The 56,191-nt window shown below is 71.7% G+C and carries 51 protein-coding genes (2 of these 51 running past the window's edge); 27 read left to right on the top strand and 24 right to left on the bottom strand.

The annotated features are described in order from the left end of the window. From KAK07_RS09215 to KAK07_RS25225, 3 genes are all read left to right on the top strand, one after another. Positions 1-566 carry the 3' portion of a CHASE2 domain-containing protein gene (locus tag KAK07_RS09215; RefSeq protein ID WP_210860377.1) on the top strand. 1,648 nt of this gene lie to the left of the window's left edge, so 566 of the gene's 2,214 nt are visible here — the last part of the coding sequence; the start codon falls outside the window, past its left edge; the stop codon is at positions 564-566. Next, positions 563-1,408, top strand: a complete 846-nt coding sequence (locus KAK07_RS09210; protein ID WP_210856342.1) for an MBL fold metallo-hydrolase — start codon at positions 563-565, stop codon at positions 1,406-1,408. Before KAK07_RS09215 ends, KAK07_RS09210 begins: the two co-directional genes overlap by 4 nt. A gap of 178 nt (positions 1,409-1,586) precedes the next feature. Continuing rightward, positions 1,587-2,033, top strand: coding sequence for a pilin (locus tag KAK07_RS25225; protein WP_310738668.1), 447 nt, complete (start codon positions 1,587-1,589; stop codon positions 2,031-2,033). Between the two features lie 76 nt (positions 2,034-2,109). Here the strand turns inward: KAK07_RS25225 and KAK07_RS09200 are convergent, their stop codons facing one another. Then, entirely contained in the window at positions 2,110-3,525 is a 1,416-nt protein-coding gene (locus KAK07_RS09200) for an O-antigen ligase family protein (protein WP_210860375.1), read from the bottom strand. A gap of 193 nt (positions 3,526-3,718) precedes the next feature. Between KAK07_RS09200 and KAK07_RS25215 the strand changes: the two genes are divergently transcribed. After that, positions 3,719-4,186 carry a pilin gene (locus KAK07_RS25215; protein ID WP_210860373.1) on the top strand — a complete coding sequence of 156 codons (468 nt, stop codon included), beginning with the start codon at positions 3,719-3,721 and terminating at the stop codon, positions 4,184-4,186. Positions 4,187-4,225: 39 nt separating this feature from the next. After that, positions 4,226-5,956, top strand: a complete 1,731-nt coding sequence (locus tag KAK07_RS09190) for a PglL family O-oligosaccharyltransferase (protein WP_210860371.1) — start codon at positions 4,226-4,228, stop codon at positions 5,954-5,956. A 1-nt stretch (position 5,957) separates the two neighbouring features. On the opposite strand, the gene moaC is transcribed toward KAK07_RS09190, so the two are convergent. Continuing rightward, on the bottom strand, positions 5,958-6,452 hold the full coding sequence (gene moaC, locus KAK07_RS09185; protein ID WP_210856346.1) for a cyclic pyranopterin monophosphate synthase MoaC: 495 nt from the start codon (positions 6,450-6,452) through the stop codon (positions 5,958-5,960). Between the two features lie 138 nt (positions 6,453-6,590). Between moaC and KAK07_RS09180 the strand changes: the two genes are divergently transcribed. Continuing rightward, a complete protein-coding gene (locus KAK07_RS09180) occupies positions 6,591-8,210 on the top strand; it encodes a M48 family metalloprotease (protein WP_210860369.1) in 1,620 nt (539 codons plus the stop codon). Positions 8,211-8,213: 3 nt separating this feature from the next. Here the strand turns inward: KAK07_RS09180 and KAK07_RS09175 are convergent, their stop codons facing one another. Beyond that, the gene (locus KAK07_RS09175; RefSeq protein WP_210860367.1) at positions 8,214-8,567 is read right to left on the bottom strand and encodes a phage holin family protein; all 354 of its coding nucleotides are present in this window, start codon (positions 8,565-8,567) and stop codon (positions 8,214-8,216) included. 285 nt (positions 8,568-8,852) lie between these two features. On the opposite strand from KAK07_RS09175, the gene KAK07_RS09170 reads away from it, so the two are divergent. Further along, a complete protein-coding gene (locus KAK07_RS09170) occupies positions 8,853-9,278 on the top strand; it encodes an SWIB/MDM2 domain-containing protein (RefSeq protein ID WP_210803279.1) in 426 nt (141 codons plus the stop codon). 90 nt (positions 9,279-9,368) lie between these two features. Here the strand turns inward: KAK07_RS09170 and KAK07_RS09165 are convergent, their stop codons facing one another. Next, the gene (locus tag KAK07_RS09165) at positions 9,369-11,378 is read right to left on the bottom strand and encodes a hybrid sensor histidine kinase/response regulator (protein ID WP_210860365.1); all 2,010 of its coding nucleotides are present in this window, start codon (positions 11,376-11,378) and stop codon (positions 9,369-9,371) included. A gap of 230 nt (positions 11,379-11,608) precedes the next feature. Here KAK07_RS09165 and KAK07_RS09160 point away from each other — a divergent pair, with 230 nt between their 5' ends. After that, entirely contained in the window at positions 11,609-12,634 is a 1,026-nt protein-coding gene (locus KAK07_RS09160) for a GGDEF domain-containing protein (RefSeq protein ID WP_210856350.1), read from the top strand. A 15-nt stretch (positions 12,635-12,649) separates the two neighbouring features. On the opposite strand, the gene uvrA is transcribed toward KAK07_RS09160, so the two are convergent. Further along, on the bottom strand, positions 12,650-15,538 hold the full coding sequence (uvrA, locus tag KAK07_RS09155; RefSeq protein ID WP_247664291.1) for an excinuclease ABC subunit UvrA: 2,889 nt from the start codon (positions 15,536-15,538) through the stop codon (positions 12,650-12,652). A 168-nt stretch (positions 15,539-15,706) separates the two neighbouring features. Between uvrA and KAK07_RS09150 the strand changes: the two genes are divergently transcribed. From KAK07_RS09150 to KAK07_RS09120, 7 genes are all read left to right on the top strand, one after another. Then, positions 15,707-15,871 carry a hypothetical protein gene (locus KAK07_RS09150; RefSeq protein ID WP_210856352.1) on the top strand — a complete coding sequence of 55 codons (165 nt, stop codon included), beginning with the start codon at positions 15,707-15,709 and terminating at the stop codon, positions 15,869-15,871. Between the two features lie 117 nt (positions 15,872-15,988). Beyond that, on the top strand, positions 15,989-16,723 hold the full coding sequence (locus KAK07_RS09145) for a Crp/Fnr family transcriptional regulator (RefSeq protein ID WP_210856353.1): 735 nt from the start codon (positions 15,989-15,991) through the stop codon (positions 16,721-16,723). A gap of 32 nt (positions 16,724-16,755) precedes the next feature. Next, positions 16,756-18,165: a bifunctional enoyl-CoA hydratase/phosphate acetyltransferase gene (locus KAK07_RS09140; RefSeq protein ID WP_210860361.1), complete on the top strand. Its 1,410-nt coding sequence runs from the start codon at positions 16,756-16,758 to the stop codon at positions 18,163-18,165. 178 nt (positions 18,166-18,343) lie between these two features. Next, complete coding sequence (locus KAK07_RS09135; RefSeq protein WP_210856355.1) at positions 18,344-19,453, top strand: acetate/propionate family kinase; 1,110 nt, start codon at positions 18,344-18,346, stop codon at positions 19,451-19,453. A gap of 10 nt (positions 19,454-19,463) precedes the next feature. After that, positions 19,464-21,344, top strand: a complete 1,881-nt coding sequence (locus KAK07_RS09130) for a PhoX family protein (protein ID WP_210860356.1) — start codon at positions 19,464-19,466, stop codon at positions 21,342-21,344. A gap of 64 nt (positions 21,345-21,408) precedes the next feature. Further along, a complete protein-coding gene (locus tag KAK07_RS09125; RefSeq protein ID WP_210860354.1) occupies positions 21,409-23,172 on the top strand; it encodes a PHA/PHB synthase family protein in 1,764 nt (587 codons plus the stop codon). Positions 23,173-23,274: 102 nt separating this feature from the next. Further along, a complete protein-coding gene (locus tag KAK07_RS09120; RefSeq protein ID WP_210860352.1) occupies positions 23,275-26,403 on the top strand; it encodes a ligand-binding sensor domain-containing diguanylate cyclase in 3,129 nt (1,042 codons plus the stop codon). 66 nt (positions 26,404-26,469) lie between these two features. Here the strand turns inward: KAK07_RS09120 and trhA are convergent, their stop codons facing one another. The 3 genes from trhA to recQ all read right to left on the bottom strand — a co-directional run bounded on the left by trhA (position 26,470) and on the right by recQ (position 29,947). After that, a complete protein-coding gene (gene trhA / locus KAK07_RS09115; protein WP_210856359.1) occupies positions 26,470-27,126 on the bottom strand; it encodes a PAQR family membrane homeostasis protein TrhA in 657 nt (218 codons plus the stop codon). A 111-nt stretch (positions 27,127-27,237) separates the two neighbouring features. Beyond that, positions 27,238-27,999, bottom strand: a complete 762-nt coding sequence (locus tag KAK07_RS09110) for a GGDEF domain-containing protein (protein ID WP_210860342.1) — start codon at positions 27,997-27,999, stop codon at positions 27,238-27,240. A 67-nt stretch (positions 28,000-28,066) separates the two neighbouring features. After that, complete coding sequence (recQ, locus tag KAK07_RS09105) at positions 28,067-29,947, bottom strand: DNA helicase RecQ (RefSeq protein WP_210860341.1); 1,881 nt, start codon at positions 29,945-29,947, stop codon at positions 28,067-28,069. Positions 29,948-30,011: 64 nt separating this feature from the next. Here recQ and KAK07_RS09100 point away from each other — a divergent pair, with 64 nt between their 5' ends. Then, positions 30,012-30,515 carry a cupin domain-containing protein gene (locus KAK07_RS09100; RefSeq protein WP_210860340.1) on the top strand — a complete coding sequence of 168 codons (504 nt, stop codon included), beginning with the start codon at positions 30,012-30,014 and terminating at the stop codon, positions 30,513-30,515. On the opposite strand, the gene KAK07_RS09095 is transcribed toward KAK07_RS09100, so the two are convergent. Further along, complete coding sequence (locus KAK07_RS09095; RefSeq protein WP_210860339.1) at positions 30,516-30,935, bottom strand: hypothetical protein; 420 nt, start codon at positions 30,933-30,935, stop codon at positions 30,516-30,518. 132 nt (positions 30,936-31,067) lie between these two features. On the opposite strand from KAK07_RS09095, the gene KAK07_RS09090 reads away from it, so the two are divergent. The 3 genes from KAK07_RS09090 (at position 31,068) to KAK07_RS09080 (ending at position 33,610) form a co-directional block, all read left to right on the top strand. Further along, a complete protein-coding gene (locus KAK07_RS09090) occupies positions 31,068-31,562 on the top strand; it encodes a single-stranded DNA-binding protein (protein ID WP_210803263.1) in 495 nt (164 codons plus the stop codon). Between the two features lie 543 nt (positions 31,563-32,105). Then, positions 32,106-32,579, top strand: coding sequence for a hypothetical protein (locus tag KAK07_RS09085; protein ID WP_210860338.1), 474 nt, complete (start codon positions 32,106-32,108; stop codon positions 32,577-32,579). Further along, on the top strand, positions 32,579-33,610 hold the full coding sequence (locus tag KAK07_RS09080) for a serine/threonine-protein kinase (RefSeq protein WP_210860337.1): 1,032 nt from the start codon (positions 32,579-32,581) through the stop codon (positions 33,608-33,610). The genes KAK07_RS09085 and KAK07_RS09080 overlap by 1 nt, the downstream gene beginning before the upstream one ends. A gap of 659 nt (positions 33,611-34,269) precedes the next feature. Here the strand turns inward: KAK07_RS09080 and KAK07_RS09075 are convergent. The 9 genes from KAK07_RS09075 to KAK07_RS09035 form a co-directional block, all read right to left on the bottom strand. After that, on the bottom strand, positions 34,270-34,743 hold the full coding sequence (locus KAK07_RS09075; RefSeq protein WP_210860336.1) for a DUF6998 domain-containing protein: 474 nt from the start codon (positions 34,741-34,743) through the stop codon (positions 34,270-34,272). A gap of 126 nt (positions 34,744-34,869) precedes the next feature. Then, entirely contained in the window at positions 34,870-35,196 is a 327-nt protein-coding gene (locus KAK07_RS09070; protein ID WP_210860334.1) for a type II toxin-antitoxin system RelE/ParE family toxin, read from the bottom strand. Beyond that, positions 35,193-35,444, bottom strand: coding sequence for a type II toxin-antitoxin system ParD family antitoxin (locus KAK07_RS09065; RefSeq protein ID WP_210860332.1), 252 nt, complete (start codon positions 35,442-35,444; stop codon positions 35,193-35,195). The genes KAK07_RS09070 and KAK07_RS09065 overlap by 4 nt, the downstream gene beginning before the upstream one ends. A gap of 31 nt (positions 35,445-35,475) precedes the next feature. Beyond that, on the bottom strand, positions 35,476-36,771 hold the full coding sequence (locus tag KAK07_RS09060; RefSeq protein ID WP_210860330.1) for an FAD-dependent oxidoreductase: 1,296 nt from the start codon (positions 36,769-36,771) through the stop codon (positions 35,476-35,478). A 147-nt stretch (positions 36,772-36,918) separates the two neighbouring features. Next, positions 36,919-37,665, bottom strand: coding sequence for a GGDEF domain-containing protein (locus tag KAK07_RS09055; protein WP_210856371.1), 747 nt, complete (start codon positions 37,663-37,665; stop codon positions 36,919-36,921). A 133-nt stretch (positions 37,666-37,798) separates the two neighbouring features. Beyond that, positions 37,799-38,248 (bottom strand): DUF4148 domain-containing protein, encoded by a 450-nt coding sequence (locus KAK07_RS09050; RefSeq protein WP_210860329.1) that lies wholly within the window; start codon positions 38,246-38,248, stop codon positions 37,799-37,801. Positions 38,249-38,503: 255 nt separating this feature from the next. Further along, positions 38,504-39,130 (bottom strand): toll/interleukin-1 receptor domain-containing protein, encoded by a 627-nt coding sequence (locus KAK07_RS09045; RefSeq protein WP_210860327.1) that lies wholly within the window; start codon positions 39,128-39,130, stop codon positions 38,504-38,506. Positions 39,131-39,140: 10 nt separating this feature from the next. Then, entirely contained in the window at positions 39,141-40,697 is a 1,557-nt protein-coding gene (locus KAK07_RS09040; RefSeq protein WP_210860324.1) for a hypothetical protein, read from the bottom strand. Positions 40,698-40,880: 183 nt separating this feature from the next. Then, positions 40,881-41,330: a DUF4148 domain-containing protein gene (locus tag KAK07_RS09035; protein ID WP_210860322.1), complete on the bottom strand. Its 450-nt coding sequence runs from the start codon at positions 41,328-41,330 to the stop codon at positions 40,881-40,883. A 212-nt stretch (positions 41,331-41,542) separates the two neighbouring features. Between KAK07_RS09035 and KAK07_RS09030 the strand changes: the two genes are divergently transcribed. After that, positions 41,543-42,511, top strand: a complete 969-nt coding sequence (locus KAK07_RS09030; RefSeq protein ID WP_210856373.1) for a LysR family transcriptional regulator — start codon at positions 41,543-41,545, stop codon at positions 42,509-42,511. 22 nt (positions 42,512-42,533) lie between these two features. Here KAK07_RS09030 and KAK07_RS09025 read toward each other — a convergent pair whose 3' ends face one another. Next, on the bottom strand, positions 42,534-43,583 hold the full coding sequence (locus tag KAK07_RS09025; RefSeq protein ID WP_210860320.1) for an aminoglycoside phosphotransferase family protein: 1,050 nt from the start codon (positions 43,581-43,583) through the stop codon (positions 42,534-42,536). Between the two features lie 64 nt (positions 43,584-43,647). On the opposite strand from KAK07_RS09025, the gene KAK07_RS09020 reads away from it, so the two are divergent. Genes KAK07_RS09020 through rsmA form a run of 3 tightly spaced genes read left to right on the top strand, consistent with a single transcriptional unit; the run spans position 43,648 to position 48,049 of the window. After that, on the top strand, positions 43,648-45,978 hold the full coding sequence (locus tag KAK07_RS09020; protein WP_210860318.1) for an LPS-assembly protein LptD: 2,331 nt from the start codon (positions 43,648-43,650) through the stop codon (positions 45,976-45,978). Further along, on the top strand, positions 45,975-47,294 hold the full coding sequence (locus KAK07_RS09015) for a peptidylprolyl isomerase (RefSeq protein WP_210856376.1): 1,320 nt from the start codon (positions 45,975-45,977) through the stop codon (positions 47,292-47,294). The genes KAK07_RS09020 and KAK07_RS09015 overlap by 4 nt, the downstream gene beginning before the upstream one ends. After that, entirely contained in the window at positions 47,291-48,049 is a 759-nt protein-coding gene (rsmA, locus tag KAK07_RS09010) for a 16S rRNA (adenine(1518)-N(6)/adenine(1519)-N(6))-dimethyltransferase RsmA (RefSeq protein ID WP_210856377.1), read from the top strand. Before KAK07_RS09015 ends, rsmA begins: the two co-directional genes overlap by 4 nt. Before the next feature lie 45 nt (positions 48,050-48,094). Here rsmA and KAK07_RS09005 read toward each other — a convergent pair whose 3' ends face one another. From KAK07_RS09005 to KAK07_RS08995, 3 genes are read right to left on the bottom strand one after another with little or no spacing between them, the layout of a single operon-like run. Then, the gene (locus tag KAK07_RS09005; RefSeq protein ID WP_210860316.1) at positions 48,095-49,252 is read right to left on the bottom strand and encodes an ABC transporter permease; all 1,158 of its coding nucleotides are present in this window, start codon (positions 49,250-49,252) and stop codon (positions 48,095-48,097) included. Position 49,253: 1 nt separating this feature from the next. Further along, complete coding sequence (locus tag KAK07_RS09000; RefSeq protein ID WP_210860314.1) at positions 49,254-49,961, bottom strand: ABC transporter ATP-binding protein; 708 nt, start codon at positions 49,959-49,961, stop codon at positions 49,254-49,256. Further along, positions 49,958-51,253, bottom strand: coding sequence for an efflux RND transporter periplasmic adaptor subunit (locus KAK07_RS08995; RefSeq protein ID WP_210860312.1), 1,296 nt, complete (start codon positions 51,251-51,253; stop codon positions 49,958-49,960). The genes KAK07_RS09000 and KAK07_RS08995 overlap by 4 nt, the downstream gene beginning before the upstream one ends. 91 nt (positions 51,254-51,344) lie before the next feature. Here KAK07_RS08995 and KAK07_RS08990 point away from each other — a divergent pair, with 91 nt between their 5' ends. The 4 genes from KAK07_RS08990 to KAK07_RS08975 all read left to right on the top strand — a co-directional run bounded on the left by KAK07_RS08990 (position 51,345) and on the right by KAK07_RS08975 (position 54,284). After that, complete coding sequence (locus KAK07_RS08990; RefSeq protein WP_210860310.1) at positions 51,345-51,920, top strand: GNAT family N-acetyltransferase; 576 nt, start codon at positions 51,345-51,347, stop codon at positions 51,918-51,920. An 86-nt stretch (positions 51,921-52,006) separates the two neighbouring features. Next, entirely contained in the window at positions 52,007-52,369 is a 363-nt protein-coding gene (locus KAK07_RS25725; RefSeq protein ID WP_210860308.1) for a c-type cytochrome, read from the top strand. A gap of 14 nt (positions 52,370-52,383) precedes the next feature. After that, positions 52,384-53,757, top strand: a complete 1,374-nt coding sequence (locus tag KAK07_RS08980; protein WP_210860306.1) for an FAD-dependent oxidoreductase — start codon at positions 52,384-52,386, stop codon at positions 53,755-53,757. Between the two features lie 26 nt (positions 53,758-53,783). Next, positions 53,784-54,284 (top strand): GNAT family N-acetyltransferase, encoded by a 501-nt coding sequence (locus KAK07_RS08975; protein ID WP_210856384.1) that lies wholly within the window; start codon positions 53,784-53,786, stop codon positions 54,282-54,284. Positions 54,285-54,296: 12 nt separating this feature from the next. Here the strand turns inward: KAK07_RS08975 and KAK07_RS08970 are convergent, their stop codons facing one another. Beyond that, positions 54,297-55,538 carry a choice-of-anchor Q domain-containing protein gene (locus KAK07_RS08970; RefSeq protein ID WP_210860304.1) on the bottom strand — a complete coding sequence of 414 codons (1,242 nt, stop codon included), beginning with the start codon at positions 55,536-55,538 and terminating at the stop codon, positions 54,297-54,299. 57 nt (positions 55,539-55,595) lie between these two features. After that, positions 55,596-56,191, bottom strand: the 3' portion of a protein-coding gene (locus KAK07_RS08965) for a CaiB/BaiF CoA transferase family protein (RefSeq protein WP_210860302.1). 469 nt of this gene lie beyond the right edge of the window; 596 of the gene's 1,065 nt are visible here — the last part of the coding sequence; the start codon falls outside the window, past its right edge; it ends in the stop codon at positions 55,596-55,598.

Raw genomic sequence — 56,191 nt, 5'->3', positions numbered from 1 at the left:
ACGCGGCGCGGTCGGTGCGCGCCGCCGTGGCGCTGCATGCGTCGATGGGCCCGCTGAACGACGCGCTGCGCGCCCAGGGCCTGCCCGAAGTGCGGTTCGGCATCGGTCTGGCCAGCGGCTGGGTCTGCGTGGGCGACCTCGGGTCGCGGCTGCGCCGCAGCTACACGGCGGTGGGCGATGCCGTCAACGTGGCGGCCCGCCTCGAGGCCCTGACCCGCGAGACCGGCCTGCCGGTGCTGGTGTCCCAGTCCACGCGCGACCTGGCGGCGCCGCTGCTGCCGGGCTGGCTGTGGCTGCAGGTCGACAGCCTGCCGATCCGCGGCCGGGTGCAGGTCGTGACAGTCTTCACGCCGCTGGCCCCCGAGGAGGGTCAGCGCAGCGACTTCGAGCAGCAGCTGCGCATTTGGCATCTTGCGCTGGACGCGGCGGCGCAGCACCATCACGGGACGGCGGCACAATGCCTTGATCAACTGGACGCCCTGGTCCAGGATCAGCGGGTGGCGGTCGTGCCGGGCCTGCCGGCCTTGCTGCAGCGCCTGCGCGATCGCCTGTCCCCCACACCATGAGCAATTTCCTGGCCCAGCCCGCCGCTCCCGTCGTTCCCGCCGCGTTGCCCGAGACGCGTCCGGCCACGGTGCGGGTGCTGGGCTGCTCCGGGTCGATCGCGCGCGACTGCCGCACCACGGCCTTCCTGCTCGACGACGACGTCCTGATCGACGCCGGCACCGGCGTGGGCGACCTCAGCCTCGATGAGCTGCTGCGTGTCGACCACGTGCTGCTGAGCCATTCGCACCTTGACCACGTGCTGGGCGTGCCGCTGCTGGCCGACAGCGTGCTGCGCCGCCGCCAGGGGCGCGGCCCGATCCAGGTGCATGCGCTACCGCAGACGCTGGCGGTGTTGCGCCAGCATCTGTTCAACGACCTGCTCTGGCCCGACTTCACCCGCCTGCCGCAGCCGGCCCAGCCGGTGCTGAGCCTGCATGAGCTGGCGGTGGGCCAGACGCTGGAGCTGGGGGCCCAGCGCCGCCGCATCCGCGTGCTGCCGGCCCGCCACACCGTGCCGGCGGTCGGCTACGCGGTGCTGGGCACTGGCGGCGACTTCGTCTACACCGGCGACACCGGCCCCAACCCCGCGCTCTGGGAGGCCCTGCGCGGCCTGAACCTGCGCCAGCTGGTGATCGAGATCGCCTTCTCCGAGGGCGATCGCGCGATCGCCACCGACAGCCTGCACCACTGCCCGTCCACGCTGGCGGCCGAGCTGGCGCAGGTGCCGGGCGAGGTCGAGGTGCTGCTGACCCACGTCAAGCCTGGCGAGATGCCCACGGTGCTGGCCGAGCTGGCCGCCCGCCTGGGCCCGGGCCGCGCGGTCACCGCGCTGCGTGCCGGCCAGCGCCTGAACCTGGGCTGACAAGAAATGTCACATCTGCCGCCGGGCTGACAGCTTGCGGCAGCCGGACCTGACAAGCTTGGTCGCCGGGCGTGCAAAGTTCACTTGAAAACCGCCTCGCCGGGCTGGCACGGGAATCGCACTGTGTTTGTCACGCAGTTCACCTGTTCAACCCAAGTCCCTTTCCAAGGAGCTGACCATGAAGCGAGTCCAACAAGGCTTTACCCTGATCGAACTGATGATCGTCGTGGCGATCATCGGTATCCTGGCCGCCGTCGCGCTGCCCGCCTACAACGACTACACGACCCGCGCCCAGGTCGCTGAAGCCGTGGAACTGGCCGGTGGCCTGAAGCAGCCGCTGTACGACTACACGATCGACCGCAACGCGCTGCCGACCGCCTTCATCGCCCCTCCGGGCACCCCGGGCCCGACCGAGCTGAGCGCCACCCTGAAGGGCCGCTACTCGAAGTTCGACTCGGTCACCGGCACCCTGCCGAACATCGCCATCCAGTACAGCATGCAAGAAGGCCAGGCCAAGACCTACGTGGTGGTCTTCAAGTCGGCTGACAGCGGCGCGACCTGGGAATGCGTGACCGGCACCACCGTGCCGAACAAGTGGCGCCCGACCGCCTGCAAGGCGACCTGATGACGGATACGGCGGTGAGTGCCTGACACCCACCGCCACCGCACGGTACCAACGCCCCGGCTTGCCGGGGCGTTTGTCATTGGGCGCCCGGTGCAGGCCACAGCGGCGTCAGCCGCCCGTGCGACCAGAAGCGCGGCTGCGTGCGCGGCGCCTGACCATCGGCCAGCGACTGCTTCAGCCGCTCGTCCAGCGTAGGCCACTGCGCACTGGTCAGCACGGCCGCGCCCGCCAGCAGCGCCAGCACCAGGCCGCGGGTGCAGGCGGCCATCCATGCCGAGGCCGCCGGCCTGGCCGGCGCCTCGCCAGCGCCCATCAGCGCGCCCCAGGCCAGCGCCAGCCAGACCTGCGACACCGGCATCACCGCATTGCCCGAGAACTGCGCATCCACCAGGCTGGCCAGCACCGCCCACAGGCTGGCCGTGAAGGCCAGCGCCGGCCCGGTGGCCAGCGCCGCCTGCCAGGCGCGCCAGCGCTGGCGCAGCCACACGCCCAGCACGGTCAGCAGCGCCAGCACGACGACCGCGCCCCACTCGGCCAGCAGCTGCAGTGGCAGCTGGTGCGGGTGCATCGCATAGCGGCTGGGCTGCGCCGCCAGGTGCATCGGGCCGATGCCCCACCAGGGGTGGCCCAGCCACTGCTGCCAGGCGGCGTGCCACAGCGTCAGGCGCGCCTGGTCGTTGACCGAGGACACCAGCCGCCCGGCCGCTACGCCGTCGCTCGCCAGGCCCAGCAGCGCCGGCGCCGCCCGCCAGACCAGCGCATACACCCCCACCGACAGCAGCAGCCCCGGCAGCAGGCGCCGCGCCAGCAGCGCGCGCGCCGGCCGGCCGACCGCCGCCACCAGTGCCAGCGCCAGCAGCAGCGCCAGCTCGGTGGCCCGGCCGCCGCTGGCCCACAGCACCGCGCCGCCGCAGGCCAGCGCCAGCGTGGCCAGGCGCCGCGCCGGTGGCGTGTCGCCTGCCCAGGCCAGGCCCACCAGCGTCAGCGGCAGGCTCAGGGTCTGCACATGGTTCAGGAAGCGCAGGTTGTCGTAGCCCTGGCCCAGCAGGTCGGGCCGCGGCGCGATGCCGCCCAGCAGGCCCAGCACGGCCATCAGCACCTCCAGCCCGCCCTGCAGCGCGCTGGCCGCCAGCAGCGTCCAGCCCAGGGCTTCGCGCCAGCGTCCGTCGGCGCGGACCAGGTCGGCCACCAGCAGCGCCACCACCACCATGCCCACCCACTGCGCCAGCTCCAGCGCGGCCCAGCCCGGCTGTGGCGCCAGACCCACCAGCGCCAGTGCCGCCAGCAGCAGCGCCAGCGCCAGGGCCGCGCCGCGCGATGACGGCGCCCCGGCCCGCCGCCACAGCGCCAGGCCGGCCGCCAGCCACAGCAGCATCTGCAGCGCGCGCGCCAGATCGTGGCCGGTGCGCAGGCTCATCAGGCCGGGCAGCCAGGGCACCACCAGCAGATACAGGAACAGGGCCCCGCGGGCCCCGGTGATCGACCATGGCATCGGCCAGTCCCTCCGTGGCGCGGATTGTCGGCCCCACCGGGTGCTGCCGGCGCGCGTCAGCCCGCCACGCCGATGTGACGAAGTTCGTCGGCCACCACCGCCGATTCGTGAAAAACTGCCCACTCCAGCGCGGGCACGACTTTCGCATGGGTCGGGGCAGACCTCGGCCGATGCCTACCATCGGGAGAACACCATGCCCACGCACACCTCCTCCAGGCGCCTCGCGCGCGGCTTCACGCTGATCGAGTTGATGATCGTCGTCGCGATCATCGGCATCCTGGCCGCCGTGGCGCTGCCGGCCTACCAGGACTACGTCGCCCGGGCCCAGGTGGCCGAGGCGGTGGAGCTGGGCGCCGGCCTGAAGCAGCCGCTGATGTCCTTTGGCAACGAGAACAGGAGCTGGCCCACCGGCGGTTTCGTCGCGCCGCCGGGCGACGCTGCAGCCGATCAGATCCAGGCCACGCTCAAGGGCCGCTACTCCGAGGTCACGCCCAGCGTCACCGGCGCCTACCCCATCGGCACGGTGCAGGTGAAGGTGACCGAGGGCCGGGCTGCCGGCTACTACGTCAAGTACGCCACCGCCGATGGCGGCATCACCTGGACCTGCAACACTGGCGACATGCCGGCGCGCTACCTGCCCACTGCCTGCAAGGCCACCTGAGGCCGCGCCACGGCGCGCCCTTGCGCAAGAATGGGGGCCATGTCCCAGGCCCCCGAACCCGTTTCCGCCCGCCCTGACCTTGCCATGGTGTTCGCGGTGGCGGTCCCACCGCTGCTGGCCTACAACGTCAGCCCGTCGGCCACCCTGCTGAACCAGTTGCTGGCCTTCTTCGGCTGGGGGCTGGTGCTGCTGGCGGTGCGCGCCCGGCCGACCGAGGCCTGGCGCCGGGCCCGCTGGCCGCTGCTGGCGCTGGGGCTGCTGGTGCTGTCGGCGCTGGTCTCCATGGCCGCCAGCCTGCCGGCCACGCTGGGCCTGTCCTCGCTGGCCTTGCTGCTGGCCGCTGCGCTGGTGCTCGGGGCCGCCGCCGGCGTGGCTGACGACGAGGCCTTCCACGCCTTCGCCAGCGCCATGCTGCTGGCGGGCCTGGCGAGCGCCGCGGTGGGCTTCGTGCAGGTCTTCGCACCGGCCTGGGCCGATGGCTCGCTGATCGCCCGCACCGGCTTTGTCGGCCGCGCGGTGGGCAACCTGCGCCAGCCCAACCACCTCAGCAGCCTGCTGGTGTGGGCGCTGATCGCGCTGGTGCCGCTGGCGCGCAGCGGGCGCTGGTTCGGCCTGCCGCTGCCGCGTGGCCTGGCCGGGCTGGTGGGCGTGGTGCTGGTCTGGGCGGTGGTGCTCACGGCGTCGCGCACCGGCGCGGTCGGCATGCTGCTGCTGGCGGTGTGGGGCGCGCTGGACCGGCGCATGCCGCGCACGCTGCGGCTGGGCCTGCTGGCCACGCCGCTGGTCTATGCGCTGTGCTGGTGGGGGATGGACCTGTGGGCGCAGCAGACCGCGCACACCTTCGGCGGTGCGGCGCGGCTGGATGCGGGCGGCGACATCTCGTCCTCGCGCTTCGGCATCTGGCGCAACACCCTGGCGCTGATCGCTGCGCATCCGTGGATGGGCGTGGGCTTCGGCGAGTTCAACTTCGCCTGGACGCTGGGCGTCTTCCCCGGCCGGCCGGTGGCCTTCTTCGACCACACCCACAACCTGCCGCTGCAGTTCATGGTCGAGCTGGGCCTGCCCGCGGCGGCGTTGCTGATGGGCCTGCTGCTGGTCGGCCTGGGCCTGGCGGCGCGGCGCGCCTGGTCACTGCAGGACGACGACGCCGGCCTGCGCGCCCGCGCCGCCTGGATGATGGTGCTGCTGATCGGCCTGCACAGCATGCTGGAGTACCCGCTGTGGTATGCCTACTTCCTGCTGCCCACCGCCTGGGCCTGGGGCCATGCACTGGGCGCGTCCCGGGCGGATCGGGCCGATCCGGCGCGCTCGCCGTCCTGGCTGCCGGTGGGGGCGGCGGTGCTGCTGACCACGGCCTTCGTCCTGCAGGACTATGCCAAGGTGGTGGCGGTGTTCGGCCCGGGCGATGGCCGCAGCACGCTGGAGCAGCGCATCGCCCGCGGGCAGGGCAGCCTGCTGTTCGGTCACCACGCCGACTACGCCGCGGTCACCGTGGCCGAGCAGCCGTCCACCCAGATGCCCGCTTTCGACCGCGCCACCCATGCGCTGCTCGACACGCGCCTGATGATCGCCTGGGCACGCGCGTTGGATGAAATCGGTGAGCGCGATCGCGCGCGCTTCCTGGTCGAGCGCCTGCGCGAGTTCCGCAACCCCGACGCGCGCGAGTTCCTGGCGGTCTGCGATGCGCCGCCGACCCCCTTGCCCTTCCAGTGCGAAGCGCCTGAACGCGTCTACACGCCGGCCGACTTCGGCCGCCGCGCGCCGCGCTGACTCAGGCGTCGGTGCTCGCGGCCACCCAGTGGCCGCTCTTGCCGCCCTGCTTCTCCAGCAGGCGGATGTCGGTCATCACCATGCCCTTGTCGGCGGCCTTGCACATGTCGTAGATCGTCAGCAGGCCCACCTGCACGGCGGTCAGGGCTTCCATCTCGACACCGGTCTTGCCGACGGTTTCAGCCTGCACCTCGCAGTGCACGCTGCTGCTGGCCTCGTCCAGCCGGAAGTCCACCGCCACCCGGGTGAGCGGCAGCGGGTGGCACAGCGGCACCAGGTCGGCGGTGCGCTTGGCGGCCTGGATCGCGGCGATGCGGGCGATGCCGATGACGTCGCCTTTCTTGGCGCTGCCCGAGGCGATCAGCGCCAGCGTCTCGGGCTGCATGCGGATGCTGCCGGCCGCGCGGGCGATGCGGTGGGTCTCGGTCTTGGCGCCCACGTCGACCATGTGGGCCTGGCCGTGGGCGTCGAAATGGGTCAGGGGGGAGGTGCTCATCGCCGGGTCCGGGTGGGGTGGGTCCGCAGGCCGCGGGGCCTGCGTCGGTGCCATGATAGCGACCGAACTTTCCCCCGCGTCCGGGGTCAGTGAGGAGGCCACCTGCTTCCTGACGGCCCGGCGGCGCCGGTGCTTCACATGTCCTTCACATCGCTTCTTCCGTGGCGCCGCAGCGCCCTGGCGCTGGCCCTGGCGCTGCTGGCCGCGCCGGCGCCCACGGTGCTGGCGCAATCGGCGCAGCGCCTGCCCGCCCTGGGCGATTCGGCCTCGGACGATGTCGACATCCTCCAGGAGCGGCGCCTGGGTGACAACATCATGCGCGACCTGCGCAAGGACCCCGACTACCTCGAGGACCTGTTGCTGCAGGAGTACCTGGACGACCTGCTCGGCCCGCTGCTGGCTGCCGCGCGCGAGCGCGATGCGATCGACGCCGACCTGGCGCGCCGCTTCGCCTGGGAAGGCTTCCTGGTGCGCGACCGCGCGGTCAACGCCTTTGCGCTGCCGGGCGGCTACCTGGGCGTCTACCTGGGCCTGATCGCGATCACCGCCACCCGGGATGAACTGGCCTCGGTGCTGGCGCACGAACTCACCCACGTCACCCAGCGCCACATCGCGCGCAGCATCGGCCAGAACAGCCGGCAGTCCATGGCCACGATGGCCGGCATGCTGCTGGGGGTGCTGGCGGCGGCCAAGTCGCGCAGCCCCGATGGCCTGCAGGCGGTGATCGTCGGCTCGCAGGCGATCGCCGCGCAGGGGCAACTGAACTTCTCGCGTGACATGGAGCGCGAGGCCGACCGCATCGGCCTGGACCTGATGGGCGCCGCCGGCTTCGGCCTGGGCGGCATGAGCGCGATGTTCGAGAAGCTCGACGCCGCCTCGCGCCTGAATGACGCCGGCCTCTACCCCTACCTGCGCAGCCATCCGCTGACCAGCGAGCGCATCACCGAGGCGCGGCTGCGCGCCGAGGGCCTGACCCGCGGCCCCGCTGCCGGCCAGGCCCGCCACGCGCTGATGCAGGCGCGTGCGCGTGCGCTGTCCGACCCCGGCGAGGCCTCGTTGCGCCGGGTGCAGGCCGCCGGCGCCCTGGGATCGCCCGCAGCCGATCTGGCGCGCCAGGCGCAGCTCTACGGCGCCGCGCTGGCGTCCTCGCGCCTGCGCGACTTCACGCTGGCCGATCAGCAGGCCGCGGCCGGCCTGTCACTGGTGGCCGACAGCCAGCCCGATGCGCCGGTGCTGCGCCGCCTGTGGCGGCTGCTGCGCCTGGAGATTCTGCTGGCGCGCGCCAGCGGCGAGGCCCCTTCGGCCGACCTGGCCGCCCGGCTGCACCAGGCCAGCGACGCGCTGGGCACCGATGCCAGCCGCGCCGCGTTGCTGCTGCGCGCCCAGACCGCGCAGACCCTGGCCCGCCTGGGCGAGCCCGGCGCCGACACCGGCCTGCGCGCCTCCACCGAAGCGCTGCAGGCCTGGGTGGTGGAACATCGCCGCGACGCGCCGGCCTGGGACGCGCTGGCGGCCTCGGCGCAGCCGCTGGGCCAGCAGGTGCGCGCGCTGGGCGCGCTGGCCGAGGCACGCTGGGCGCGTGGCGACGTCACCGGCGCGGTCGACCGCTTCCGCGCCGCCCAGCAGGCCGCGCGCAGCACCGGCGCGCAGGGCTACCAGGACGCCGCGATCATCGAGTCGCGCCTGCGCGAAGCCGAGGCCGAGCGCCGCCGGCTGTGGATCGAGCAGCACGGCGAGCGCGTGCCCGATCCGGGTTGAGCCTCACTCGCGCTGGAACAGCCGCTCCACCGCCAGGTCGATGACCACGCCGCACAGGCTGTAGATCACCGAGCCGATCAGCGCCGCCGCAAAGCCGGTCACCGCGAAGCCGTCGAGCAGCGACGCCGCCGACCAGAACATCAGCGCATTGATCACGAACAGGAACAGCCCCAGCGTGAGCAGCGTCACCGGCAAGGTCAGCAGCACCAGCAGCGGTCGCACCAGCGTGTTGAGCAGGCCCAGCACGCCGGCGGCGATCAGGGCGGCACCGAAGCCGGCCACGCTGACGCCGGAGTACAGGTGGGCCACCAGCAGCAGGGCGGCTGCCAGCAGCAGCCATCGGACGATGAGTTTCATGGAACGCCAGGCCGTGAAGCGAGCAGGACGATGCCGCGATTCTGAGGCCTGGACAGCGCGCCAACATACCGGTGACGGTATAGGGCCCTGCCAGCCTGACGTGCCGAGGAGACAAAAAAGAGGCTGCGAGGCCTTTCCGAGGCCGTTTTACGAGGGAAAACAGCTTCTCAGCCGGGTATCCGCGCAGTACCATTGGCCCCGCTGCGGTGCCGCTGAGAACTTGGGTTCACGCGACCCTCGCCCGGTCCCGGCACATCAACAGTTCACTTGATGGAGAGAATCGACATGGCAACTGCGAAGAAGGCTCCGGCCAAGAAGGCCGCTCCGGCGAAAAAGGCGGCTCCGGCCAAGAAGGCGGCCCCCGCCAAGAAGGCCGCTCCGGCGAAGAAGGCGGCTCCGGCCAAGAAGGCGGCGCCGGCCAAGAAGGCGGCTCCCGCGAAGAAGGCCGCTCCGGCCAAGAAGCGCACCCCCAACGCCGCCTTCATGAAGGCGATGACCCCCAGCGCCCACCTGGCCGCCGTGATTGGCGACAAGGCCCTGCCGCGCACCGAGGTGACGAAGAAGGTCTGGGAGTACATCAAGAAGAACGGTCTGCAGGACAAGGTCCAGAAGACCATGATCAACGCCGACGCCAAGCTGAAGGAAATCTTCAAGAAGGCGCAGGTCTCGATGTTCGAGATGACCAAGCTGATCAACAGCCACCTGAGCTGATCATGGTCTGACGGCGGCCTCGGCCGCCGCCCAGTCCCCAAGCCGGCCTCGTGCCGGCTTTTTCATGCGCGCTCGGCGCCGCCGTGCGCTTCAGGCGCCGTCGATCGCCCGGCCCACCGCATCCAGCAGGTGGTTCAGGTCGATCGGCTTGGTCCAGTAGTCGTCGAAGCCGGCCGCCCGCGCCGACTGCACCTGCTCGCTCATCGCGTCGGCCGACAGCGCCACGCAGCGCAGCGTGCGCGTGCGCTCGTCGGCGCGCAGGCGGCGCAGCACCTCCAGGCCATTCATGTCGGGCAGGTTCATGTCGATCAGCGCCAGGTGGGGCTGCCAGGACTGGGCCAGGGTCAGGCCCTCCTCGCCGTCGCGCCCCACGCGCAGTTCCCACTCGGGCCGGGCCTTGAACACCTCCTGCATCAGCAGCACGTTCAGCGGCTCATCCTCGATGTAGAGCACTCGGCGCGCCGGCCGCGGCTGCGCGGTGGCGGGCGCGGCCGCGCCTTCGGGGGCGGGCAGCTCCACGCTGAAGCAGCTGCCCACGCCGGCCGTGCTGGTGGCGTCGACCTGGCCGCGCATCGCGCCCACCAGCTCGCGCACCAGCACCAGGCCCAGGCCGCTGCCCGGCACGCGCCGCCGCTCGGCGCCCGCGCGCTGGAAGGGCTGGAAGAGCTGCTGCAGCTCGCCCGGCGCCAGGCCGATGCCGGTGTCCTCCACCGTCAGGCGCACCCAGGGGCCCTGGCGGCTGGCGGCCAGCCGGACCCGGCCGCCCGGGCGGTTGTACTTGATCGCGTTGGACAGCAGGTGGCCCAGGACCTGGCCGATCCCGGCCTCGTCGCCCAGCACCTGCAGCGCGGGGTCGATGTCGACGCGCACCGTCACCTGCGCCAGGTCCGCCATCGCCTGCAGCGGCTGCATGGCGCGCGTTGCCAGCGGCGCCAGGGCCAGCGCCACCGAGGCCAGCTGCCGCCCTCCCTGGCCCAGGCGCACCACCTCCAGCACGTCGTCGACCAGCTCCAGCAGGTGCTGGCCGGCGCGGCGCACGCCGTCCAGGCGCTGCGCCTGCGGCGCTGCCAGCGGATGCTGGGTGTCCATCGCCATCAGCTGGGTGAAGCCGAGGATGGCGTTGAGCGGCGTGCGCAGCTCATGGCTGACCCGCGACAGGAAGGCACTGCGGCTGCGGTGCACCGCTTCCAGCGCGGCACGGTCGCGCCAGAGCTTGTCGCGCTCGACGCGCGCGGTGATGTCGCGCGCCGAGCCGCGGTAGCCGCGGAAGCGCCCCTGCAGGTCGAACACCGGCTGCGCGCTGCGCGACACCAGCAGGCGGCCGCGCGGGCAGTCCATCGCGGTGACCAGGCGGGAGAAGGCCTGCCGGCGCTCCAGCACCTGCAGCAGGTCGCCGCCTTGCGGCAGCTCCTGGCCGCCGCCATCCACCAGGGGCTCGCGCTGCATCGGCTGGCCCAGCAGTTCGGCCGGGTCGAGGCCGGTGATGCGCAGCAGCTCACCGTCGATCCAGATCAGGCGGTCGTGCTCGTCGCTCTCCCAGGCCCAGTCGCCGGCGGCGCGCACCAGGTCGACCAGGCGCTCGGCCTGGTTCTCGAGCCGGCGGTGACGGTGCTGCAGGTCCAGCCACTGTGCGGCGGCCTCGGCCAGGCACAGCAGCGTGGCCCGCGCCTGCAGTGGCAGCGGGCCGGGCTCGTGGTCGAGCACGCACAAGGTGCCCAGCGCATGGCCGTCCACGCGCAACTGGGCTGCCGCGTAGTGGCGCAGGCCCTGGGCGGTGTCGACCAGCGGATGCTGGGCAAAGCGCGGATCGGCCCGCAGGTCGGAGATCTCGTAGAACTCGTCGCTGCGGATGGCCAGGCTGCAGAAGGCCAGGGCCTTGGGCGTGCTCAGCGTGTCCAGGCCGTCGCGCGAGACATGGTGGGCGGCCTGGTCATCGACCAGGCTGACCAGCGCGATGCGCCGGCCGGTGGCGGCGCGGGCGGCCTGCACCAGGGCGTCGAGCGTGGAGACGGGCTGGCCGTCCAGCAGGTCCAGCATGCGCAGCACCTCGAGCCGTTCGGACTCGGACGGTGTCCATGCCTGCGCGGGGTCAGACTGCATCTCCCTCTCCTGCCGGGCTGCCTGGCGCCGGCCTTGTTGGCGTGTCGGCAGCGTGTTGGGCTGCCGGGAGGCGCGAGATCAACCATCGTGTGGTGTGCCTCAGACGCCGAGCCGGACTATTTTGCAGAAAAACCGGTATCTTGTGTCTGTCGCATGCGTGTCAGAGGGCGCCGCTGCCGATCACAATCGATCCCACGCCAAGACGCCGCACGTTGTTGGGAGTGACGACGTTGAACCACTACACCGAGAGCATCGAACTGAGTGCCGAGTGGCTGCGCAAGGCCCTGCCCTTGATGTCGCGCCAGGCTGCCGCATTGCACCCCGTCAGCTATGCGGTCTGGTACGGCTACGTGGCCCAGCGCGATCCGGCGCTGCGCGCGGCGGTCGACGAGGCCCTGGCCCGTGACGGCCGCCTGGACGAGGCCACCACGCTGGCGCTCTACCAGCGTTTCGTCGCCGGCTTCGACGCCGACGCCGCCCGCCGCGTGGCCGACGGCATGCAGCACCTGCTGGCCGGCATGGCCGACAGCGCCCAGGCTGCCGGCGACTCCACCGCCCGCTATGGCGACGCCCTCGACCGGCTCAGCCAGGCCTTGTCCACCGAAACCGACCGCGCCAGCGACGCCGTCAGCGCGGTGATGGCCGACACCCAGCAGATGCGCCAGGCGCTGCAGACCCTGCAGGACCGGCTGGCCGCCAACCAGCGCGAGATCGACCAGCTGCGCGACGAGGTCCACCGCGCCCGCCGCGACGCGGTGGTGGACCCGCTGACCAACCTGGCCAACCGCCGCGGCTTCGACGAGGCGCTGGCGCAGTGCCTGTCGATTCCGGTCGGCCCGGCCACCGGCATCTGGCTGCTGGCGCTGGACATCGACCATTTCAAGCAGGTCAACGACACCTGGGGCCACGGCTTCGGCGACCAGGTGCTGCGCGCCGTGGCGCAACTGGTGCGCGCGCTGGCGCCGGCCGAGGCCACGGTGGCGCGCATCGGCGGCGAGGAGTTCGCGGTGCTGCTGCCCGCGGCCGAGCGGCCTCAGGCGCTGGCGCTGGCCGAACAGGTGCGCCAGCGCGTCAGCGCGGCGCGCATCAAGCGCCACGACAGCAACGAGACGCTGGCGCGGGTGACGCTGTCGGTGGGCCTGACCCGCTGGCAGGCCGGTGAATCGGCCCAGACCCTGGTCGAGCGCGCCGACCAGGCGCTCTACGCCTCCAAGCAGGCCGGCCGCGACCGCGTCACCGAGCTGCCGCCAGGCTGAGCTGGCGCCGGCGGCTCAGCCCTCGGCCAGCAGCGGCGCCAGGAAGCGCCCGGTGTGGCTGGCCGGCGCGGCGGCCACGGTCTCCGGCGTGCCCTCGGCCACCACCGTGCCACCGCCGGCGCCGCCCTCGGGGCCCATGTCGATCAGCCAGTCGGCGGTCTTGATCACGTCCAGGTTGTGCTCGATGACGACGATGGTGTTGCCGGCATCACGCAGCTGGTGCAGCACCTTGAGCAGCAGCTCGATATCGGCGAAGTGCAGGCCGGTGGTGGGCTCGTCCAGGATGTAGAGCGTGCGGCCGGTGTCGCGCTTGCTCAGCTCCAGCGCCAGCTTCACCCGCTGCGCCTCGCCGCCGGACAGCGTGGTGGCGCTCTGTCCCAGCGTGATGTAGCCCAGGCCCACGTCCAGCAGGGTCTGCAGCTTGCGGGCGATGGTGGGCACGGCGCTGAAGAAGCCGTGCGCCTCTTCCACCGTCATGTCCAGCACCTGCGCGATGTGGCGGCCCTTGTAGAGGATCTCCAGGGTCTCGCGGTTGTAACGCTGGCCGTGGCAGACGTCGCAGGGCACGTAGACATCCGGCAGGAAGTGCATCTCCACCTTGATCACGCCGTCGCCCTGGCAGGCCTCGCAGCGCCCGCCGCTGACATTGAAGCTGAAGCGCCCGGCACCATAGCCGCGCTCGCGCGCCGCCGGCACCTCGGCGAAGAGTTCGCGGATCGGCGTGAACAGGCCGGTGTAGGTGGCCGGGTTGGAGCGCGGCGTGCGGCCGATCGGGCTCTGGTCGACGTTGATCACCTTGTCGAAGGCCTCCAGACCTTCAATGGCGTCGTGCGCCTCGGGCTCGGCGTGGCTGCCGTAGAGCTTGCGCGCCACCGCGGCGTAGAGCGTGTCGTTGACCAGCGTGCTCTTGCCCGAGCCCGAGACGCCGGTGACGCAGGTCAGCAGCCCCACCGGGATCTCCACCGTCACGCCCTTGAGGTTGTTGCCGCGCGCGTTCACCACCCGCAGCGCCGGCACCGGCAGCTGGTCGTTGCGCGGCCGGCGCTCGCGCGGCGTGGCGATCTTCAGCACCCGGCCGAGGTAGCGCCCGGTCAGGGAATCGGGGTGCGCGGCCAGCTGCTCGGGCGTGCCGCTGGCGATGATGCGCCCGCCATGCACGCCGGCGCCCGGGCCGATGTCCACGCACCAGTCGGCGGCGCGGATCATGTCTTCATCGTGCTCCACCACCAGCACGCTGTTGCCCAGGTCGCGCAGGTGCTTGAGGGTGCCGATCAGGCGCTCGTTGTCGCGCTGATGCAGGCCGATGCTGGGTTCGTCCAGCACATACATCACGCCGGTCAGGCCCGAACCGATCTGGCTGGCCAGGCGGATGCGCTGGGCCTCGCCGCCGCTGAGCGTGTCGGCGCTGCGGTCCAGGCTCAGGTAGTTCAGGCCCACGTCGTTGAGGAACTTCAGCCGCGAGCGGATCTCGCGCACCACCTTGTCGGCGATCTCGGCCTTGGCGCCCTCCAGCTTCAGCGCGCCGAACCACTGCAGGGCCTCGGACAGCGTCAGGTGCTCGACCTCGTAGATCGGCCGGCCGCGCTCGGCCGCACTGCCGGGCAGGAAGACATGCCGCGCCTCGCGCTTCAGGCGCGTGCCGCCGCAGTGGGCGCAGGGCTTGGCGGCCTGGTAGCGCGCCAGGTCCTCGCGCACCGCGACCGAGTCGGTCTCGCGGTAGCGGCGCTCGAAGTTCGGGATCACGCCCTCGAAGGGGTGCGAGCGCTTGACGCTGCGCGTCTTGCCGTTCTTGCCCTCGGCCTCGTAGGTGAAGCTGATCTCTTCCTCGCCCGAGCCGTACAGGATGACCTGGCGCAGCGCCTCGGGCAGGGCCTCGAAAGGCTGGTCGATGTCCGCCTGGTAATGCGCGGCCACGCTCTCCAGCAGCGAGAAGGTGTAGCCGTTGCGCCGGTCCCAGCCCTTGATCGCGCCCGAGCCCAGGCTCAGCGACGGGAAGGCCACCACCCGCTCGGGGTCGAACACCGTCTGCACGCCCAGGCCGTCGCAGTGCGGGCAGGCGCCGGCCGGCGCGTTGAACGAAAAGAGGCGCGGCTCCAGCTCCGGCAGCGAATAGCTGCACACCGGGCAGCCATACTTCGACGAGAACAGGTGCTCCTGGCCGCTGTCCATCTCCAGCCCGATCGCCCGCCCGTCAGCGATGCGCAGGGCGGCCTCGAAGCTCTCGGCCAGGCGCTGCTTCATGCCCTCGCCGGATTTCAGCCGGTCGATGACGACGTCGATGTCGTGCTTCTCGTTCTTCTTGAGCGCCGGCACGTCCGCCGCGTCCAGCACCGCGCCGTCCACCCGGAAGCGCACATAGCCCTGGGCCTGCATGTCCTGGAACAGCTCGGCGAACTCGCCCTTGCGGTCGCGCACCACCGGCGCCAGCACCATCAGCCGGGTGCCCTCGGGCAGGGCCAGCACCGCGTCGACCATCTGGCTCACGCTCTGCGCCTGCAGCGGCAGGCCGTGGTCGGGGCAGAAGGGCGTGCCGGCGCGGGCGTAGAGCAGGCGCAGGTAGTCGTGGATCTCGGTCACCGTGCCCACGGTGGAGCGCGGGTTGTGGCTGGTGGCCTTCTGCTCGATGCTGATGGCAGGCGACAGGCCCTCGATCACGTCGACATCGGGCTTGTCCATCAGCTGCAGGAACTGCCGTGCATAGGCCGACAGGCTCTCCACGTAGCGGCGCTGGCCCTCGGCGTACAGCGTGTCGAAGGCCAGGCTGGACTTGCCCGAGCCCGACAGCCCGGTGATCACCACCAGCGCGTGCTTGGGCAGGTCGAGGTCGACGTTCTTCAGGTTGTGGGTGCGGGCGCCGCGCACCGAGATCAGGGCGCGGCCGGGGACGTGGGCGTGGTCGGACATGGCGGGAGCGGCCCGGCACGGCGCCGGGCGAAGGCAACCGGTCATGATAGTCGGCCCGCCCCGCCCGGTCACCCGTCGCTTTTTTGTGAATGCCTTGTCATCCGACGTCAACGATGCTGCGTTGCATCCTCGAGGCAGCCCCGCAAGCGCTGCCAGACAGGACCCACCATGCAGAAGTCAGCACACACTTACAAACCGGTTGCCCGCGTGCCGTTGGGGCGCTTTGATGCCGGTACCGACAAGGGCCAGAAGTTCGAACCCTTCTGGACGTCCGTCGGCCACAGCGAGAGCCGCACCCGCGCCCGCACCCAGAAGGCCGACCAGAAGCGCTGATGCAGCGCCTGAGCGTCAGTGAGTATTTACTGACGCCTGACTGGCCCAACCGCACTGCCCGATAGGGCAACAGGGCCTGTCGTCCACCGGGGCCCGGGCCCCCGGCATACTGGCCGGATGAGCCCCGCCTCCGTGATTCCCCTGAAGCACGCGCTGTTCAACCCGCAGGCCCAGGTCTGCGCCGACTGCGGCGTGCGGCGTTTTGCCCTCTTCGGCGTGCTGGACCATGCGGCGCTGGACAGCATCCACGTCCACATCGCCGACATCCGGCTGCAGCCCGGCCAGAGCCTCTATGCCGCCCAGGCAGTGGGCAGCGCCGCCTACACCGTGCGCGAGGGCATCGTCCGCCTGGAGCGCACCAGCGAGCGCGGCGAGCGCCGCATCCTGCGCCTGGCCGGCCGCTCCGACATGCTGGGCCTCGAAGCCATGCTGGGCCAGACCTACGCTGCCGACGCCGTGGCCTGCACCGAGGTCAGCGTCTGCCGCGTGCCACGCACCCTGGTCGACGAACTCTCGCGCGACCGCCCCGAGATCCTGGTCGACCTGATGAAGCGCTGGCAGCGCGCCCTGGACGACGCGGACGAGTGGCTCACCGAGCTGTGCTCCGGCCCGGCGCGCCACCGCATGCTGCGCCTGCTGCTCAAGCTCAGCGAGTACGCCGACGGCGGCAGCGTCTGGCTGCCCGCGCGCCTGGAGATGAGCGCGATGCTCGACATGACGATCGAGACCGCCAGCCGCCTGATCTCGCAGCTCAAGCGCGAGGGCGTGCTCGACGCCCCCGACCAGCGCCACGCCGTGATCCACATGGATGCGCTGCTCAAGGCGCTGCGCGAGGACAGCGCGGCGTCCTGAAGCCGTCACCTGGCCGGCGCAGAATCGGGCCCATGGACGACATCGCCGCCGACACCATCGAGAACCTGACCTTCGACGAGCTGCGCCTGGGCCAGCGCGCCCAGCTGGTGCGCACGCTCAGCATGGCCGACATCCAGGCCTTCGCGCTGGTCTCGGGCGACCACAACCCCGCCCACCTCGACCCCGAGTACGCCGAGGGCACGCGCTTCCACGGCGTCATCGCCCACGGCATGTGGGCCGGCGCGCTGATCTCCAGCGTGCTGGGCACCGAGTTCCCCGGGCCGGGCACCATCTACGTCGCGCAGGACCTGCGCTTTCACCGCCCGGTGCGGGTGGGCGACACGCTGACCGTCACCGTCACCGTCAACGCCAAGGACGAGGCCACGCGCGGCGTGAGCCTGGACTGCGAGGTGCACAACCAGGCCGGTGAGCAGGTGGTCACCGGCCGCGCCGAGGTGCGCGCGCCCGCCCACAAGGTCATCCGGCCGCGACCCGCGCTGCCGCGGCTGCACCTGTTCGACCCCGCCGCCCGGCTGCGCGAGTGGGTGCAGACCGTCTCCGGCGCCGCGCCGGTGCGCTGCGCCGTGGTCCACCCCTGCGACGAGCCCTCGCTGCGCGGTGCGCTGGACGCCGCCGACCAGGGTCTGATCGAGCCGGTGCTGGTGGGCCCGGCGCACCGCCTGCAATCGCTGGCCGGCAGCCTGGGCCTGGACCTGTCCCGCCACCGCCTGGTAGACGTGCCGCACAGCCACGCCGCCGCCGCCCAGGGCGCGGCCCTGGCCGCCAGCGGCGAGGTGGCGATGCTGATGAAGGGCAGCCTGCACACCGACGAGCTGATGCAGGCCGTGCTGGCCGAACCGAAGCTGCGCACCGGCCGGCGCATGTCGCATGTCTTCCGCTTCGACGTGCCGGCCTACCCCAAGCCGCTGCTGGTGACCGATGCGGCCATCAACATCGCCCCCACGCTGGAGGTCAAGGCCGACATCGTGCGCAACGCCATCACGCTGGCGCAGGCGCTGGGCGTGGCGCGGCCGCGCGTGGCCATCCTGTCGGCGGTGGAGACGGTGACGCCGCGGATCGCCTCCACGCTGGACGCCGCCGCACTGTGCAAGATGGCCGACCGCGGCCAGATCAGCGGTGCTGTGCTGGACGGTCCGCTGGCCTTCGACAACGCCATCTCGGCCGAGGCCGCGCGCATCAAGGGCATCAGCTCGCCGGTTTCGGGCCAGGCCGACATCCTGGTCGTGCCCGACCTGGAGGCCGGCAACATGCTGGCCAAGCAGCTCGAATACCTGGCCGGCGCCTCCAGCTGCGGCGTGGTGCTGGGCGCGCGCGTGCCGATCGCGCTGACCAGCCGCGCCGACGGGGCGGATTCGCGCGTCGCCTCGGCCGCGCTGGCGGCCCTGCTGGCGCGCCAGACGGCGCCGGAGGCGGCGGCATGAGCCCGCCGAGCCGCCTCAAGGGCGAATGCCGGAGTGCGGAGCACGAAGGTATTCCAGTGAGCCCGCCGAGCCGCCTCAAGGGCGAATGCCGGAGTGCGGAGCACGAAGGTACTCCAGTGAGCCCGCCGGGCCGCTCCCAAGCGCTCATCCCGGAGCACGCCGTGCGGAGGGTCGTCCAGTGACCGAGGCCGTGCTGGCCGTCAACGCCGGTTCCTCGTCGCTGAAGTTCGGCCTCTACCCGCGCCAGGGCGCGGCGCTGTGGACCGGCCAGATCGAGGGCCTGGAGGCCGCCGGCGAAGCCGCCTTCAGCGCGGCGCTGCAGCGCCTGCTGCACGACTGCACCCAGCGCGGCGCCCGGCTGCTGGCGGTGGCCCACCGCATCGTCCACGGCGGCGAGGCGTTCATCGCACCCTGCCGGCTGGACGCCGCCGCGCTGCAGCGCCTGCGCGCGCTGGCCCCGCTGGCGCCGCTGCACCAGCCGCACAACCTGGACGGCGTGGCCGCCTTCCTGCAGGCGCTGCCGCAGCTGCCGCAGGTGGGCTGCTTCGACACCGCCTTCCACGCCACGCTGCCGGCGGTCGAGCGGGCCCTGCCCACCGACCGCGCACTGGCCGCGCAGGGCCTGCGCCGCTACGGCTTTCACGGCCTGTCCTACCAGTACCTGGCGCAGACGCTGCCGCAGCACAGCGCGCGCGCCGGCGGCCGGGTGCTGCTGGCCCACCTGGGCAACGGCGCCAGCCTGTGCGCGCTGCGCGGCGGCCGCTCGGTGGCCACCACCATGGGCTTCTCGGCACTGGAAGGCCTGATGATGGGCACGCGCAGCGGCAGCCTCGACCCCGGCGTGCTGCTGCACCTGCTGCGCCAGGGCTGGAGCGCCGACGCGCTGGAAGACCTGCTCTACCGCCGCAGCGGCCTGAAAGGCGTGTCGGGCCTGAGCGCCGACATGCGCACCCTGCGCGCCAGCACCGAACCGGCCGCCGCCGAAGCCATCGCCCTGTTCACCCACCGCTGCCTGCGCGAGGCCGGCGCGCTGGCCGCGGTGCTGGGCGGGCTGGACGCGATCGCCTTCACCGGCGGCATCGGGGAGCATGACGCCGCGCTGCGCGCCGAGCTGGCCGCCGGCCTGGCCCACCTGGGCGTGCGGCTCGACCCCAGCACCAACAGCGCCGCCCGCGGCGACCGCGTGGCCGCCATCCATGCGGCGGACAGCGCAGTCGAGCTGTGGGTCGTGCCCACCGATGAAGGCCGCGTGGCGGCACAGGCGGCGTTCAGCCTGCTGGACGCCTGACGGAGCACCGATGAACACCGAACCCGAAGACAGCAACCCCAGCCCCCACCCGCACCTGGCCGAGGTGATTGACGCCTCGCGCCGCTCGGCGCTGCGCCACGGCGTGGCGCTGGCGGCGGCCGGCTGGGCCGCCCCGCTGGCCGCTGCCGCCACGCCGTCGCTGATCGGCTTCAAGCCGGTGCCGGTGTCGCGCACCGACACGGTCAGCGTGCCCGAGGGCTACACCACCCAGGTCATCGCCCCCTGGGGCGACCCGGTGGGCCTGGCCGGCGCAATGCCCGCCTTCCGCTGGGACGCCGGCAACAGCGCCGACGAGCAGGCCGCGCAGCTGGGCATGCACCACGACGGCCTGCACTTCTTCAGCCTGGACGGCAGCCGCAGCGGCCTGCTGGTGATGAACCACGAGTACGTCGATCCCGAACTGCTGTTCCCCGACGGCCGCGCCGGCTGGAACGCCGAGAAGGTCCGCAAGTCGCAGGCCGCGCACGGCGTGTCGGTGATCGAGGTGCGCGAGCAGGGTGGGCGCTGGGACGTGGTGCGGCCCTCGCGCCATGCCCGGCGCATCACCGCCAGCACGCCGATGGCGGTGGGCGGCCCGGCCGCCGGCCACCCGCTGCTGCGCACCGCCGCCGATCCCAAGGGCGAGCGCATCCTGGGCACGTTCAACAACTGCGCCAGCGGCATCACGCCCTGGGGCACCTACCTGACCTGCGAGGAAAACTTCATCGGCTACTTCCAGCCGCCACCCGAGCCCGACGCCCACCAGCGCCGCTGGGGCCTGCGGGCCGGCGAGCAGGCCTGGCTGGGCTGGCACCTGCACGACGAGCGCTTCGACGCCGGCCGCCACCCGAACGAGCCCAACCGCTTCGGCTGGGTGGTCGAGATCGACCCTTTCGACCCCGCCAGCACGCCGGTCAAGCGCACCGCACTGGGCCGCGCCGCGCACGAGGGCGCCACTACCGTGCGCACGCGCGACGGCCGGGCGGTGGTCTACATGGGCGAGGACGCCGCCAACGAGTACCTCTACCGCTTCGTCAGCCGCGACAAGATCCAGCCCGGCGGCGCCCGCGCCAACGCCACACTGCTGGACCACGGCACACTCAGCGTCGCCCGCTTCGATGCCGACGGCCGCGGCCGCTGGCTGCCGCTGGTGCACGGCCAGGGCCCCTTGACCGCGGCCAACGGCTTCGCCGACCAGGGCGAGGTGCTGGTCAAGGCCCGCCAGGCCAGCGACCTGCTGGGCGCCACCAAGATGGACCGCCCCGAATGGACCGCGGTCGACCATGACGGCTGGGTCTACAGCACGCTGACCAACCACAGCCGCCGCGGCACCGAAGGCCAGCCCGCGCCCGATGCCGCCAACCCGCGCGCGCGCAACACCATGGGCCAGATCATCCGCTGGAAGGAAGACGGCGACCATGACGGCGAGGCCTTCCGCTGGAACCACTTCGTGCTGGCCGGCGACCCCGCGGCCGAGCGCCCCGAGGCGCGCGGCAACATCCGCGGCGACGCCTTCGGCTGCCCCGACGGCCTGTGGGTCGACGGCCGCGGCCTGCTCTGGATCCAGACCGACATGAGCAGCAGCGTGATGGGCCGCGGCGAGCACGCCGGCCTGGGCAACAACGCCATGCTGGCCGCCGACCCGGCCAGCGGTGAGGTGCGCCGCTTCCTGGTCGGCCCGGTGGGCTGCGAGATCACCGGCGCCACCGGCACGCCCGATGGCCGCACGATGTTCATCAACATCCAGCACCCGGGCGAGGCACCCGGCGAGCGCAACGACCCGGCCCAGCCGCGCCGCTTCTCGAACTGGCCCGACCAGCGCCCCGACGGCCGGCCCCGGTCGGCCACGCTGGTGATCCGCCGCGCCGACGGCGGCCCCGTCGGCAGCTGACCTCGGTCAAGAAACCCGGCCGCTGGCGCGAACGGCGGCGGCGCGTCGCGCTCCAATCGTGACCATGGACACCCCCTCCACCCCTGACGCCAGCACCGATCCCGAGCAGGCTGCCCGCGCCGCCGCCCAGGCCCTCGACAGCCGCTTCCACGCCGCCGCCGCGCCGCTGTGGGGCGGGCTGTCGCCGATCTCGCTGGCCCTGGCCTTCACCGACTGGGCACTGCACCTGGCCACCCAGCCGGCGCAGGCCGCACGGCTGGCCGCCAGCGCCCAGCAGGCCGCGCTGCAGTGCTGGGGCCAGGCGCTGGGCGGCGCCCCGGACGACACCCGCGACCCGCGCTTTCGCCACCCCGCCTGGCAGCAATGGCCCTGGGCGCCGATGGTCCACGCCCAGCATGCCGCCGAACGCTGGTGGGCCGACGCCACCGCGCTGCGCGGCATGACCGCGCACCACCAGGAGATGACGCGCTTCCTGGCGCGCCAGTGGCTGGACATGCTCTCGCCCGCCAATGCCGGTCTGGCCCACCCCGAGGTGCTGCAGCGCACCGCTGAGCGCCTGGGCGGCAACCTGGTGGACGGCGCGCTCAACGCGCTCGACGCCTGGCGGCGCGACCAGGGCCTGGCGCCGCTGCGCCCGCCGGCGCAGGCCTACCGCCCCGGCGTGGAGGTGGCGGTCACCCCCGGCCGGGTGGTGCACCGCAACGCCCTGAGCGAGCTGATCCAGTACCTGCCGCTGACCGCCAATGTGCAGGCCGAGCCGGTCTTCATCGTCCCCTCGTGGATCATGAAGTACTACATCCTGGACCTGTCGCCGCACAACTCCATGGTGCGCTGGCTGGTGGAGCAGGGCCACACCGTCTACATCCTCAGCTGGCACAACCCCGACGAGTCCGACGCCCTGCTCGGCCTGGAGGACTACCTGGAGCAGGGCGTGCTGGACAACCTGGCCGCGATCGGCCGGCTGTGCGGCGGCCAGCCGGTGCATGCCGCCGGCTACTGCCTGGGCGGCACGCTGCTGTCGATCGCCGCGGCCGCGCTGGCGCGCCCGGGTGGCGTGGCCGGCGGTGCGGCGCTGCCGCCGCTGGCCAGCGTGTCGCTGCTGGCGGCCGAGACCGACTTCGCCGAACCCGGCGAGATGGGCGTGCTGATCGACGAATCGCAGGTCGCGCTGATCGAGGACATGATGGCCGAGCGCGGCTTCCTCAGCGGCCGCCAGATGGCCGGCAGCTTCGCCTACCTGCACTCGCGCGAGCTGGTGTGGTCGCAGCGCCTGCGCGCGCTGTGGCTGGGCGAGGCCGACGCGCCCAGCGACCTGATGGCCTGGAACGCCGACACCACCCGCATGCCGGCGGTGATGCACAGCGAGTACCTGCGCCGCTGCTACCTGCGCAACGAGCTGGCCGAGGGACGCTACCCGGTGCAGGGCCGGCCGGTCTCGCTGGGCGACATCCGCCAGCCGCTGTTCGTGGTGGGCACCGAGCAGGACCATGTGTCGCCCTGGAAGTCGGTCTACAAGATCCACCGCCTGGTCGATGGCGAGCTCAGCTTCGTGCTCACCAATGCCGGTCACAACGCCGGCATCGTCAGCGAGCCCGGCCACCCGCGGCGCCACCATGCGCTGCGCACACGCGCGCCCGGCGACCCCTGGGTGGATCCCGAGCACTGGGCCGACGGCGCCGAGCGCCGCGAGGGCTCCTGGTGGCCCACCTGGCAGGCCTGGCTGACGGCCCACGGCAGCGGCCGCCGCGTCAAGGCGCGCACGCCGCCGGTCGAATCGGTACTCTGCGACGCACCCGGCACTTATGTTCACGAGTGCCATGCCGATTGAGAAGGGCGTGAACCGGTCTTATTGCCGGCTCGTCTGAGCGGGGTCCGCCCCACAATTCACCCTCTTGACCGCCGCCACGGGCCCGCCGGCCTGTCCGGGCCCATGTCCAGCCATACCGCCCGCCACCGCCGAACGCCCCGCCCGCTGCCTGCGGTCTGCGGGCTGGCGGGCCTGGGCCTGTGGCTGGCCCTGCTGCCCGCCGCCCAGGCCGGCACCGACTGGCGCGCCGTGGCCGACCCGATCATCCAGCGCATCGCCAACGAGAACGGCCTGCCCAACAGCCTGGGGCCCACCGCGATCGAGCAGGACGCCAGCGGCCAGCTCTGGATCGGCACCCAGAACGGCCTGGTGCGCTGGGACGGCCAGCGCATGAGCGCCTACCGCGCCGCCCCCGGCCGGCCCGGCGCGCTGCCCGATGCCTTCGTCCAGCGCCTGTTCCGCGACCGCCAGGGCCGCCTGTGGGCCGGCACGATGTCGGCCGGCCTGGTGCGCTTCCGGCCCGACAGCGACGATTTCGAGCACTTCCCCGCCGCCGCCGACGGCCTGCCCCACCCCAGCGTCAGCGCCCTGGCCGACGCCCCCGGGCAGCGCCTGTGGGTGGGCGGCGACGGCGGCCTGGTGCGCCTGGACCCGCCCACCCGCCGCGTCGAGCGCGTGGCCCTGGTCCACGAGGGGGCCACGTCGCTGCGCATCACCGCCCTGGTGAACGCCCGCGACGGCCGCCTGTGGGTAGGCACCGACCACGGTCTGTGGTGCTCCGACCCGCAACAGCGGCAGTTCGAGCGCGTGGCCGGCGTGCCCGACGCCATCGTCCGCAGCCTGTTCGAGGACCGCAGCGGCCGCCTCTGGCTGGGCCTGCGCACCGGCACCCGCGTGTGGGACCCGGCCCAGCAGCGGCTGCTGACCGTGCGCGAGCGCGACGGCGCCACCCCGCAGCCCTACCGCGCCGAGACCGTGGACATCACCCAGGCCGCCACCGGTGACATCTGGCTGGCCAGCAAGACCCGCGGCCTGCTGCGGGTGGATCCGCAGACCCTGGTCGGCCAGCCGGTGCGCCATGACCCGCTGCAACCCAACGGCCTGGACAGCGACGCAATGTGGCTGGTCTGGACCGACCGCGACGGCCTGCTGTGGATCGGCAGCGACCGCAGCCTGATGCGCCATGACCCCGTCGCCGCCCGCCAGGTGGCCACGCTCTACGGCCGCACCGGCCGCACCGGTGGCTCCCGTGGCCTGTCGCATGACAGCGCCGACGCGGTGCTGGCGCTGCCCGACGGCCGGGTCTGGGTGGGTAGCCCGCTGGGCATCGAGGAACTGGACCCGGTGCTCGGCCGCGTGCGCCAGCTGCGCGCCCAGCCGGGCACGCCGGCGCAGCGGCTGCCCGAGGGCGCGGTCTATGCGCTGGTGCGCCACGCCGGCCACGTCTACATCGGCAGCGAGCATGGCCTGTACCGCACCACCGAGCGGCTGGACCGCGTGGAGCGCGTGGCGGTGCCCGGGCGCCCGGCCACCGCCACCGTGTGGTCGCTGCACAGCGAGCCCGGCACGCTGTGGATCGGGGCCGCCGACGGCCTGTGGCGCCTGGACGAGCGCGGCACCGGCGGGGTCGTCCACACCGAGCTGACCGACCGCCGGGTCGAGATGATCGCCCCGGCCGGCGACGGCCGCCTGTGGCTGGGCACCCGCTCGGGCCTGGCGCTGCTGGACCCGGCCACCGGCCGGCTCGGCGCCTTCCCCTCGCCGCAGGCCCAGGGTCCGGCGCTCAAGGGCCTGATCGTCAACGCCCTGCTCACCGACACCCGCGGCCGCCTGTGGCTGGGCACCGGCGGGGCCGGCGTCTACGTGGTGGAGCGGCCGCTGCAGCCCGACGCCCGGGTGCAGGTGGTCGGCGAGGACCAGGGGCTGCAGGACCTGAACATCGCCCAGATGCTGGCCGACGAGCAGGGCCGCGTCTGGGTCAGCACCGACGACGGCCTCGCCTGGATCGACCCCGACACCCTGCAGGCCGTGCCCCAGCGCCTGGCCGACGGCGTGGGCGTGGCCACCTACTGGGCCAAGTCCGGCACCCGCGCGCCCGACGGCACGCTGTTCTTCGGCGGCGTCGGCGGCCTCACCGCCATCGACCCCGCCCGCTGGCAGGCCTGGCGCCACGACCCCGCGGTGGTGATCAGCGAGCTGCGCGTGGACGGCAAGCCGCTGCCGCGCGCCCAGTGGGCCACGGCCGTGCGCCAGGGCCGGCTGGAGCTGCCGGTGGGCACCCGCGGCCTGGCGGTGGAGTTCTCGGCGCTGGACTACTCGGCGCCCGAGCTGCTGCGCTACGGCCACCGCCTGGACGGCGTGGACGGCGACTGGGTCAGCACCGAATCGCGCCACCGCTGGGCCACCTACACCAACCTCTCGCCCGGCCGCCATGCGCTGCGGGTGCGCGCCACCAACCGCAACGGCGCCTGGAGCAGCCAGCCGCTGCAGCTGGAAGTGGTGATCCCCGCGGCCTGGCACCAGACCCCGGCCTTCCGCGCGCTGCTGGGCCTGATGGGCCTGGGCGCGCTGTTCGCGCTGGTGCAGGCGCGCACCGCCTGGCTGCGCCGCCGCCAGGCCGCGCTGGAGCAGCTGGTGGAGGAACGCACCGCCGCGCTGCGCGACAGCCAGGCCCGGCTGGAGCAGATGGCCTTCACCGATGCGCTGACCGGCCTGGCCAACCGCCGCCTGTTCGGCGAGCGCTTCGACCAGCTCGAACGCCTGGCCCGCCGCCAGGGCCAGGGCTTTGCACTGCTGGTGGTCGACCTGGACCACTTCAAGCAGGTCAACGACCAGCTGGGCCACGCCGCCGGTGATGCGCTGCTGGTGGAGGTGGCGCGCCGCCTGCAGGCCCAGGTGCGTGCCAGCGACAGCGTGGCCCGCATGGGGGGCGATGAGTTCGCCGTGCTGTTGGCCTGGCCGGCCGACCCCGCGCAGGTGCAGGCCAGCTGCGAGCGCCTGCTGGCCGCCTTCGCCGAGCCCATGGTCCACGCTGGCCGGCCGCTGCACAGCAGCCCCAGCATCGGCGCGGCGCTGTACCCGCGCCATGGCCGCACCCAGGACGAACTGACCGCCGCCGCCGATGCCGCCCTCTACGAGGCCAAGGCCGGCGGCCGCAACACCTGGCGCCTGGCGTCCACGGACCCGGTCGATCCGGCGCCGCCGGTGGCCCGCAGCGCGGCGCGCAGCGCCCGGCGCAGCCCGGTGGCCTGAGCGGCGCCGCGCGACCGCGCGCGCAACGGTGTTGTCGAGGTGTCCGCCGCCCTGGGCGGACCGCGGTCAGCGCAGACTGACCAGCACCGCCGCCGCGTGGCAGCCGCAGCCCGCCAGCACGCACAGGTGCCAGGCCAGGTGGCCCCAGCGCCAGCGCTTGTCCAGCAGGTAGAACACCGTGCCCACCGAGTAGGCCAGCGCGCCGCCCACCACCAGCAGCAGCGGCCAGGGCGGCAGGGTCGCCAGCACCGGCCGCAGCGCGGCCACCACCACCCAGCCGAAACCCACGTACAGCGCGGTGCTCAGCAGCTTGCCGCGCAGCCGGTCCAGCATCTTGGCGGCCATGCCCAGCGTGGCCAGCACCCACACCGCGCCAAACACCAGCCAGCCATCGCCGCCCGGCACATCGCGCAGCGCAAACGGCGTGTAGCTGCCGGCCATGAACAGGTAGATCGCCGCGTGGTCGGCGCGCCGCAGCGCGCGGCGCCACGGGCCGTCGGCGCAGGCATGGAACAGCGCCGAGGCGGCAAAGCACAGGCCCATCGTCACGCCGAACACCCACAGCCCGATGCGCTGGTGCGCGCGCGCCAGCGCCAGCAGCGGCGCCGCCAGGTCACTGGCCAGCATGGCCAGCACCAGCACGGCCGCCAGCAGCCCCAGCGCATGGCTGGCGGCATTGGCGTGTTCTTCGCGGGCGGTGTGCGGGCGGGGCAGCGGCGGCATGTCGGGCTCCGGCGACGGGCTGATGAGCCGGTATCGGAAGCCTCGCGCCGGAACTTCAGCGGCACATTCCCGCAACTGCGGGGGTTCACTCCCTCATTTGGAGGACAAGCCTCAGCTCGCCGGGTCGTCGGTCAGGCACAGGCGGTTGCGGCCGGCCTGCTTGGCGCGGTAGAGCGCCGCATCGGCGCGCAGCAGCAGCGCGTCCAGGCTGTCGCCCGGGCCGCGCCAGCGCGCCCCGCCCAGGCTGGCGCTGGTGCCCAGCGTGGTGCCATCGGCCAGCGGCAGCCGGATCGCCGCGATCGCCTCGCACAGGCGCTGGCCCAGCGCCGGCAGCTCATCGCCGGTGTGCGCCCCCAGGCCCACGACGAACTCCTCGCCGCCCCAGCGCGCCACGCGGTCGCCGTCGCGCACGCGCTCGCACAGCGTGCGGGCCACCGCGCGCAGCAGGGCGTCGCCCGCGGCGTGGCCGTGCTGGTCGTTGACCTGCTTGAAGTGGTCCAGGTCCAGGATCAGCAAGGCCGGCGTGGTGCCGCGCTGCGCCGCCTGGGCCAGGTCGTGCTGGAACAGCTCGGTGAAGCGGCCGCGGTGGAGCAGTTGGGTCAGCGGATCGGTGCCGGCGACCTCCCGCAGGGCCGCGTGGGCGGCATCCAGGGCATAGGTCAGCGACAGGATCGGCCAGGCCGTCAGCGGCGCGATCAGCATGGGTGCCAGCGTGGCCGGCAACCAGACCGCGGGCGCCCATTCATGGCCCATCGCGACCACCACGATCAGCGCCGTCAGCGCCAGCGAGGCCGCCGTGGCCACCGCGGTGATGACCAGCACCCGCAGCCAGTGGCGGCGGCGCGGCAGGGAGTCGACGGGGGGGTACTGCATGGGCGCGCGTCGGCGGACAACACCTTGTCGTCCCCCGCGCCGCCGACTTGAGCCCGCGGCGGCCGACTCAACCTGCGTCCAGCACCCGCAGGATCTGCCGCCCGTAGGCTTCCAGCTTCTTGGCACCGACGCCGCTGATGCCCGCCAGGTCGTCCAGCGTACCGGGGTGCTCGGCGGCCATCTGGGCCAGTGTGGCGTCGTTGAAGACGATATAGGCCGGCAGATTGTGCTCCTTGGCCACCTCGGCGCGCCAGGCCTTCAGCGCCGCGAAGCGCGCCTGGCCGTCCACATCCAGCGAGGCCGCCATCGACGGCAGCTTGCGCGGGCTGGCGGTGCTGCCCTTGCCGCGACTGCGGCTGCGCGGCGTGGGCTCGCGCGGCTCGCGCAGCTCGATGGCCACCTCGCCGCGCAGCACCGCGCGGGCTGAATCAGCCAGCGCCAGCGTGTGGTACTCGCCTTCGGTGGTGACATGGCCCAGCGCGATCAGCTGGCGGATCACGCCGCGCCACTGCGGCTCGCTCAGGTCGCGGCCGATGCCCCAGGTGGACAGGCCTTCGTGGCCGCGGGCGCGGGTTTTGTCGGTGGACTGGCCGCGCAGCACGTCGATCAGGTGGCCCGAGCCGAAGCCGAAGCCCGAGTGCTGGTGGCAGCGGTAGATGCACGACAGCGCCTTGCGCGCGGCCTCGGTGGCGTCCCAACGGGCGGGCGGCTGCAGGCAGTTGTCGCAGTTCATGCAGCGCCAGCCGGCGGGGCGCTCCTCGCCAAAGTACTGCAGCAGGCGCACGCGGCGGCAGTCCAGGCTTTCGCACAGCGCCAGCAGCGCATCCAGTTTGCCGCGCTGCAGGTGCTTGAACTCGTCGCCCGCGGTGCTCTCGTCGATCATGCGGCGCTGGTTGACCACGTCGGCCAGGCCGTAGGCCATCCAGGCGTCGGCGGGTTCGCCATCGCGGCCACCGCGGCCGGTCTCCTGGTAGTAGCCCTCGATGTTCTTGGGCAGGTCCAGGTGGGCCACGAAGCGCACATCGGGCTTGTCGATGCCCATGCCGAAGGCCACCGTGGCCACCATCACCAGGCCCTCCTCGCGCAGGAAGCGGTCCTGGTGGCGGCGGCGCATCTCGGCCTCCAGGCCGGCGTGGTAGGGCAGCGCGGGGATGCCCTCGGCGCTCAGCCACTCGGCGGTTTCCTCCACCTTCTTGCGGCTCTGGCAGTAGACGATGCCGGCGTCGCCCACGTGTTCGTCGCGCAGCCAGCGCAGCAGCTGCAGGCGGGCGTTGTCCTTTTCGACGATGGTGTAACGGATGTTCGGCCGGTCAAAGCTGCTGACAAAGGCCTGCGCGCCCTGCAGCGACAGGCGCTCGACGATGTCGGCCCGCGTGTGCGTGTCGGCGGTGGCGGTGAGCGCCAGGCGCGGCACGCCGGCAAAGCGCTCGGCCAGAACGCCCAGCTGCAGGTACTCCTCGCGGAAATCATGGCCCCACTGGCTGACGCAGTGCGCCTCGTCGATCGCGAACAGGCCCAGCTGGCCGCGCTCGTGCAGCGAATCCAGCATCGCCAGAAAGCGCGGGTGGGTGATGCGCTCGGGCGCGGCGTACAGCAGCACCAGCCGGCCTGAGAGCAGTTCGCGCTCCACATGCTGCACGCCGGCTGAGTCGAGCGAGCTGTTCAGGAAGGCGGCGTGCACGCCGGCCTCTTCCAGCGCGCCCACCTGGTCGTGCATCAGCGCGATCAGCGGGCTGACCACCACGGTCACACCCTGGCCGGCGCGGTGGCGGGCGATGGCCGGCACCTGGTAGCACAGGCTCTTGCCGCCGCCGGTGGGCATCAGCACCAGCGCGTCGCCGCCGGCAATCACATGGTCGACGATCTCGGCCTGGTGGCCGCGGAAGGCGCTGTAGCCGAAGACCTCGTGCAGGATCGACAGGGCAGGGGAAGGCGTGGCGTTCGGCATCAAGGGCGAGATGGTAGCTGGCGCACCGCCTCGCTATGCTGGTGTACCCCCATCAGGAGGATCCATGACCGACAACGCCCAACGCCTGCGCCAGGCGCTGATCCGCAACATCGACGAGGCCCTGGCCGACCCGGCGCAGGCCGAAGACTTCGCGCGCCCGCCGCTGTACGCCGGCCGCGGCGCCGTGCTGGCCCGCGGCACCGCGGCGCGCCAGCTGGGCTGCTCGGTGGACGTGGTGCCGCCCGGCCAGCAGATCTGCCCCTACCACCTGCACCATGCGCAAGAGGAGATGTTCATCGTGCTGGAAGGCAGCGGCACGCTGCGCGTGGCGGGTGAGCGGCTGGCGATCAAGGCGGGCGACGTGATGTTCCTGCCCGCCGGCCCCGAGTACCCGCACCACATCCTCAACACCTCGGACGCGCCGCTCAAGTACCTGTCGATCAGCACCCGCCAATACCCCGAGCTGTGCGAGTACCCCGACTCCGGCAAGACCATGGCCTGGACGCCCACCACCCGGGTGGTGCAGCGCCAGGGTGAGGCGCTGGACTACTGGGACGGCGAGCCCTGATCAGTACACCGCGCGACCGTTGCCATCGCTGCGCGGCACGCAGCGCCCGGCCAGGCACTGCGCGCCCGGGTCCATCAGCGCCCGGCAGTCGGACACCAGGCCGCGCTGCTCCACCTGGGCGCGCATGGCTTCGCGCTGGGCCTGGGCCAGAACCAGGATGCGCGCCTGCTGTCCGCCCAGCAGCGAATACGCCCGGTACGACGACGGCCCGCCGCAGGCCCGGTGGCCCAGCGGCACGGTGCGGCAATCGGCATCGGCGCGGCAGGCCGCGTCGCCAATCGCCTGGTCCAGCGCCTGGCCCAGGCCCGGCAGATCGGCCGGCACATTGGCGGCCGGCGGCGTGGCGGGCGGCGTGGCCGCCTGGCAGGCGCCCAGCGCCAACGTCAGGCTCAGCAGCCAGGGGGTGAGCAGACGGTTCATCGGGGCCTCCGGTGGGGGCGCACCCGCACCCCCTTGCTGGGGAATGGTACGCCCGGGCCCTTGCGGCACAATCAAGGGTCTATCGCCAACGGCGCCTGCCGGTCTGGCCCACCGTCTTCCCTGGAGCGCCCCATGGCCTCGATCAACAAAGTCATCCTCATCGGCAACCTGGGCCGTGACCCAGAAGTGCGCTACACCCCCAGCGGCGCCGCCGTCTGCAACCTGCGCCTGGCCACCACCCGCAACTGGAAGAGCCGCGACACCGGCGAGCGCCAGGAAGAGACCGAATGGCACTCGGTCGTGCTGTACGACCGCCAGGCCGAAGTGGCCGGCGAATACCTGAAGAAGGGCCGCCCCGTCTACATCGAAGGCCGCCTGAAGACCCGCAAGTGGCAGGACAAGGACGGCAACGACCGCTACACCACCGAAATCGTCGCCGAGACCATGCAGCTGCTGGGCGGCCGTGAAGGCGGTGGCGGCGGCGGTGGTGGCGACGACGAAGGCGGCGGCTACAGCCGCGAGCCGGCCGCCCGCCCCGCGCCCGCTCCCCGCTCGGCCCCGGCACCGCGCCCGGCGCCCAAGTCGAGCACGGGGTTTGATGACATGGATGACGATATTCCGTTCTGAGGGTTCTTCTCAGAACTGGCCCAAGGAGGCCCCAGGTGCTTGGCGCTTGGGGCTTTTTTGTTGGCAGACGGCTGGCTCGGACTGACCGTGTTTGGTCGGGGTGGGCTCGACGGACAGTAGCTATCGATCTGTTGCTGCCTCTGGTCCAAACGCGATGAGCGACAGCAAGGTGCGGAAAGCCGATGTGCAAGATTATGGTGACGGCCGGCACACGCGCACACTTTTTCTTTAATGGGTCCTACAAGCGTTCTGTCATCTTCCTCGAGCTTCTTGATGATTTACCCGAGGCGAGTGCGAGCCGCCGGTGATAGCGACAGCGAGCCGATGCTGGGCAATAACCTATCGACCCCTTAGTTAGGGTCGTAAACGTCCTCCTCGGCTCCACTTTGGCTGCGGGCAATTCCTATGAGTGGCCGTGTGTCTTCAAAGACTTTGTCGTCCGTGAGCTGTGCGATGCTCAGCCCGCCTGAAGCTTTCGGCAGCCGACGCGCGAACTGCTGAGTAGCGTTGGGTAACATATTCAGCCTCAGAGGAGGCAGAAAGATGTCTAAGAGACTCGCCAGTTTCGTGGTTTCGGGTGACGCTGTGAAGGTGGTCGTGGCAGAGGTGCCGACGGATAAGAACGACCCCATTTCGGTCGATTACGACCAGACCTGGAGCCTGCAATCCGGCCCAAGAGAGCCGGCGCTGCACGTTCTGCATCAGCGGTGCGCCAGCTTTCTGAAGGAACAGCAAATCAAATCGGTGGTGGTGAAGGCAAGTGCCGCGCCTCAATCGAAGGCGACGCTGTCACTTCTACACAGCGCGGAGGTCCGCGGAGTTGTCATCGCGGCAGCCGCTTCCGTTGCAAGCGTCCAGTCGCTGGCCAAGGGTGTCATTAGCCGCAAGTACGGCGACCGGAATGTCGACGAGTATCTCGAGGACGAGGGCTTTTGGACGTCGAAAACCACTGGTGCAGCGCTGCGTAAGGGGAGCAGGGAGGCTGCGATGCTAATCATTGCCGCAAGGGAGCTCTGATGGTCATCGTTCCGCCTTTGCAGCTCCTGGGCAAGCTGGGTGCAGGTGCGTTCGGCGAGGTTTTCGAAGGCCTTGATGGCGTTCACGGCCAGGTGGCCGTAAAGGTGATGTCGAGGTCAGCTACCGAGACCGCGGTGGAGTGGAACAAGCGCAAGGCCGGTCTGCTGGCGGAGGCTCAAAGGCTCTCCGCCGCGGAGCACCGCAATGTCGTGCGCGTTCACAGCATCTCCGAAACCCCTTGCGGGAACAACATCCATTTGTGTATGGCGTTCTGCGCCGGAGGCTCGCTCCAGAGCGCCTATGAGCGAGGACCGATGACGCTGGCAGAAGCGCGCAAGATTGCCACCGAAGTGGCGCTCGGCCTGGATGCGCTTCACGCCCGAGGCATGCTCCATCGCGACATCAAGCCAGGCAACATTCTGTTGGACGGAAACGGCGTCGCCTTGCTTAGTGACTTCGGCTTGGTGACAGACCGCCTGTTGCACGGCTACGGCTCAGCGGCCGGCTACAAGGATCACATCGCTTTCGAAGTTTGGTCGACCTGGCTGACAAGCGCAAAGTCCGACATCTGGGCGCTTGGAATGACGCTGTATCGCCTGCTGCACGGCCAGCAGTGGTACGACGCGGACCCCGCGCCTCGGGCGACCGTTCCCGCTGGCGGTTACGCCAACACGCTGCGTTGGCTGCCGCACGTGCCCAGCGGATGGCGGCGAATGATTCGCAAGGCGCTTAATGATGACACCACTCTGCGCTTCCAGTCCGCACAGCAGCTTCTCAACGCATTGTCGTCACTTGAGACGCCGGCGTGGCAGGTCGAGGTTAAGGCCAACTCTGTCCGATGGGAGCTCACCACCGGAAAGCGCCTGAAGGTGGTCGAATGGTCGTGGCAGTCACCTCGAAAGCACCGATGGACCGCATGGTCAGAACCGCTAGGGTCGACTGGTAGAAGGAAGACGTTGGGCGGCTCCTCCGCCCTTCAGGGAGCTCGGCAGACAATCAAAGAACTCGAGGAGTTCTTCGAGGGCTGTTAGCCACGACGCAACTGTCTAGGAAGCAGATGCGAGTCCAGCGGCTGCTGCATTGCTGGCGGCGGGCCACCGAACGCCACGAACGCCGCTGCGCGACGCTCCTCTGCACATGCATCGCAATACGAGTGGCGGGCAGACACGCCTTCAGCAGGCAGCCATGACTGCCTACAGAACCGGCACCTCGTAGCGGCCACATCTAGCATCGTCGATTTCTTAGGCATGCGGCGTCACTTTCCCCGGACATAAGCGGCCCCGTGACTGTTTATACGTACAGTGTAGGGGTGGGGCAGCATCCTCGCAATAAGTGTGGCTACCTAGACGTCTATGCAGTTGCTCATGGGCAAACGAAAGGCCTAGGTGTGAGGAGTCAAGAGGTTCTTTCGTGATCTCTTGATTCGGGACATCGGTGGTTGGCAGCCGATTTCGTGATGAGGGCTGTGCCAGTTGTAGAAGTGATTCCAGGCCCGCATGCGTCGAACGTCCGCTGGCCGCTGCCGCCGACATTTTGCTGGGGAGCGTCGAATGACTCTTAAAAGCCTCATGCATAAGTCCGATGAACATCGGCTTCCTGCGCCTTGCAGCCGCTCGCTTTGAGGGGTCGACCGACTGGAGATGGCCGATAGCCGCCGCCAAGCACAGCAAAGGCACCGCCCTCACGCCGGTCATCGCCGCAGCGAGATCTTCTCTGCCGCGTCCACGTCACCCTGCACCTTCCCCAGCGCGCCGATGGAGATCGAATGCAGGTTCGTCTTGGTGGCTTTCCGGCCCTTGATCAGTTCTCGCACGATCGATCCCGGGCCATTGAAGATTTCCTCGAGGCGTCCGTCAGGGTGGATCTTCACGGCCAGGTAGTAGTCGGGGGTGTGGTCCACCGGGAACGTCACGTTGGCCTTCATCGTGGCCTTGATCTGGACGTGCTTGCCGTCGGGCGTCTTTGCGTCGTAGTGCTTCTGCAGACCCTCCAGCAGCGTCAGGTCGTACACCTGCTCCACCAGGACCTCGCCCAGGTCGCCGACCAACCGGCCGTCCAGGGTGAAGGCCTTGTGTGGAAAGGCAGTGTGCAGTCGCTGGACGATGCCGAGCAGTTGCTTCACGGCCTCTGGAATGGTGATCGGGTCGGACGACAGGCTCATCATGGGCCTCAGCCTACTGGAATCTGGCCTGATCCCGCCGACCATCCATGCGCCGCCAGCAGCGGATGCCGAGTGACGGTCATTGGCGCGGCGCGGGCTCTGGCCGGTGGCCCGACTCTGCTGGCATCTTCAGTCCTTGCCGAACTCGCCGCTCAGAATCCCTGCCATGTCCTGCCGCTCGCCCAGCAGCCGGACCACGTCCAGATGGTCGGCCCGCTCAAAGTAGCACCAGATCAGCGGGAACCTGGGCACCCGCCACGTCCGAAGCCCCGGAATGCCAAGGGCCTTGCCCAGCGTGGGTGAGCCGATGCCGGGCTCCAGCTCCATCTGGTCGAGTGCAGCCTCGGTGGCCTTGGCCACCTTCACCGCCACCCGGCTGCCGGCCTGTCGGCGGTAGTACCTGACCTCGTCCTGCTGATCGCGCAGCGCCTGCGGGCGCAGAACCGCGGGCTTCAATCGGTGTCGCCGCGTGCGATGGCCAGCAGTGCCTGCGCGTCGGCCTTGGTGCGGCGCCGGCCAGGGCCGGAGGCCAGGCCTTCTTCGATCAGGTCGCGCAGCCGCTGCCGGGCTTGGGCTTCCTGGTCCCGGCGGACCAGGTCGCGGATGTACTCGCTGGTGTTGCCGTAGTGGCCGGTCGCGACCCGTTGGTCGATGTACTCGCGCATCGATTCGGGCAGGGCGAAGCTCATGGTGGCGCGGCTCATGCGGGCATCTTGTGGGCGTTGACAACTGTTGTCAAGTTGGCCGATGCAAGGATGGATCGACGCCGCCTGCGCGGGTCACGCAGCTCGCCACCCCCACCGCCGACCTCACCGCACTCTCCAGCAACGGCACCCCCGCCTCGGCATACGACCCACACCACCACACCCGCCGCCCCGGCTGCCCATGCAGTCGCTGCAGCGCCGCCAGCGCCGCCGTGTTGCCGGCGTCCACCAGCGGCCGCTCAAACCGCGCCCGGCTGATCACGCGGTCGTCGCGCGGGGCGCGCTGGGGCATCACGGTCTGGAAGATCGGTTCGGCGTGGCGCAGTGCGGGCTGCACGCGGTTGATCCAGATGGTGCTCTCGGGCTGCGGGTGCTCGGCGCACACGCGGGCGTTGACGGGCGACCAGTCGGTGCGGCGGGTGGGCATCAGCGTGGGGTCGCGGTGCATCACCACCTCCAGCGCGCGGTAGCGGAAGGCTGAGAGGGCGGCGGTTTCGTCGGGTGTGGCGTCGGCCAGCAGGGCCAGGGCCTGGTTGGCCTGGGTGGCGAAGACGACGTGGTCGAAGGCCTCGTCGCCGCGGGCGTGCAGCACGGTCACGCTGCCGTCGCCGTGCTGGCTGCGCCGCACGGCCTGCACGCCGGCCTGGCAGTGCACCTGGTGGATGCCGGCCAGCAGTTGGGCGGCCACGGCGTCGGCGCCGTCGCTGGCGCGGCGCACGCTGTGGCGGGCCAGGCCGGCGGCGGCGTAGCCGGCCACCACCTGGGCGGGGTAGGCGCGGGCGTCCTGGGTGTGGCAGGTGCCGATGGTGGCGATGGCGGGCAGCAGCAGGCCGTCGACGAACTCGGGCGCGATGCGCTCGTCGGCCACGAACTCGCCGATGCTGGCGCCGTTCAAGGCCCCTGCGGCCAGCGCGGCGCGGGCGCGGCGCTGGAAGCGCAGGGCGCCCGCGGCAATGCGACGCGCCCGCGGATGGGCCAGGTCCTGCGGCCACACATAGGGCACCGACCAGCTGCCCCAGCGCGCATTGCGCCAGCGGAAGTACAGGCCGCCATCGGCGCCGCTGAAGCTGGTGGCGTAGTCCACCGGCTCGGTGGCCACGCCCAGTTCGGCGTACAGGCGGGTCAGCGTGGGGTAGTAGCCGGGGTAGAACACGCGCAGCGGCACGTCCACGCGCAGGCCGGCCTGCGTGCCATCCAAGGTCACCGAACTGGCCACGAAGCCGGGCACGGCGTGGCGCTCGAACAGCGTCACCCGGTGCTGCTGCCGCGACAGCTGCCACGCGGCCGTCAGCCCGGCGATGCCGCCCCCGATCACGGCGATGTTCATGGGCACAGCCTAACCCAGCGCCTGCGCTGGCGGTACCGGGGGCGGTGCGGGGAGGCGTGCCTGGGCGATGGTGCCAGCGGGGCCGGCGCGGTTCAGCCGCTCACCGGGCGAGCAGGGCCATCCTGGCGAACAGGGCGACGCGGTCGATCAGGCCGCGCACACGCGGTTCTTGCCGCTGGTCTTGGCGCGGTACATGGCGTCGTCGGCGCGGCGTATCAGCGCGTCGAAACTGTCACCAGGGCGCCCGTCGGCCACACCGATCGACACGGTGCAGGCCAGCGGCTGACCGCCGACATCGATGGGTGTGCTGGCCACGGCCTGGCGCAGGCGCTCGACGATGCCGGCCGCGTCCTCGCGCCCGGCGCCGGGCAGCACCAGCGCAAACTCCTCGCCGCCCCAGCGCCCCGACAGGTCGCTGCGCCGCAGCGACACGGTCAGCACGTGGCCCAGCGTCTGCAGCACGGCGTCGCCGGCGGCGTGGCCGTGGCGGTCGTTGACCTGCTTGAAGTCGTCCACGTCCAGCAGCACGGCGGTGATCGCCTCGTCCTGCTGCAGCGCGCGCTCCAGCGCCTGCTGGCCCAGCTCGGTGAAGCGGCGGCGGTTCAGCAGGCCGGTCAGCTCGTCGTGCCAGGCCAGGTGCTGGGCGCGGCGGTGGGCGCCATCCACCTCGCGCAGCAGGTGCACGATGAAGCCGCCGATGGGGCCCGAGACCAGCATCGGCGCGATCGTGGCCACCATCAGCGAGCGGCGGAACGTGGGCGGGTAGCCCAGGCCCATCAGCTCGGTCAGCAGGATCAGTGCGCCCACCGACGCGGCCACGCTGAAGGCCATGAGCACCGGAATGCTCAGCCACAGCGGGCGGGTCAGGAAGAACAGGCGGACGGCTCGACGCATGTCGGTCTTATCGGCCGCTGGCGCCCAGACCTGAGGGCGCCACAGTCAGACCCTCCACGCAGGAACGCCCCGCGGAGTGGCCTCCACGGGGCGTTGGGTGGTCAGCAGGTCGGCCGTGCAGGCCGGCGCAGGATCACTGCTTGTTGGCGGCCAGCGCAGCCGGAGCCACCTTGGCGCTGCGGGCGCCGGTGCTGTTCATGTAGGCCAGGTTGTCGAACGGGTTGAACTCGCCCGAGCGGCGGGCGGCGTCCAGGTCGGCGCGCACCTGTTCGCGGGTCAGGCCACCGGTCTGGGTGGCGGCCACGGCCTGGGCGCCTTCGCGCACCTTGGCCAGAATCGGGGCGACCGGGTTGCCCACGCGCTCCTGCTTCAGGTAGGCCAGGTTGTCGAAAGTGTCCATCTGGCCGTTGGCGCGGGCGGCGGCCAGCTCGGCCTGGACCTGGGCGCGGGTGTTGACGTAGGTGTTGACCGACATGTCTTCGTTGGCCCAGGTGGTGGGGATGTTGCGGCTGGACTGGGCGAAGCTGGCGCCGGCGGCGATGGCCAGGGCGGCGGCGAAAACGGTCTTGACGGTGCGGTTCATGGTGAGGTCCTGTTCAAACGGAGGTGGTTGGTTCGTACACGGGGCACGGCGAATCAAGGTAAGCACTTGCTTTTCAGGATCGTCCTGTCCCACCTCGGTGAGTCGCTCTGTTATTGGGTTCGGCTCATCGATGGGATGAACTGTATAGACTCGGATTGCAGGAATAAACAGCCACAACGGATATGCTTCATTGCGAAAACGCGAACGAACCTCCCAGGCCGCACCGGACTGCGGGCCGGGTCGGGTCAAGAAGGATCAGCGCGTGTGGGAGGGCCGCTGACGGCGCGCGGCCACGGCTTCGGCCGCGGCATAGGCGGCCACGCCGCCCATGACGATCCAGCGGTTCATGTCGCTGGGAATCGGGGCCCAGAACAGCCCGCCGAACAGCAACAGCAGGAAGCCCGCCGCCCGTGCGGCCAGCCAGTCCCAGCGGTAGGGCAGCCCGATCGCGCGCGCCAGACGCTTCACGTCGTCCTGCCAAGCCGCATCGTTGCGCAGCACGACCGCCTGGAAACGCGACAGGCCGTGCAGGTCTGGCGGCAGGTCAGCATCACTGGGCAGCGTGGCGCCCTTCAGCAGCACGGGGATCACGCGGGGCATGCGTTCGAGGGCGCGGGCTACCTCGAGCCGCACGAAGTCGCGCTCGGGCAGCGCAGCGCGACGCTGCAGCTCGGTCAGCCAGCCCGGGCCGATCACGACGACGGCCACGTCGGCGCGCGACAGGGCCTGGTCGAGCACCTCGCTGAAGCGCGCGCCAGGGGCGATGTCCTCGTGGTCACGGAAGACCTGGTCCTTGCCCAGCAGAGTTTCCAGGTTCTCGGCCAGACGGCCGGCGTCCGACTCGCTGTCGCCGCGCCGGTAGCTGATGAAGACGCTGCTCATCGGCCTGCGCTCACCGGTACAGCTCACCGAGGATGCCGGCCGCTGTCAAGTGCTGGCGGGCGTCCAGCTGCGCCTGGGTGGCCGGCTCGGCGGGCGTGTTGGCGTTGCGCTTGTCGAACTCGTAGATCAGCGCCTGGGCACGTACCCGCGCCGAGAAGGGCAGGCGCGCCACCTCGACCGGCAGCTGGGTGCTGCCGCAGTCCAGCAGGTCCTGCAGGCGGCGCTCGGTCTCCGCGGTCTGCGGCACCTGGCGGTTGCGCGGCGCATCGGTGACAACGAACACGATCACCCGGTAGCGGCCCACCGGCGCGCGGAACAGCGATTGCACGAAGGCGCCGAAGCTGAGCTCGCGGTTGCGCGGCGGGTCCTGGCTCCAGCGGCCGGGGCCGGGGCTGGGCCGCCCGTCCTCGAGGATGCGCTCGATCCGGCTGACCAGCGCAAATCCATTGGGCACCGACAGGTAGGCGTTGGTGTAGTTCAACTTGTCCAGCGCGCCCTGCAGCCGCCGGCCTACGTCTCCCAGGGTGGTGGGCGCACCCTCGACCAACAGGGCCTGGCGCGAGATCTCGGTCTCGGACGTGGGCCGCGGCGGTGGCCAGTCCATGGGTGGCAGGCCGCCGGTGCTGCGGCCGTCGCCACAGGTCGCCGTGGAGGTGTCGGCGGGGCGGGTGGGATCGGTCGACGGAGCGCCGGCCGCCGGGGCTTCGAGGTTGTCGGCGTCGGGCGAGCGCGGGGGTGCTGGAGTCGGGCCAGGAGCCGGTACATGCTGAACGGCTGAAGCCGAGGTGATGGGCGGGGACGACGCCGCAGCCGCGGCAAACGCCGCCACTCGCGGCGCCAGGTCCGCTGGCTGAAGCCGCCCGATGGCTGCCTGCAGTCGGGCCCAGCCGATGCGGCGCTGGGCCTCCGCCGTGACTGCCTGGGCCTGGGCCGCGGCCAGCCTGCCCAACAGGACCGAGTACTCCGACACCGAGACCTGGCCGATGTCGAACTGGCTCTGCCTGATGGTGACCAGCTGGGTCAGTGCGTTGGCCCGGGACTGGTACATGGGCATCAGCGGTTCAAGTCGGCGGAGCGCCTGCCAGGCATCCTCGGCTTCGTCGGCCCGCGAGCCCGCCCTCTGCCGCACCTGATCCAGGCCTGGCATGGGACCGAACAAGGAGAACGGGCCGGACAAGTCGGCGGCCTCGCCGTAGCGCTGCAGGTAGTCCGCCTGCCGCTGCTCCAGCGCTGACACCAGTTGCTGGCGGGAGATCCGCGCGTCGGCCAGTTCGGCCTGGGTCTCCAGCAGCTGGACGCGTGGCGCCACACCGGCCGCCATGCGCCGATCCACCTCGCCGCTGACTTTCGCCAATCCGTTGACCAGCGCGTCACGCACGGCCAGCGTTTCCACCAGGCGGCGCAGCTCAATCTGGGCCAGCAGGCGCTCCAGCAGCGCGCGGTCCTGGACTGACGTGTCAGCCGCGCGCGGGACGGATGGCGTCTCGGGCGGTGCTGCCGCCACCGCGCAGCCCGCCAAGGCGACGCAGACCAGGCAGACGACCACCCCTGCAGTTCTGATGTTCATCGGCTTGAAGCCCGGCTTCACGACGGCTTCAATGTATACCAGGGGCAGGCCATCGGCAGCGGCCGGGCTCAGGGGGGCCGAGGACAGGCGAGCCACGCACTGCTGAAAAAGAAACGCCCCGCGGAGGGGGCCTCCACGGGGCGTTGGGTGGTCAGCAGGCCGGCCGTGCAGGCCGGCGCGGGATCACTTGCCGTTGGCGGCCACGGCAGCCGGAGCCACCTTGGCGCTGCGGGCGCCGGTGCTGTTCATGTAGGCCAGGTTGTCGAACGGGTTGAACTCGCCCGAGCGGCGGGCGGCGTCCAGGTCGGCGCGCACCTGTTCGCGGGTCAGGCCACCGGTCTGGGTGGCGGCCACGGCCTGGGCGCCTTCGCGCACCTTGGCCAGAATCGGGGCGACCGGGTTGCCCACGCGCTCCTGCTTCAGGTAGGCCAGGTTGTCGAAAGTGTCCATCTGGCCGTTGGCGCGGGCGGCGGCCAGCTCGGCCTGGACCTGGGCGCGGGTGTTGACGTAGGTGTTGACCGACATGTCTTCGTTGGCCCAGGTGGTGGGGATGTTGCGGCTGGACTGGGCGAAGCTGGCGCCGGCGGCGATGGCCAGGGCGGCGGCGAAAACGGTCTTGACGGTGCGGTTCATGGTGAGGTCCTGTTCAAACGGAGGTGGTTGGTTCGTACACGGGGCACGGCGAATCAAGGTAAGCACTTGCTTTTCAGGATCGTCCTGTCCCACCTCGGTGAGTCGCTCTGTTATTGGGTTCGGCTCATCGATGGGATGAACTGTACGGATTGACGGCCTGCGAATAAACTGTCGTCACGAACATGCACCATTGCTGAAAAAGGAATAGTTGAATGGACACGCTGCGCGCCATGCGGGTCTTTGCCCGCGTCGTCGACGAAGGCAGCCTGGCCGGCGCCGCCCGCGCGCTGGACCTGGCGCCGGCGGTGGTGACCCGGCTGGTGGCCGAGCTCGAGGCCCACCTGGGCGCTCGGCTGCTGAACCGCACCACCCGCAAGCTGGCGCTGACCGACGTGGGCGAGGCCTACCTGGACAGCGCCCGGCGCATCCTGGCCGAGGTGGAGGAGGCCGAGGCCCTGGCCGGCGCCGCGGTGTCCGAGGCGCGCGGCCACCTGCGCGTGCTGGCGCCGCCGGCGGTGGCGGTGCACCAGCTGGCCAAGCACCTGCCCGAGTTCCACCGCCGCCACCCGCAGGTGACGGTGGAGCTCAGCGCGCCCGGGCCGGTGGAGGCGGTGGACGAGAGCTTCGACATCACGCTGATGGCCGGCCGTGACGCCCCCGACGGCGGCTTCGTCGCCCGCCTGCTGGCGCTGACCGAGGTGATCACCTGCGCCGCGCCCGAGTACCTGGATCGCCGCGGCCGTCCGCTGCACCCGGCCGAGATGGCGCAGCACGATGTGCTGATCCCGCCAATCTCCGAGATCCAGCGCGGCGTGCGCTTCGTGCATGGCGCCAGCGGCGAGGCCTTCATCGCCACGCCCGACAAGCGCTGCGTGCTCAGCACCAGCCACACCGACACCAACTACGCGGCTGCGCTGGCCGGGCTGGGCATTGCGGCGCTGCCGTCCTTCGTCATCGACGACGCGCTGCGCGAGGGCGCGCTGGAGCGGGTGCTGCCGGGCTGGCGGCTGTTCAGCAGCCAGTTGTGGATCGGCATGCCCTCGCGCCGCTACGTGCCGGCGCGCACGCGGGCGCTGTGGGACTACCTGCTGGAGGTGTTCGGCGGCGAGGCGCGCGACCCCTGGCTGGCCGCGGCCGGATGCGAAACCCTGGCCGGGCCGCCGGGCGCGGCCTGTTCCTGAGGCGCCGCGGGCGCGGCCGCGCTCAGAAGGTGTAGCCCACCGCCACCTTGGCGTCCTGCATCGGCTCGATCAGCGGCAGCAGGGGCTTGAGCGGCGCGTAGCGCATCGCCACCTTGGTGGCGTAGGCGAAGAAGCGCGGCAGGTCGGCGCTGTAGGCGGGCTTGCCGTCACGGTGCTTGAGGCGGCAGAAGATGCCCAGCACCTTCAGGTGGCGCTGCAGGCCCATCCACTCGACCTGGCGCCAGTATTCGCCGAAGTCCTCGTTGACCGGCAGACCGGCGCGGCGGGCGCGCTCCCAGTAGCGCACGGTCCAGTCGATCTCGCGTTCCTCGTCCCAGGAGATGAAGGCGTCGCGCAGCATCGAGGCCACGTCGTAGGTCACCGGGCCGCGCACCGCGTCCTGGAAGTCCAGGATGCCGGGGTTGGGCTCGCTGAGCATCAGGTTGCGCGGCATCCAGTCGCGATGCACCGCCACCGTGGGCTGGGCCAGCGCGCTGGCCACCAGCGCGTCGCACACCCGCGTCCACAGGCCCTGCTGGGCCTCGGTCCAGGTGATGCCGAACTCGCGCTGCACGCACCACTCGGGGAACAGCGCCAGCTCGCGGCGCAGCAGCGCGTCGTCATACGCCGGCAGGCCGCTGGGGTCGACCTGGCCCTGGAACTGCACCAGGGCCTTGAAGGCGTCGCGCATCAGGGTGTCGGCCTGGGCGGTGCTGGCCTCGCGCAGCGCGGCCAGGTAGGGCGTGCGGCCCAGGTCGGCCAGCAGCACGAAGCCCTGGGCCTCGTCGGCCGCCAGCACCGCCGGCGCGTGCAGGCCGGCGCGGGCGATGCGCCCGGCGATGTCGATGAAGGGGCGCACGTCCTCCTGCGGTGGCGGCGCGTCCATCACGATGCGCGAGCCGCCGTCCAGCGTGGCCAGGCGGAAGTAGCGGCGAAAGCTGGCGTCGGCCGAGGCGGGCGCCAGCGTGTCCAGGCGCAGGCCCTGGCTGTCGGCCAACGGCGTGATCCAGGCCAGGAAGGCGCTGTGTCGGGCCGCGTCGGGCCACTCGATCTGATCGGGAGAAACGGTCATAGGGTGGCGAAGGCCCTCGGAGATAATCGAATTTTACGTGGGCCGTGCCCGCCATCGTCCCGCCGTGCTCCGCCCACGCCCGTCCACCGCCGCTCACCGCCTGTCCAGCGCGCGCCTGCCGCGGCTGGTGCCGGTGGCTGCCGCGGTGGCGCTGGGCCTGAGCGCGGCGCCGGTGGCGGCGATGAAGATCGACACCACCGACGACCGGGTCACGCTGGAGGCCGACCAGATCCGCAGCCAGCTGGACGACCTCAGCGTCGCCCGCGGCAACGTCGATCTGCGCCAGGGCGACCTGCGCCTGACCACCGACCTGCTGGAGTTCTCCACCCGCCAGCGCCGTGCCTGGGCGCGTGCCCCGGTGCGGGTGGAGCAGGCCGGCAACCTGCTCGAAGGCCGCAGTGCCGAGGTGAAGCTGGACACCCGCGAAGGCCAGATCGACGGCGCCCGCTACCGCATCGCCCGCACCGGCGGCGGCGGCACGGCGCGGGTGCTGAACTTCACCGGCACCGATCGCCTGGCCGCCGAGCAGGCCAGCTACACCAGCTGCCGCGCCGACGACCCCGACACCGCCGACTGGGTGCTGCAGGCCGACCGGCTGTCGCTGGATTTCGAGCACAACGACGGCCGCGCCGAGGGCGCCTCGCTGCGCTTCCTGGGCGTGCCCATCCTGGCGCTGCCGGTGCTGAGCTTTCCGGCCACCGGCGAGCGCAAGTCGGGCTGGCTGCCGCCCACCATCTACCCGTTCGACAGTCGCAACGGCTTCGAGCTGGAGACGCCCTACTACGTCAACCTGGCGCCCGACCACGACCTGACGCTGACCCCCGGCGTGCTGACCCGCCGCGGCCTGTCGCTGACCGGCGAGTACCGCTACCTGTGGGCGCAGGACGAGGGCCGCCTGAAGGCCCACTGGCTGCCCAACGACCGCACCACCGGGCGCAGCCGTGGCGCCGCCGACATCGACCTGCAGGGCGAGCGCGCCAGCGGCCTGCACTACCAGCTCGACCTGCAGCACGCCAGCGACGACAGCTACTGGAAGGATTTCTCGCGCGTGCTGCCCAGCCTGACGCCGCGCCTGCTGGCCCAGGACCTGCGCGCCAGCCAGCCGCTGTCCTCCTGGCTGGGCCTGCCGCTGCAGGCCTATGCGCGGGTGCTGGGCTGGCGCACGTTGCAGGTGGCCGACGCGCCGATCCTGCCGCCCTACCAGCGCCTGCCGCAGCTGGGCCTGATGGGCCAGGGCGAGGCGCTGGCCGGGTTGAACTGGTCGACGCAGCTGGAGTTCAACCACTTCACGCTGCGCAACCGCGCCACCGGCGACACCCGCCCCGACGGCGAACGCGCCCACCTGCTGGGCGCGCTGTGGTGGCCGCACGACCTGTCCTGGGGCTGGTTCACGCCGCGCATGGCGATCAACGCCGCCAGCTACCGCACCGACCAGGCGATGAGCGACGGCCGCACCCGCGCCAGCCGCGCCATTCCCACGCTGAGCCTGGACACCGGCCTGCGCTTCGAGCGCAGCACCGAGCTGTTCGGCCGCACGCTGTCGCAGACGCTGGAGCCGCGCCTGCACTACGTGCGCACGCCCTGGCGCAACCAGGACACGCTGCCCAACTTCGACAGCTCGGTGAACGATTTCAACGAGATCTCGATCTACCAGGACAACGGCTTCTCGGGCGTGGACTTCGTCACCGATGTCCACCAGGTCACGCTGGGCGCCGGCAGCCGCTGGTTCGACCCGGTGGGCGGCGGCGAGTTGCTGCGCCTGGGCCTGGCCCAGCGCTACCTGTTCAAGGACCAGCGCATCACCCCCGAGCGCCTGGGCGCCTCGGGCCTAGGCGCCGAGAGCGGCGTGGCCGCCTCGCGCTTCTCCGACGTGCTGCTGTTCGGCTCCAGCACCGTGGTGCCCCAGTGGCGCTTCGACGTCAACCTGCAATACAACACCGACCGCCAGCGCACCACCCGCTCGATCCTGGCGGCGCGCTGGCAGCCGGGAGACTTCAAGACGCTGTCGGCCACCTACCGCTTCGCGCGCGAGCTGTCCGAGCAGGTGGAACTCGGCTGGCAATGGCCGATCTACCAGCGCGAGACCCCGCGCGCCGGTGGCAGCGCCTGCGGCGGCACGCTCTACGGCGTGGGCCGCATCAACTTCAGCCGGCGCGATGCCCGTGTCACCGAAGGCCTGGCCGGTCTGGAGTACGACGCCGGCTGCTGGATCGGCCGCGTCGTGGCCGAACGCGTGTCCACCGGCACCAGCGAGGCCACCACCCGGCTGATGGTGCAGCTCGAGCTGATCGGCCTGTCCCGCCTGGGGCCCAGCCCCCTCAAGGTCCTGAAGGACAATATCCCCGGCTACCGAATGCTGCGCGACGACGGCGCGGCCAGCACCACCTCCCCATGAGCAAGCACACCTCCCTGCTGACCTGCCTGAGCCTGGCTCTGGCCCTGAGCCTTGGCACCGCCGCCCATGGCCAGAGCAGCCGCACGACGGCGCGTTCGGCCGACTACATCGTGGCGGTGGTCAACAACGAGCTGGTCACCCAGATCGAGGTTGAACAGCGCGCGCAGCGCCTGCGCGAGGACCTGCGCCGCGCCAACAGCCCCATGCCGCCCGAGGACGAGCTGCGCCGCCAGGCGCTGCGCGACCTGATCGACGAGCGCGTGCAGGTCACCTGGGCGCGCGAAAGCGGCTTGAAGGCCGACGACCTCGAGGTTGACCGCGCGGTGGCCAACATCGCCTCGGCCAACAAGATGACGCTCGAGCAGTTCCGCACCCGCCTGCGCGACGAGGGCATGGACTACCAGCGCCTGCGCGCCAACCTGCGCGACCAGCTGCTGGCCGAGCGCGCCCGCGAGCGCGAGGTGCCCGCGCGCATCCGCGTCACCGACAGCGAGGTCGAGAACTTCATCGAGGCCCGGCGCAACCAGGCCGGCGCCACCCAGACCCTCAACATCGCCCAGATCCTGGTCAGCGTGCCCGAAGGCGCCGCGGCCGACGTGGTCGCGCAGCGCCAGGCGCGCGCCGACGAGGCGCTGCGCCGCGTGCGTGGCGGCGAGAGCTTCGCCGTGGTGGCGCGAGACATGTCGGACGACAGCGCCGGCCGCGAACGCGGCGGCGAGCTGGGCAGCCGCCCGGCCGACCGCCTGCCCGACCTGTTCGTCGAGGCGGTCAAGCCGCTGGCGGTGGGCGCCGTGGTGGCCGCCCCGGTGCGCAGCGGCGCCGGCTTCCATGTGCTCAAGCTGCTCGAGCGCAGCGAGGCCATCGCCACCGCCACCCAGACCCGCGCCTCGCACATCCTGCTGCGGCCCGGCGCCAGCCTGAGCGTGGACGCCGCGGCGCGCCGCCTGGGCGAGCTGCGCGATCAGATCGCCAGCGGCAAGCGCCGCTTCGACGAGGTGGCGCGCAGCGTCTCCGAGGACGGCAGCGCCGCCCAGGGCGGCGACCTGGGCTGGGCCAACCCGGGCGCCTTCGTGCCCGAGTTCGAGGAGGTGATGAACCGCCTGCCGGTGGGCAGCATGTCCGAGCCCTTCCAGTCGCGTTTCGGCGTGCACCTGCTGCAGGTGACCGACCGCCGCCAGGTGCCGGTGGACATCCGCCAGCTGCGCGAGCAGGCGCGCAACGCGCTGCGCGAGCAGAAGTACGACGCCGCCTTCACCGAGTGGATCGACGAGCTGCGCGCCCGCGCCTACATCGAGATGCGCGAGCCGCCGCAGTGAAGCACCTGGCGCGCAAGCGCTTTGGCCAGCACTTCCTGACCGACAGCGCCATCATCGCCGGCATCGTGCGGGCGATCGACCCGCGGCCCGGCCAGGCCCTGGTCGAGATCGGCCCCGGCCTGGCGGCGCTGACGCAGCCGCTGGTCGAGCGCAGCGGCCGGCTCACCGTGATCGAGCTCGACCGTGACCTGGCCGCCCGGCTGCGCCAGCGCCCTGACCTGGACGTGGTCGAGTCCGACGTTCTGCAGGTCGACTGGCGCGCGCTGGCCGCCCGCCTGGGCGCGCCGAAGCTGCGGGTGGCAGGCAACCTGCCCTACAACATCTCCTCGCCCATCCTGTTCCACCTGCTGCCGGTGGCCGACATCGTCGAGGACCAGCACTTCATGCTGCAGAAGGAAGTGGTCGACCGCATGGCCGCCGCGCCTGGCAGCAAGGCCTACGGGCGCCTGAGCGTGATGCTGCAGTGGCGCTACGACATCGAATCGCTGTTCGACGTGCCGCCCGAGAGCTTCGATCCGCCGCCGGCGGTGGACTCGGCCATCGTGCGCATGCTGCCCTGGCCGCAGCCGCCGCAGCTGGACGCCGCGCGGCTGGAGGAGATGGTCCAGGTGGCCTTCTCGCAGCGCCGCAAGCTGCTGCGCCACACGCTGGGCCGCTGGCTCGAGGCGCAGGGTTTTGGCGGCCAGTTCGACCTGCAACGCCGCGCGGAAGAAGTGCCGGTGGCCGAGTACGTGGGGCTGGCGCAGGCGCTCTGAACCCACGGCCTGGCCGCTCAGGCCACCCCGATCAAGCCGCCCCGATCAAGCCACGTGCCGCAGCCCGTCGACGATGTCGATGCGCGCCATGCGCCAGGTCGGCCAGGCGGCGGCCACCAGGCCCACCACCAGCGCGGCCAGCGCCTGCAGCGCCACCGTGGTGCCGGACACTTCAAACACCGGCAGGAAGCTGCTCAGGCCCGCGCCGATGCCGGCCACCATCGGGAAGGTCAGCGCGATCGCCAGACCACCGCCCAGCGCCGCGATCAGCAGGCTCTCGCCCAGCAGCAGCCGCGCCACGAAGCCCGGCCCGAAGCCCAGCGCCTTGAGCGTGGCGTATTCCGACAGGCGCTCGCGCGCGGTCATCGCCATGGTGTTGGCCATCACCACCATGATGATCACCACGACGATCAGGCTGACCGCCTCGATCGCCGCCAGCAGCGCGTCACTCATCGAGACGAAGCTCAGCTGGAACGCGGCTTCGGTTTCGGTCAGCGTCTCGGCCAGCGAGTTGCGGAACTCGGCGTCGATCGCCTGCGAGACCAGCGCCGCATTCGCCGGCTGGTCGATGCCGACGATGAAGGCACCGGTGTTGTCGCCGCGGCCGGGGAAGCGCTTCTTGATGCTCTCGTTGATCAGCGCGTAGTGGAACAGCATCTGGTTCTCGTCGGTGCGGCTTTGCGCGCCGTCGTAGATGCCGCGGATCGTGAAGCTCCAGGTGCCGGGGTAGATCGTGCCGCGCAGCGGCACGGTGTCGCCCAGCTTCCAGCCGTACTTCTGCGCCAGCTTGCGGCCGACCACCGCGCCCTGGCGGTCCTTCAGGAAGGCCAGGCGCTCCTCGTCGCTCAGCAGGTACTCGGGGTACAGGCGCAGGTAGGTGTCGGGCTCGACCGCGAACTGCGGGAAGAAGTTGCGCTCGTCGATGTAGATGCCGCCGAACCAGTTGGCCCACGAGACCACCGTGACCCCAGGCACCGCCTTCATCCGCTGCGCATACGACAGCGGCAGCGCAAAGGTCAGCGACACCGCATGGCGCGTCACCAGGCGGGTGCTGGAGCTGGCCTCGACACCGGCGTACCAGGCGTCCACCAGCGTGCGCAGCAGGCCGAAGGCGCCGATCGCCACCACCAGGCCGACGATGGTCAGCGCGGTGCGCAGGCGGTGCCGGAAGGCGTTGCGCAGCAGCAGGCGCAGCAGGAACACCTCAGGCCTCCGGCAACTCGTCGACCAGCACGCCCTTTTCCAGGTGCACCAGGCGCTGCGCGCGCGCCGCGGCCTTGGGGTCGTGGGTGACCATGACGATGGTCTTGCCCAGGTCGCGCACCAGCGCGTCCATCAGGCGCAGCACCTCCTCGCCGGTGGCGCGGTCGAGGTCGCCGGTGGGCTCGTCGGCCACGATCAGCGAGGGGTCGGTCACCAGCGCGCGGGCAATCGCCACGCGCTGCTGCTGGCCGCCGGAGAGTTCATTGGGGTAGTGGTCGGCGCGGTCGGTGAGACCCACCAGGGACAGCACCTGGTCCACCCGCTCGGCCCGCTCGCGGCTCGACAGGTCGGTCAGCAGCAGCGGCAGCTCGACGTTCTCGTGCGCGCTGAGCACCGGCAGCAGGTTGTAGAACTGGAAGATGAAGCCCACGTGCGCGGCGCGCCAGTCGGCCAGCTCGCCCTCGTCCAGCGTGGCGATGTCGACGCCGCCGATCTCGATCATGCCGCTGCTGGGCTGGTCGATGCCGGCCAGCAGGTTCAGCAGCGTGCTCTTGCCCGAGCCGCTGGGCCCCATCAGCGCGATGAACTCGCCGGCCTGCACCTCCAGGTCGATGCCTTGCAGCACCGGGATCAGCTGGTCGCCGCGCTGGTAGCTCTTGGCCAGCTGGCGCACCCGGATCAGCGGCGCCGCGGCGCCGGGCGTGCTCATCGGCCGGCACCCGAGGCGGCCACGCTGACCGCGGTGCCCGCCTGCAGCGAGGCCGCCGGTGCCAGCACCACCCGGTCGCCGGCCTTCAGGCCGTCGGCGCTCACCTCGACCAGCTCGCCCAGCGTGCGGCCGCGGCGCACCGGCACGGCTTCCAGCACGTCGCCGGCGCCCAGGCGCCACAGCTGCGGCTTGCCGTCGCGCTCGACCAGGGCCTGAGGCGACACCGCCAGCAGCGGCTTGAAATCCTCGTCGGTCACCGCCTGGCTGAGAAAGCCCACCTTGGCGCTCATCTCGGGCAGGATGCGCGGGTCGAGCTTCTCGAAGCGCACCTTGGTCATCACCGTGGCCTTGGCGCGGTCGACCGTGGGCACGATGCGCGCCACATTGCCGCGGAAGCGCTCGCCGGGCAGCGCGTCGAGCGTGATCTCCACCGGCTGCTCCAGCTTGAGCTTGCCCACGTTCGACTCGCTGACGTCGGCCTCCACCTCCAGCGTGGCCATGTCGGCCAGCGTGACCACCGCGCCCGAGGTGCCGCTGGCGTTGGAGAAGGGCGTGATCAGGTCGCCCACGTTGGCGTTCTTGAGCAGCACCACGCCGTCGAACGGGGCGCGGATCTCGGTGGAGTCGCGCCCCACCTGCTGCACCCGCACCTGCGCCCGCGCCACGCCGATGGCGGCCTGCGCGGTGCCCAGCGCGGCCTGCGCCGCGGCGGTGCTGCTGCGGGCTGTGGCGGCGCGGGTCTCGGCCGCGTCCACCGCCTGCGGCGAGACGAACTGCTGCGCCGCCAGGCCGCGGGTGCGCTTGAGGTCTTCCTCGGCCTGGGCCTGCAGGGCGCGCGCCTGGACCAGGCCGGCCTCGGCCTGCTTCAGCGCGGCCTCGGCCTGGCGCACGCCGGCCTCGGACGCGGCCAGCGCGGCCCCCACGTCGGACGCATCCAGGCGCGCGATCAGCTCGCCGGCCTTGACGGTGCTGCCCTCGCGCACGCGCAACTCCAGCAGCCGGCCGGTGGCCTTGGACGACACCGCCGCGCGCCGCTGCGCCACCACGTAGCCGGACGCCGCCAGCTGCACATACTGCTGCGCGCCGTGCGAGGCCTGCACCGTGCCCACCTGCACCGCGGGCCGGCGCGGCATCAGCAGCGCCGCGGCCAGGCCCAGCACGACCAGGCCGCCCAGGATCCAGGGCCAGCGGCGGCGGCGGCGCGCGCGGCCGGGACCGTCACGCTGGATGCGCAGGGCGGACAGCGCCGCAGCACCGGCGGCAGGGGCGGGGGAGGAGACAGACTCGGCCATGGGTGGCGAGCATGCCATGAATCCGCCCCCTGTCCTGCGCGCATACTGGGTGCCCCGACCGGTCCGATGCCTTTGCCCCAGGAGCGTGCGCATGAACCCTGCCTTCGCCGTGCAGCCGATGTCGTCTGCGCTGGGACCGGCCTGGCTGCACTTCTTCGACCACGTGGCCTTTGCCGACCATCCGCGCTGGGCCAGCTGCTACTGCCAGTTCCCGAGCTTCGACCACGACCACCAGGACTGGCAGGCCAGCACCGCCCAGGACAACCGGGCGCGCGCCTGCCAGCGCATCGCCAGCGGCCAGCAGACCGGCGCGGTGGCCCTGGCCGACGGCGCGGTCATCGGCTGGTGCCATGCCGGCGCCTGGACCGATTGCCGCATCATGGACGACGCGCCCGAGCCGCTGGCCGACCGCCTGGGCGCGATCACCTGCTTCGTCGTCGCGCCGGCCTGGCGCGGCCGCGGCGTGGCCACCGCGCTGCTGGCCCAGGCCTGCGCCCAGCTGCAGGCCCAGGGCTTCGAGGCGGTGGACGCCTGGGCCGACCCCGTGGCCGCCGACGCGGCCGCGATGCACACCGGCCCGCTGTCGATGTTCGAGGCCGCGGGCTTCGTGCCGCTGCGGCAGGTGGATGGCCGCTGGCTGATGCGGCGCCCGCTGAAGGCCGGCTGACGACGCGCTGCACACCCCCGGGGGTTTAAGCCGGCGCTCATCGGCGCGCCGAACAATGGGTCATGCCTTCACGGGAGACCCACCCCATGTTCCACACCCCAGCCGGGCGCGGCCTTGTTGCCGTGGCCCTGTGCGCCGCACTCACCGCCTGTGGCGGCGGTGGCGGCAGCGACGGCGGCGGCGATGGCGGCAGCGGCAACGGCGGCGGTGCCGCCACGCTGCTCAGCCAGCCCGCCAACACCACCGGGCGCCTGCTGGCGTCCAACTGCTTCCAGTGCCACGGCACCGGCGGCCAGGGCGGCTTCGAAGCGATCACCGGCGAGGCCGACGAGGTGCAGCGCTACCGCAGCCTGGCCGCGCACCCGGCACGCACCGACATCATGGCCGCCCATGCCCAGGGCTACACCGACGCGCAGATCGCGGCCGTGATCCGCTACCTGCAGCAATGACACCAGGAGACCCGATGAACACGCCTCGACCCCTCGGCCGCCGCCAGTGGCTGGCCTTCGGCCTGGCCTCGCTGGGCGGTGCGCTGCTCAGTGGCGCCGCCCGCTCCGACAGTGACGGCGGCAGCCGCAACGTGGTCTACCGCCTGGTGCCCAGCGGCCCCAGCGCGCAGGTGGTGGTGGTGGGTGGCGGCATGGCCGGCACCACCGTGGCCAAGTACCTGCGCCTGTGGGGCGGCGCGGGCCTGCGGGTGACGCTGGTCGACCCCGACGGCAGCTACACCTCCAACATCCTCAGCAACGAGGTGCTCACCGGCGCCCGCACGCTGACCAGCCTGGGCTACGGCCGCCAGGCCGTGGCCGACCGCTACGGCGTGGTGCTGCGCCAGGCGCGGGTGCAGTCGCTGGATGCCGCCGCGCGCCGCCTGACGCTGGACGACGGCAGCACGCTGGACTACGACCGCCTGGTGCTGGCCCCCGGCATCGCCTTCGACGAGGCCTACGGCCTGAGCGCCACCGACTACGCGCAGCGCACGCCGCACGCCTGGCGCGCCGGCCCGCAGACCGAGCTGCTGCGCCAGCAGATCGCCTCAATGCCGGCCGGCGGCACCTTCGTGATGAGCATTCCCGCCGCACCCTACCGCTGCCCGCCCGGCCCCTACGAGCGCGCCTGCCTGGTGGCCGATGCGCTGAAGGCCCGCGGCCCCGGCGCCCGCGTCATCGTGCTGGACCACAACCCGGTCATCCAGGCCGAGGTCGAGACCTTCACCCGCGCCTTCAGCGTGGTGCACGGCGGTGTCATCGACTACCAGGCCGGCATCAGCGGCCTGCAGATCGACGCCGCCACGCGCCAGGTGCAGTGGACCGATGCGCTGGGTGCGCCGCAGCGCGTGCAGGCCGACGTGGTCAACCCGATCCCGCCGCAGCGCGCCGCCGGCAGTGCCGCCGGCGAGTGGCTGGCGCTGGCCGGCCTGGCCAATGGCAACGGCGGCCGCTGGGCGGCGGTGGATGTGCTGAGCTACGAATCCACGGCGGTGCCCGGCGTGCACGTGATCGGCGACGCCGCGCAGTGCGGCCTGCCCAAGGCCGGCCACGTGGCCAACCAGGAGGCCAAGATCTGCGCCGACGCGGTGGTGCGCCTGCTCTCGGGCCAGCAGCCCGATGCGGCGCCGGTGGCCAACTCGGCCTGCTACTCGCCCATCACCGCCGGCACCGCCTCGTGGCTGACCGCGGTCTACCAGTTCGACCCGGCCACGCGCAGCATGAAGCTGGCCGCCAACAACGGCAGCAGCGTGGGCGCCAAGGCCACCGAGGCGGCCAGCATCAGCAGCGGCAACTACCGCCAGATGCAGACCTGGTTCACCACGCTGATGGGCGACAGCTTCGCCTGAGGACGCTGTGGCAGCATGGCGACCCCATGCAGATCCGCCCCGAATCGCCCGACGACAGCGCCGCGATCCATGTCGTCACTGAACTGGCCTTCCGCGGCCACCCGCATTCCGACGGCTCCGAGCCGCGCATCGTGCGCGGCCTGCGCGACGCCGGGGCGCTGAGCGTGTCGCTGGTGGCCGAGGTGGACGGCGTGGTGGTCGGCCACGTGGCGGTGTCACCGGTGACGATCAGCGACGGCTCGCCAGGCTGGCACGGCCTGGGGCCGATCTCGGTGCTGCCGGCCTGGCAGCGCCAGGGCGTCGGCTCGGCGCTGATGCAGGCCGCGCTGGAGCGCCTGCGGTCACAGGGCGCTGCGGGCTGCGTACTGCTGGGCGATCCGGCCTACTACGGCCGCTTCGGCTTTGCGGCGCGCCCGGGCCTGGTCTATCCCGGGCCGCCGGCCGCGTACTTCATGGCCTTGCCGCTGGCTGGCGTGCTGCCCCAGGGCGAGGTGAGCTACCACCCGGCCTTCTCGCCGGGCGGCTGACGCGCTGCAGCCTCAGGGCAGGGCCCATTCGTAGGCGCCCAGGTCGATCACGGCCTGTCCGTCGCCATTGCCGTCGACGACACGGCGCTGGCCGGCCAGGTCCCGCCGGCCCACGGCTGCGGTGGCCTGCCCCGCATCGATCGCCGGCGAGCCGGCCTGCAGCCGGTAGGCCACGGCCGGCTTGCCACCGGTGAGCAGCGGGTCGACCGACAGGTTGCCCTGGGTGCCGATGATGCCGGTGCAACTGCCCGACAGCAGGGTGCCCCGGGTGGCGAACAGGTCGTTGGTGCGGAACTGTGGCGGCGCCGTGCTGTAGGAGGTGTCGCAGACCACCGCGACCGCGGTCCCGGAGGCGCGGACGATGTTGTTGGTCAGCTGGATCTGATCGGCGAACCCGGTGGTGTGGATCTCGCTGCCGTTGTCGCCGAGGTTGTCGGCGACGGTGTTGTTCACCCAGACACCACCGGTCGAGCCGAACGGCGGCGACAGGTACAGACCGCCACCTTGCACGGCGCGGTTGGCGACCACCAGGTTGCTGGCCACGATCGGCTGACTGTCGTTGTACGTCGCCACGCCACCGCCCTGGGAGCCCGCCAGGTTGCCGCGGATGATGTTGCGCTCGACGCGCACCACGCCGCTGGCGTTGATGCCGATGCCGCCGCCTGCCATGTCGGTCTGGTTGTTCTCGATGACGTTGTCCACCACGACAGCGTCACCACTGCCACCGATGTAGATGCCACCGCCGAGGGTGCCGCCCGAGCAGCCGTTCTGGTGGTTGCCGAAGATGCGGTTGCGGCGGACCAGCGCCCCTGAGAAATACAGGCCCACGCCGTTGCCGCTGCAGGCCGAGCTGCCGGTGATGTGGTTGCCGTCGATCGTTGGCGAGGCCATCACCACGTTCACCCCACCGCCGTTGAGCGGGAATTGCGCGGCATTGCCGTTGCGCAGCGTGAAGCCCCTGATCACCGATTGGCGGCCTTCGCCGTTCTGGAAGATCACCACCGAGTCACGCTGGCCGCCGTCGATGATGGTGCTCTTCGGGCCATCGGTGCTGTGCACGGTGATGGCCTTGCCGAGGAAGTCGATGTTCTCGTTGTAGGTGCCTGGCGACACCAGCACGTCGTCCCCGTCCTGGGCCGCTTCAATCGCGCGCTGGATCGAGCGTCGGTCCTGGGGCACGCGCAGGGTGACGGCCTGGGCGCACAGGGCGGTGCCGAGCAGGGCGACGATGGGCAGATAATGGGCAGGCTTCATGGGTTTTCCTCCTGGGTTGGTGCGGGTCGCCGAGCCTGTGGCGCTCCCGCCGTGGTGTCATGTCGATGGGCTGGATGCCGCCGGGGCCAGCGGCGCGAAACGCGGCGCCGCCGCTGCGCTGATGCGCCCCTGCGCATCGCGCGTGAAGGTGCCGCGCGCCTGGTGGTGCGGGTGGTCCAGCGCCTCTTCCAGGCCCAGCACTGGCGCAAAGCACACATCGGTGCCCTCCAGCAGCGCACACCAGTGGGCGCGCGGCTGGCTGGCGAACAGGGCGGTGAAGCGGGCCTTCAGTGCCGGCCAGGTGCTGACGTCGTACTGCGCGGCGGGGTCCACATCGCTCAGGCCCAGCCTGGACAGCAGCAGTGCGTAGAACGGCGGCTCCAGTGCGCCCAGCGTGACCACGCCGCCGTCGGCGCAGGCATAGGCGTCGTAGAAGGGCGAGTCGTGGAAGGGGCTGGGTGCGCCAGCGGCGAGCTGGCCGCCGCCGTGGATCCAGTGCACCAGGCCGCCGAGCATGGCCACCACGTCGGTGATCGCGGCATCGACCACGCGGCCCTGGCCGGTGGTGCGCGCGGCCAGCACGCCGGCAGCGATGCCGAAGGCCAGGCCCAGTGCGCCAGCGGCGTCGCCCAGCACCGTGGGCGGCACCTGCG

The organism is Ideonella alba, assembly GCF_018069875.1.
Classification (GTDB): domain Bacteria; phylum Pseudomonadota; class Gammaproteobacteria; order Burkholderiales; family Burkholderiaceae_C; genus Ideonella; species Ideonella alba.
This window is presented reverse-complemented; position numbering and strand designations above follow the sequence as displayed.

Coding starts and splice junctions, on each gene's coding strand:
- KAK07_RS09210 (WP_210856342.1), top strand. CDS start 563: ATGAGCAATTTCCTGGCCCAGCCCGCCGCTCCCGTCGTTCCCGCCGCG.
- KAK07_RS25225 (WP_310738668.1), top strand. CDS start 1,587: ATGAAGCGAGTCCAACAAGGCTTTACCCTGATCGAACTGATGATCGTC.
- KAK07_RS09200 (WP_210860375.1), bottom strand. CDS start 3,525: ATGCCATGGTCGATCACCGGGGCCCGCGGGGCCCTGTTCCTGTATCTG.
- KAK07_RS25215 (WP_210860373.1), top strand. CDS start 3,719: ATGCCCACGCACACCTCCTCCAGGCGCCTCGCGCGCGGCTTCACGCTG.
- KAK07_RS09190 (WP_210860371.1), top strand. CDS start 4,226: ATGTCCCAGGCCCCCGAACCCGTTTCCGCCCGCCCTGACCTTGCCATG.
- moaC (WP_210856346.1), bottom strand. CDS start 6,452: ATGAGCACCTCCCCCCTGACCCATTTCGACGCCCACGGCCAGGCCCAC.
- KAK07_RS09180 (WP_210860369.1), top strand. CDS start 6,591: ATGTCCTTCACATCGCTTCTTCCGTGGCGCCGCAGCGCCCTGGCGCTG.
- KAK07_RS09175 (WP_210860367.1), bottom strand. CDS start 8,567: ATGAAACTCATCGTCCGATGGCTGCTGCTGGCAGCCGCCCTGCTGCTG.
- KAK07_RS09170 (WP_210803279.1), top strand. CDS start 8,853: ATGGCAACTGCGAAGAAGGCTCCGGCCAAGAAGGCCGCTCCGGCGAAA.
- KAK07_RS09165 (WP_210860365.1), bottom strand. CDS start 11,378: ATGCAGTCTGACCCCGCGCAGGCATGGACACCGTCCGAGTCCGAACGG.
- uvrA (WP_247664291.1), bottom strand. CDS start 15,538: ATGTCCGACCACGCCCACGTCCCCGGCCGCGCCCTGATCTCGGTGCGC.
- KAK07_RS09150 (WP_210856352.1), top strand. CDS start 15,707: ATGCAGAAGTCAGCACACACTTACAAACCGGTTGCCCGCGTGCCGTTG.
- KAK07_RS09145 (WP_210856353.1), top strand. CDS start 15,989: ATGAGCCCCGCCTCCGTGATTCCCCTGAAGCACGCGCTGTTCAACCCG.
- KAK07_RS09140 (WP_210860361.1), top strand. CDS start 16,756: ATGGACGACATCGCCGCCGACACCATCGAGAACCTGACCTTCGACGAG.
- KAK07_RS09130 (WP_210860356.1), top strand. CDS start 19,464: ATGAACACCGAACCCGAAGACAGCAACCCCAGCCCCCACCCGCACCTG.
- KAK07_RS09125 (WP_210860354.1), top strand. CDS start 21,409: ATGGACACCCCCTCCACCCCTGACGCCAGCACCGATCCCGAGCAGGCT.
- KAK07_RS09120 (WP_210860352.1), top strand. CDS start 23,275: ATGTCCAGCCATACCGCCCGCCACCGCCGAACGCCCCGCCCGCTGCCT.
- trhA (WP_210856359.1), bottom strand. CDS start 27,126: ATGCCGCCGCTGCCCCGCCCGCACACCGCCCGCGAAGAACACGCCAAT.
- KAK07_RS09110 (WP_210860342.1), bottom strand. CDS start 27,999: ATGCAGTACCCCCCCGTCGACTCCCTGCCGCGCCGCCGCCACTGGCTG.
- recQ (WP_210860341.1), bottom strand. CDS start 29,947: ATGCCGAACGCCACGCCTTCCCCTGCCCTGTCGATCCTGCACGAGGTC.
- KAK07_RS09100 (WP_210860340.1), top strand. CDS start 30,012: ATGACCGACAACGCCCAACGCCTGCGCCAGGCGCTGATCCGCAACATC.
- KAK07_RS09095 (WP_210860339.1), bottom strand. CDS start 30,935: ATGAACCGTCTGCTCACCCCCTGGCTGCTGAGCCTGACGTTGGCGCTG.
- KAK07_RS09090 (WP_210803263.1), top strand. CDS start 31,068: ATGGCCTCGATCAACAAAGTCATCCTCATCGGCAACCTGGGCCGTGAC.
- KAK07_RS09085 (WP_210860338.1), top strand. CDS start 32,106: ATGTCTAAGAGACTCGCCAGTTTCGTGGTTTCGGGTGACGCTGTGAAG.
- KAK07_RS09080 (WP_210860337.1), top strand. CDS start 32,579: ATGGTCATCGTTCCGCCTTTGCAGCTCCTGGGCAAGCTGGGTGCAGGT.
- KAK07_RS09075 (WP_210860336.1), bottom strand. CDS start 34,743: ATGATGAGCCTGTCGTCCGACCCGATCACCATTCCAGAGGCCGTGAAG.
- KAK07_RS09065 (WP_210860332.1), bottom strand. CDS start 35,444: ATGAGCCGCGCCACCATGAGCTTCGCCCTGCCCGAATCGATGCGCGAG.
- KAK07_RS09060 (WP_210860330.1), bottom strand. CDS start 36,771: ATGAACATCGCCGTGATCGGGGGCGGCATCGCCGGGCTGACGGCCGCG.
- KAK07_RS09055 (WP_210856371.1), bottom strand. CDS start 37,665: ATGCGTCGAGCCGTCCGCCTGTTCTTCCTGACCCGCCCGCTGTGGCTG.
- KAK07_RS09050 (WP_210860329.1), bottom strand. CDS start 38,248: ATGAACCGCACCGTCAAGACCGTTTTCGCCGCCGCCCTGGCCATCGCC.
- KAK07_RS09045 (WP_210860327.1), bottom strand. CDS start 39,130: ATGAGCAGCGTCTTCATCAGCTACCGGCGCGGCGACAGCGAGTCGGAC.
- KAK07_RS09040 (WP_210860324.1), bottom strand. CDS start 40,697: ATGAACATCAGAACTGCAGGGGTGGTCGTCTGCCTGGTCTGCGTCGCC.
- KAK07_RS09035 (WP_210860322.1), bottom strand. CDS start 41,330: ATGAACCGCACCGTCAAGACCGTTTTCGCCGCCGCCCTGGCCATCGCC.
- KAK07_RS09030 (WP_210856373.1), top strand. CDS start 41,543: ATGGACACGCTGCGCGCCATGCGGGTCTTTGCCCGCGTCGTCGACGAA.
- KAK07_RS09025 (WP_210860320.1), bottom strand. CDS start 43,583: ATGACCGTTTCTCCCGATCAGATCGAGTGGCCCGACGCGGCCCGACAC.
- KAK07_RS09015 (WP_210856376.1), top strand. CDS start 45,975: ATGAGCAAGCACACCTCCCTGCTGACCTGCCTGAGCCTGGCTCTGGCC.
- KAK07_RS09000 (WP_210860314.1), bottom strand. CDS start 49,961: ATGAGCACGCCCGGCGCCGCGGCGCCGCTGATCCGGGTGCGCCAGCTG.
- KAK07_RS08995 (WP_210860312.1), bottom strand. CDS start 51,253: ATGGCCGAGTCTGTCTCCTCCCCCGCCCCTGCCGCCGGTGCTGCGGCG.
- KAK07_RS08990 (WP_210860310.1), top strand. CDS start 51,345: ATGAACCCTGCCTTCGCCGTGCAGCCGATGTCGTCTGCGCTGGGACCG.
- KAK07_RS25725 (WP_210860308.1), top strand. CDS start 52,007: ATGTTCCACACCCCAGCCGGGCGCGGCCTTGTTGCCGTGGCCCTGTGC.
- KAK07_RS08980 (WP_210860306.1), top strand. CDS start 52,384: ATGAACACGCCTCGACCCCTCGGCCGCCGCCAGTGGCTGGCCTTCGGC.
- KAK07_RS08975 (WP_210856384.1), top strand. CDS start 53,784: ATGCAGATCCGCCCCGAATCGCCCGACGACAGCGCCGCGATCCATGTC.
- KAK07_RS08970 (WP_210860304.1), bottom strand. CDS start 55,538: ATGAAGCCTGCCCATTATCTGCCCATCGTCGCCCTGCTCGGCACCGCC.